Origin of the sequence: Anaerococcus senegalensis JC48 (assembly GCF_000321005.1) — a bacterium.
GTDB classification, from domain to species: Bacteria; Bacillota; Clostridia; order Tissierellales; family Peptoniphilaceae; genus Anaerococcus; species Anaerococcus senegalensis.
The window spans coordinates 918,728-976,398 of sequence record NZ_HE578907.1; the positions used below are offsets into that span (position 1 = coordinate 918,728).

The 57,671-nt window shown below is 28.6% G+C and carries 45 protein-coding genes and 2 pseudogenes (1 of these 47 cut by a window edge); 15 read left to right on the forward strand and 32 right to left on the reverse strand.

The features are described from left to right. Positions 1-25: 25 nt before the first annotated feature. From rlmH to ASHG_RS04665, 3 genes are all read right to left on the reverse strand, one after another. A complete protein-coding gene (gene rlmH / locus ASHG_RS04655) occupies positions 26-508 on the reverse strand; it encodes a 23S rRNA (pseudouridine(1915)-N(3))-methyltransferase RlmH (protein ID WP_040397837.1) in 483 nt (160 codons plus the stop codon). After that, entirely contained in the window at positions 505-1,137 is a 633-nt protein-coding gene (gene trmB / locus ASHG_RS04660; protein ID WP_040397839.1) for a tRNA (guanosine(46)-N7)-methyltransferase TrmB, read from the reverse strand. The genes rlmH and trmB overlap by 4 nt, the downstream gene beginning before the upstream one ends. A gap of 102 nt (positions 1,138-1,239) precedes the next feature. After that, positions 1,240-3,522 (reverse strand): metallophosphoesterase family protein, encoded by a 2,283-nt coding sequence (locus ASHG_RS04665; RefSeq protein WP_040397841.1) that lies wholly within the window; start codon positions 3,520-3,522, stop codon positions 1,240-1,242. 186 nt (positions 3,523-3,708) lie between these two features. Here ASHG_RS04665 and ASHG_RS04670 point away from each other — a divergent pair, with 186 nt between their 5' ends. Next, complete coding sequence (locus tag ASHG_RS04670; protein WP_040397843.1) at positions 3,709-5,604, forward strand: acyltransferase family protein; 1,896 nt, start codon at positions 3,709-3,711, stop codon at positions 5,602-5,604. Between the two features lie 34 nt (positions 5,605-5,638). Here ASHG_RS04670 and ASHG_RS04675 read toward each other — a convergent pair whose 3' ends face one another. Genes ASHG_RS04675 through ASHG_RS04685 form a run of 3 tightly spaced genes read right to left on the reverse strand, consistent with a single transcriptional unit; the run spans position 5,639 to position 9,691 of the window. Further along, positions 5,639-7,495, reverse strand: coding sequence for an ABC transporter ATP-binding protein (locus tag ASHG_RS04675; RefSeq protein WP_040397845.1), 1,857 nt, complete (start codon positions 7,493-7,495; stop codon positions 5,639-5,641). Beyond that, a complete protein-coding gene (locus ASHG_RS04680; protein ID WP_040397847.1) occupies positions 7,485-9,251 on the reverse strand; it encodes an ABC transporter ATP-binding protein in 1,767 nt (588 codons plus the stop codon). Before ASHG_RS04680 ends, ASHG_RS04675 begins: the two co-directional genes overlap by 11 nt. Next, positions 9,248-9,691: a MarR family winged helix-turn-helix transcriptional regulator gene (locus ASHG_RS04685; protein ID WP_040397849.1), complete on the reverse strand. Its 444-nt coding sequence runs from the start codon at positions 9,689-9,691 to the stop codon at positions 9,248-9,250. Before ASHG_RS04685 ends, ASHG_RS04680 begins: the two co-directional genes overlap by 4 nt. 96 nt (positions 9,692-9,787) lie before the next feature. Here ASHG_RS04685 and ASHG_RS04690 point away from each other — a divergent pair, with 96 nt between their 5' ends. Both ASHG_RS04690 and ASHG_RS04695 read left to right on the forward strand, forming a co-directional pair. Continuing rightward, positions 9,788-10,696 (forward strand): AAA family ATPase, encoded by a 909-nt coding sequence (locus tag ASHG_RS04690; protein ID WP_040397850.1) that lies wholly within the window; start codon positions 9,788-9,790, stop codon positions 10,694-10,696. Next, the gene (locus tag ASHG_RS04695; RefSeq protein WP_040397851.1) at positions 10,689-12,416 is read left to right on the forward strand and encodes a vWA domain-containing protein; all 1,728 of its coding nucleotides are present in this window, start codon (positions 10,689-10,691) and stop codon (positions 12,414-12,416) included. Before ASHG_RS04690 ends, ASHG_RS04695 begins: the two co-directional genes overlap by 8 nt. Positions 12,417-12,452: 36 nt before the next feature. Here ASHG_RS04695 and murJ read toward each other — a convergent pair whose 3' ends face one another. The 11 genes from murJ to ASHG_RS04750 all read right to left on the reverse strand — a co-directional run bounded on the left by murJ (position 12,453) and on the right by ASHG_RS04750 (position 25,582). Further along, positions 12,453-13,979, reverse strand: coding sequence for a murein biosynthesis integral membrane protein MurJ (gene murJ / locus ASHG_RS04700; RefSeq protein ID WP_040397853.1), 1,527 nt, complete (start codon positions 13,977-13,979; stop codon positions 12,453-12,455). 135 nt (positions 13,980-14,114) lie between these two features. After that, positions 14,115-15,110 (reverse strand): M15 family metallopeptidase, encoded by a 996-nt coding sequence (locus tag ASHG_RS04705; protein WP_040397854.1) that lies wholly within the window; start codon positions 15,108-15,110, stop codon positions 14,115-14,117. A 221-nt stretch (positions 15,111-15,331) separates the two neighbouring features. Further along, positions 15,332-17,497 (reverse strand): RNA degradosome polyphosphate kinase, encoded by a 2,166-nt coding sequence (locus ASHG_RS04710; protein ID WP_040397856.1) that lies wholly within the window; start codon positions 17,495-17,497, stop codon positions 15,332-15,334. 2 nt (positions 17,498-17,499) lie between these two features. Beyond that, entirely contained in the window at positions 17,500-18,405 is a 906-nt protein-coding gene (locus tag ASHG_RS04715) for a Ppx/GppA phosphatase family protein (RefSeq protein WP_040397857.1), read from the reverse strand. 51 nt (positions 18,406-18,456) lie between these two features. Continuing rightward, on the reverse strand, positions 18,457-19,206 hold the full coding sequence (murI, locus tag ASHG_RS04720; RefSeq protein ID WP_040397858.1) for a glutamate racemase: 750 nt from the start codon (positions 19,204-19,206) through the stop codon (positions 18,457-18,459). Beyond that, positions 19,199-20,041, reverse strand: coding sequence for a 4-(cytidine 5'-diphospho)-2-C-methyl-D-erythritol kinase (gene ispE, locus ASHG_RS04725; protein ID WP_040397859.1), 843 nt, complete (start codon positions 20,039-20,041; stop codon positions 19,199-19,201). The genes murI and ispE overlap by 8 nt, the downstream gene beginning before the upstream one ends. Positions 20,042-20,145: 104 nt before the next feature. Continuing rightward, positions 20,146-20,988, reverse strand: coding sequence for a 3-hydroxybutyryl-CoA dehydrogenase (locus ASHG_RS04730; RefSeq protein ID WP_040397860.1), 843 nt, complete (start codon positions 20,986-20,988; stop codon positions 20,146-20,148). A gap of 112 nt (positions 20,989-21,100) precedes the next feature. Beyond that, a complete protein-coding gene (locus ASHG_RS04735; RefSeq protein WP_040397861.1) occupies positions 21,101-22,438 on the reverse strand; it encodes an acetyl-CoA hydrolase/transferase C-terminal domain-containing protein in 1,338 nt (445 codons plus the stop codon). A 148-nt stretch (positions 22,439-22,586) separates the two neighbouring features. Beyond that, complete coding sequence (locus ASHG_RS04740; RefSeq protein ID WP_040397862.1) at positions 22,587-23,591, reverse strand: electron transfer flavoprotein subunit alpha/FixB family protein; 1,005 nt, start codon at positions 23,589-23,591, stop codon at positions 22,587-22,589. Positions 23,592-23,601: 10 nt separating this feature from the next. Then, positions 23,602-24,414, reverse strand: coding sequence for an electron transfer flavoprotein subunit beta/FixA family protein (locus tag ASHG_RS04745; protein WP_040397863.1), 813 nt, complete (start codon positions 24,412-24,414; stop codon positions 23,602-23,604). A 31-nt stretch (positions 24,415-24,445) separates the two neighbouring features. Further along, positions 24,446-25,582, reverse strand: coding sequence for an acyl-CoA dehydrogenase (locus ASHG_RS04750; RefSeq protein ID WP_040397864.1), 1,137 nt, complete (start codon positions 25,580-25,582; stop codon positions 24,446-24,448). Positions 25,583-26,114: 532 nt separating this feature from the next. Here ASHG_RS04750 and ASHG_RS04755 point away from each other — a divergent pair. Genes ASHG_RS04755 through ASHG_RS04765 form a run of 3 tightly spaced genes read left to right on the forward strand, consistent with a single transcriptional unit; the run spans position 26,115 to position 28,579 of the window. Then, on the forward strand, positions 26,115-27,542 hold the full coding sequence (locus tag ASHG_RS04755) for an FAD-binding oxidoreductase (RefSeq protein WP_040397865.1): 1,428 nt from the start codon (positions 26,115-26,117) through the stop codon (positions 27,540-27,542). Between the two features lies 1 nt (position 27,543). Further along, on the forward strand, positions 27,544-27,897 hold the full coding sequence (locus ASHG_RS04760) for a CidA/LrgA family protein (RefSeq protein WP_040397867.1): 354 nt from the start codon (positions 27,544-27,546) through the stop codon (positions 27,895-27,897). Next, entirely contained in the window at positions 27,887-28,579 is a 693-nt protein-coding gene (locus tag ASHG_RS04765) for an LrgB family protein (RefSeq protein ID WP_040397868.1), read from the forward strand. The genes ASHG_RS04760 and ASHG_RS04765 overlap by 11 nt, the downstream gene beginning before the upstream one ends. A 139-nt stretch (positions 28,580-28,718) precedes the next feature. Here the strand turns inward: ASHG_RS04765 and tnpA are convergent. Then, positions 28,719-29,181, reverse strand: a pseudogene (tnpA, locus tag ASHG_RS04770) (IS200/IS605 family transposase). A gap of 1,165 nt (positions 29,182-30,346) precedes the next feature. Between tnpA and ASHG_RS04780 the strand changes: the two are divergent. The 4 genes from ASHG_RS04780 (at position 30,347) to ASHG_RS04795 (ending at position 34,775) form a co-directional block, all read left to right on the forward strand. Further along, entirely contained in the window at positions 30,347-31,048 is a 702-nt protein-coding gene (locus tag ASHG_RS04780; protein ID WP_040397870.1) for a response regulator transcription factor, read from the forward strand. 224 nt (positions 31,049-31,272) lie between these two features. After that, on the forward strand, positions 31,273-32,028 hold the full coding sequence (locus ASHG_RS04785; protein WP_167320522.1) for a sensor histidine kinase: 756 nt from the start codon (positions 31,273-31,275) through the stop codon (positions 32,026-32,028). Positions 32,029-32,122: 94 nt separating this feature from the next. Continuing rightward, on the forward strand, positions 32,123-32,866 hold the full coding sequence (locus tag ASHG_RS04790) for an ABC transporter ATP-binding protein (protein WP_040397874.1): 744 nt from the start codon (positions 32,123-32,125) through the stop codon (positions 32,864-32,866). Position 32,867: 1 nt separating this feature from the next. Beyond that, positions 32,868-34,775: an ABC transporter permease gene (locus ASHG_RS04795; RefSeq protein ID WP_040397875.1), complete on the forward strand. Its 1,908-nt coding sequence runs from the start codon at positions 32,868-32,870 to the stop codon at positions 34,773-34,775. A gap of 438 nt (positions 34,776-35,213) precedes the next feature. Here ASHG_RS04795 and ASHG_RS04800 read toward each other — a convergent pair whose 3' ends face one another. From ASHG_RS04800 to dinB, 5 genes are all read right to left on the reverse strand, one after another. Next, a complete protein-coding gene (locus ASHG_RS04800) occupies positions 35,214-35,606 on the reverse strand; it encodes an ATP cone domain-containing protein (protein WP_040397876.1) in 393 nt (130 codons plus the stop codon). 86 nt (positions 35,607-35,692) lie between these two features. Beyond that, complete coding sequence (gene guaB, locus ASHG_RS04805) at positions 35,693-37,144, reverse strand: IMP dehydrogenase (protein ID WP_040397877.1); 1,452 nt, start codon at positions 37,142-37,144, stop codon at positions 35,693-35,695. An 8-nt stretch (positions 37,145-37,152) separates the two neighbouring features. After that, complete coding sequence (locus tag ASHG_RS04810; RefSeq protein WP_040397878.1) at positions 37,153-40,821, reverse strand: phosphoribosylformylglycinamidine synthase; 3,669 nt, start codon at positions 40,819-40,821, stop codon at positions 37,153-37,155. A gap of 10 nt (positions 40,822-40,831) precedes the next feature. Then, positions 40,832-42,337, reverse strand: coding sequence for a bifunctional phosphoribosylaminoimidazolecarboxamide formyltransferase/IMP cyclohydrolase (gene purH, locus ASHG_RS04815; RefSeq protein ID WP_040397879.1), 1,506 nt, complete (start codon positions 42,335-42,337; stop codon positions 40,832-40,834). Positions 42,338-42,658: 321 nt separating this feature from the next. Next, positions 42,659-43,897: a DNA polymerase IV gene (gene dinB, locus ASHG_RS04820; protein ID WP_040397880.1), complete on the reverse strand. Its 1,239-nt coding sequence runs from the start codon at positions 43,895-43,897 to the stop codon at positions 42,659-42,661. 141 nt (positions 43,898-44,038) lie between these two features. On the opposite strand from dinB, the gene ASHG_RS04825 reads away from it, so the two are divergent. The 5 genes and pseudogenes from ASHG_RS04825 (at position 44,039) to ASHG_RS04845 (ending at position 47,539) form a co-directional block, all read left to right on the forward strand. Continuing rightward, positions 44,039-44,437: a helix-turn-helix domain-containing protein gene (locus ASHG_RS04825; RefSeq protein WP_040397881.1), complete on the forward strand. Its 399-nt coding sequence runs from the start codon at positions 44,039-44,041 to the stop codon at positions 44,435-44,437. 7 nt (positions 44,438-44,444) lie between these two features. Next, positions 44,445-44,996, forward strand: coding sequence for an ImmA/IrrE family metallo-endopeptidase (locus ASHG_RS04830; RefSeq protein WP_040397882.1), 552 nt, complete (start codon positions 44,445-44,447; stop codon positions 44,994-44,996). Beyond that, the gene (gene mnmM, locus ASHG_RS04835) at positions 44,983-45,546 is read left to right on the forward strand and encodes a tRNA 5-(aminomethyl)-2-thiouridylate-methyltransferase MnmM (RefSeq protein WP_040397884.1); all 564 of its coding nucleotides are present in this window, start codon (positions 44,983-44,985) and stop codon (positions 45,544-45,546) included. Before ASHG_RS04830 ends, mnmM begins: the two co-directional genes overlap by 14 nt. A 45-nt stretch (positions 45,547-45,591) precedes the next feature. After that, entirely contained in the window at positions 45,592-46,926 is a 1,335-nt protein-coding gene (locus tag ASHG_RS04840; RefSeq protein ID WP_040397885.1) for a S41 family peptidase, read from the forward strand. Between the two features lie 75 nt (positions 46,927-47,001). Then, positions 47,002-47,539, forward strand: a pseudogene (locus tag ASHG_RS04845) (manganese efflux pump MntP). Positions 47,540-47,591: 52 nt separating this feature from the next. Here ASHG_RS04845 and ASHG_RS04850 read toward each other — a convergent pair. From ASHG_RS04850 to ASHG_RS04890, 9 genes are all read right to left on the reverse strand, one after another. Then, positions 47,592-48,128: a phosphoribosyltransferase family protein gene (locus ASHG_RS04850; protein ID WP_040397886.1), complete on the reverse strand. Its 537-nt coding sequence runs from the start codon at positions 48,126-48,128 to the stop codon at positions 47,592-47,594. An 8-nt stretch (positions 48,129-48,136) separates the two neighbouring features. Beyond that, positions 48,137-49,198: a guanine permease gene (locus ASHG_RS04855; RefSeq protein ID WP_040397887.1), complete on the reverse strand. Its 1,062-nt coding sequence runs from the start codon at positions 49,196-49,198 to the stop codon at positions 48,137-48,139. A 92-nt stretch (positions 49,199-49,290) separates the two neighbouring features. Continuing rightward, on the reverse strand, positions 49,291-49,809 hold the full coding sequence (locus ASHG_RS04860) for a peptidylprolyl isomerase (RefSeq protein WP_040397888.1): 519 nt from the start codon (positions 49,807-49,809) through the stop codon (positions 49,291-49,293). Positions 49,810-49,890: 81 nt separating this feature from the next. Then, entirely contained in the window at positions 49,891-52,395 is a 2,505-nt protein-coding gene (gene mprF / locus ASHG_RS04865) for a bifunctional lysylphosphatidylglycerol flippase/synthetase MprF (RefSeq protein WP_040397889.1), read from the reverse strand. 103 nt (positions 52,396-52,498) lie between these two features. Next, positions 52,499-53,695, reverse strand: coding sequence for an elongation factor Tu (gene tuf, locus ASHG_RS04870; protein ID WP_040397890.1), 1,197 nt, complete (start codon positions 53,693-53,695; stop codon positions 52,499-52,501). Between the two features lie 13 nt (positions 53,696-53,708). Further along, a complete protein-coding gene (fusA, locus tag ASHG_RS04875; RefSeq protein WP_040397892.1) occupies positions 53,709-55,781 on the reverse strand; it encodes an elongation factor G in 2,073 nt (690 codons plus the stop codon). A gap of 8 nt (positions 55,782-55,789) precedes the next feature. Continuing rightward, the gene (rpsG, locus tag ASHG_RS04880) at positions 55,790-56,260 is read right to left on the reverse strand and encodes a 30S ribosomal protein S7 (protein WP_004818603.1); all 471 of its coding nucleotides are present in this window, start codon (positions 56,258-56,260) and stop codon (positions 55,790-55,792) included. A 132-nt stretch (positions 56,261-56,392) separates the two neighbouring features. After that, positions 56,393-56,803, reverse strand: coding sequence for a 30S ribosomal protein S12 (gene rpsL, locus ASHG_RS04885; RefSeq protein ID WP_040397893.1), 411 nt, complete (start codon positions 56,801-56,803; stop codon positions 56,393-56,395). Between the two features lie 558 nt (positions 56,804-57,361). Then, positions 57,362-57,671, reverse strand: partial view of a MurR/RpiR family transcriptional regulator gene (locus ASHG_RS04890; RefSeq protein WP_040397894.1) — the final stretch only. The gene runs 455 nt beyond the window's last position; only the last 310 of its 765 coding nucleotides appear in the window; its start codon lies beyond the right edge, outside the window; the stop codon is at positions 57,362-57,364.

Sequence of the window (57,671 nt, forward strand, 5' to 3'; positions counted from 1 at the left end):
AAAATGGACCTTTTTTAGGTCCATTTTATTTATGATAAGGTTCATTATTTATAATTTTATATGCCCTATATATTTGTTCTATTAAAATTAATCTCATTAATTTATGAGGAAAGGTCATTTTTGAAAATGATAATTTATAATCCGCCTTGTCACTTATTTTTTTGGATAAACCATTTGATCCTCCAATTACAAAAACCAAATCCTTTCCCATTCCATAAGTCATTTGATCTTTTATTAATTTTGAAAATTTTTCTGAAGATAGACTTTTTCCTTCAATTTCAAGGCTAATTATGTATGAATTTTCTTTTATTTTTTTTAAAATCCTATCAGCTTCCCTATCTTTTACTATTTCTAATTCTTTTTTTGATAAATTTTCCGGCGCTTTTTCATCATTTACTTCGAATATTTTTAATTTTACATATGGTTTTAATCTTTTTTCATATTCTGCTATTGCATCTTTGAAGTATTTTTCTTTTATTTTTCCAACGCTTACAATTGATATATTCATTTATTAAATCTCGCTTTTATATAGTAAATTGGCATATTTTTATTTCTAAATTTTCTTTCGTATTCACTTATGTATTTGCTTTTTTCTTCTGATATATTAATTTCTTTTTCGATTATATCCATAGAAAAATCTTCAAAATAAGATAATGATGCCTCGTATAATTCTTTATTATCAGTTTTTAGCTCAAGAATTGCCCTATCTTTAATAATATTTTTATATCTATTTAAAAATCTTTCGTGACTTAATCTTCTTTTGTGGTGGCGTCTTTTTGGCCATGGAGTTGAAAAATTTAAATAAATTCTTGAAATTTCTTTATTTTCAAAAATTTCTTCCAAATTTTCTGCATCAGCAATAAGTCCCCTTACATTATTTAGTTCATTTTCTTTTATTTTTCTACTAGCAACTACAAAGGCGTTTGTATTTACTTCAAGGCCTATAAAATTTATATTAGGATTATCTTTTGCAATTTCTATTAAAAAATCTCCCCTACCTGATCCTATTTCTAAATATATATCATTATCATTTCCAAAAATTTCTTTCCATTTTCCTTTATTTTCTTTTCCTTCAAAAAATATTAGTGGATTTTCTTTCATTTCTGGAATTGCATTTTCTTTAAATCTTAATCTCATTTTTCATCCTTTCTATTAAGTAATAGTTTACAAAATATTTTGGATAAAAACAAGAAAAACCCAAAATCCTATTTTAGACTTTGGGTTTTAGGCTTTAAAAAATTATTTTCTTTTAATTTTAAATAATCCAACAAGAGCAAGGGATAAGCTTATAAATATTGTGCTTAAAGATTTTACTCCTGTTTTTACATTTGTAGATTTTGTGTAAATTTTATTTAGGCTTTTATTTTCAAAGTCAGAATCTTTTATAAAGTTTTCTGCTTTTACTTTTTTGCCCTTCAATTTACTTTTATTTGATGATCCATTTTCAGTTTTTGATTTTTGGTCATCGTTTTTATTTTTATTTTCTTTTTCATTATCATTATTTTCATTTTGATTTGTTTTTGGTGTTTCTTTTGCAAATGACACTTCACTTAGTCTTGTCTTTAAAACTTCAACTGCACTATCAACTTCTTCTTGACTTGCATTTTTATCGTTTAAAATTCTAACTGCATTTTCTAGGGCAATGTTGTAAGTTTCAATATTTTTATCTTCTAATACTACTTTTTTGCCCATAATATTTTCTATATATTTTTCCAATTTTGAGTAATCTGTAGTATTTTTTTCAAAATCTGGATTTGAAATTTTCTCATCAGTCTTATTAATTGTGTAAGTATCTACAACTTTTCCATCTTGATTCATTGTTACAATTTTAAATTTATTTTTTGAAAATGTTAATTGAGAAAATAATTGACTTCTATCATCAAGTGACCTATTTACAAACCATTGGTCTTCTCCGATAGGGTTATAGAATTTTGCACCTGCTGATGCTGACATGGTTAAAAATAAAGTTCCTTTTGGATTTGTAACTTGGCTTTTACCATAATCAATTCCGATTCCATCAACTATAACTTTTCCATTTGGATAAATTTTATTGTTAAAAGTTTCTGAAAAACTATCTTTGATTTCTGCATTTGGATCGTTCACATCTGTTCCATAGGCATCTTTGAAATCTAAAGTTTTTTCACCAGCAACCATATGTTTTGTTCTTGTATAAATATGATCATGTCCATTTAATACTAGATCTATATTATTTTTATTAAATATTCTTACAAGCTCATTTCTTCTTTGTAAAATATCATCATCAGTTGTGTGAGTTGCTGTAGAATATGGTGCGTGATGGAAAGATACAACTTTCCATGAAAATTTAGATCCTCTTTTTTCTTCAGCTTGTTTTATAGCTTCTTTTATAAATTTTTCATGTTCTTTTGAATCATTTACATTTGAATTTAAGTTTAAGAAAAGTGTATCTCCATATGAATACCAAAAATCTCCAGGTATATAGGTTCTTGTTCCATCTTCATTTTCTTTTGAAATTGATCCTAATTTTGATTCATTTGCTAGATAAAAATGATCAGAAAAAACTGTATTTTCTAAACTTGAATCTTTTCCATCAATATAGGTTTCGTGATTTCCTGTTATTGATGAAAATATTCTTTCTTTAAATAAATCATTATCAAAGAAATAATCATATTCGCCTTCATATCCAGCAATCTCTACATTATCTCCCATTGAAAAATAAAAATTAGGATCAAGCTCTTGAGCTTTTTTTAAAGTTTTTGCAAAATCAGCCTTATCTTGGTCAACTTTTGCTTGGGTGTTTTTATTTAAACCATGTTTATCCCAAACACTATCTCCTGATCCCATTTGAGGATCGCCCAAATAAACTAAAGAAAATTCATTATTTTTTCCAAGAGACTTAGTTCTTAAAGTAAAAATATCACTTTTATAACCATCATTTGTAATATAATAATCATAATTTTCACCAGGCTTTATTTGAACAATTGAAGTATAAGTTGAATAACCATTAGAATCGCCAGTTTTTCTTGCCCTAATTGCTTTATATTCCTTGTTATTGAAAATTAATTTGCTATTTTCATTTACTTCACCCTTTCCAAACCAAGTTACAGCTACTTCGTTTTCATCTTGACCAGGGTTTATTGTAATATCTTTTATTGGAGTATCAATGGCTTTTAAATTATTATTTGCATACGATCCATTTTTCTTACCATATTCTCCATTCGTTTGATCTAATTTTTCTTTTACTTTTGAATCAATATTTCCTACGTTCTTATCTTCACCAAAACTTTCTCTTTCAGTTTCAGTTGCCCTGTTAAATTTATTTGTTCCATCAGATTCTCTAGTATTTTTTTCATTTTTTGGGAAAGTTACTTCATCATCTTTTGGAATATCAGCTATATTAGCTTTTCCATCTTGATTTTGTTTTTCAGTAATTTCTACATTTGTACTGGCATCATCGCTTGCAAAAGATACATTTTCTGGAAAAATTGTAGTAGTCGCACTTGCAATTATTAAAGCCAAAACTAATTTATTTTTATTTTTCATTACATCCTCCTGATTTTTTCTATTAATAGATTAGCTAATTTTTATTAAAAATTTTACAAGATTTTGTAATAATTATGTATGATTTTATTAAAAAAAATTTACAAAACTTATTACAAAGGTTACAATTTCTCCAATCTATTGCTATTTCTTTAATGATAATTTATAATAAAATTCATTGGGGGATTCATGAAAAAATATAAACAAATAGATTCATTTACATTTTTAAGAGCAATTTTCATACTTGCAATTTGTATTTTTCATTCATCGGTACAAATTTTACCTGGTGGATTTATGGCAGTAATAGGCTTTTTTGTGATGAGTGGATTTTTAATGATGAAAAAATTAAATAGTATAGACGACTTTAATTTGGAAGAATTTAAAATAAATATTCAAAGAAGATTTTTAAAGCTCATGCCTAGCTTAATTTTTGTAATAAGCTTATCTTTAATAATAGCTTTGATTTTTTCTAAAATTATTTTTCACGATTCAATCAAAGCTTCAATTCCTTCTGCCCTATTTTTTCAAAATTTATACCAAATTTTTAAGGGCGGTTCTTACTTTACTAAAAATGGATATTTTTCTATCTTTACTCATTTTTGGTATATATCCATGCAAATTCAATTTATTTTGATTTTTTATCTGATAAACTATTTATTGGATAAATTTAAGGATAAATATAAGGATAAGTTTACAAATAAAGAAATAAGAATTTATCTTTTTGGATTACTTTCAGTAATTTCAATCTTATTAATGATTATTTTTTCTTTTGATAAAAATAATATTTCAAGAATTTACTATGGTCCAGATACCAGAATTAATGCAATTTTTATTGGAGCTATCACCTACCTTTTGGTTGATAATTTTACTAAAATTATTGATTTTTCAAAAGAAAAAGAATTTTCGGAAAAATACATTTTGTATGGTATTTTGTTATTAAGCTTTATCATTTACTTTTTAGTAAACGGGGAAAATTTATATACTTATAGGATAATTATTCCTATTTATACCTTAATTCAAGCTTTGTTAATTGGAATTTTATATACTTATGAAAAAGAAAATATAATTTCTATCAACAAAAAAGAAATGGGCTTTTTTAAAACCATTCTTTATTATATAGGCTTAAGATCTTATTACATTTATATGTGGCAATATATAATAAATACTTTTATATCCTATGCCTTTGCCCATACTACAAAAAGTAGGATTTTGGCTTACATTTTGGAAATATTTTTGGTTTTGATTTTATCTGAAATAACTTATATAATTTTTCAAAAGAAATTTGGCTTAAAAAAATATTTTATTATATCTGCTATCCTAATTTTAAGCCTTAATGTTTTGGCAAACTTTATTCCAAATCCTAAGGCTAAAGATATGAAAAATCTTGAAAAAAGAATTAATGATAACAAGGAAAACATAAAGAAAAACAACGAAAAATTTTTACAAGATCAAAAGAAAAAAGAGAACAAGAATAAACTTTCAAATTCAAATGAAAAAGACAAAGACAAAAAAGAAAATGATAATAAAAAGTCTGAAAAAAAAGAAATTACTTTTGAAAAAAAAGCTTATGATGATTTTAATTTTACAGAAAAAGAAAGAGAATTTTTAAAAAATACTTCAATTACTGCAATTGGGGATTCAGTTTTAATAAATATAGATCCTTTTATTAGGGAATTTAATCCTAATCTTTATCTTGATGCTGAAGTTGGAAGGCAAATGACTGATGGTCCTAATGTTTTGCAAGATATAAAAAATAAAAATGGACTTGGAAATATAATCCTTGTTAGTCTTGGATCTAATGGAACTTTAAGTGAGCAAAATATGCTTGATATTTTAAATATTTCTGAAGGCAGAAAAGTATTTTTTGTAAATACTGTTAATAGCCAATCTTGGGAAGGTCCAATTAATGCAAAAATCAAAAAATTCTGTGATGAAAATCAAAATGCCTACATGGTTGATTGGTACAAATTTGCCAAGGAAAAAGCAAATTTATTCGCCAAAGATATGGTTCATCCAGAAGTTGAAGGATCAAAAGCTTATAGAAATCTTATTGAAAGAGAAGTCATAAATTCTTTTGCAAAATAATAAGCGTAGTGTCAAACGACCACTACGCTTTTTTTTAATCTAATTCTAATTTTCCAGTATATAATTGATAGTAAGTTCCTCTTTTTTCCATCAAAGATTCGTGATTTCCTCTTTCAATTATTCTTCCATCATCCATTACCATTATTACATCAGAATTTTTGATGGTTGATAATCTGTGGGCGATTACAATTGATGTTGATCCAGTCATTAGATTATCCAAGGCTTCTGTAACTGTAAGCTCTGTTGCAGAATCTATTGAACTTGTTGCCTCATCCAAAATTAACATTGAAGGCTCATCAACAGCAGCTCTTGAAATAGATACTAATTGATTTTGTCCATCTGATAAACTTGATCCATTTCCATAAATTTTTGTATCATAACCTTGAGGAAGTCTTCTTATAAAAGAATCCGCCTTGCTCATTCTAGCTGCAGCTTTTATTTCATCGTCATTTGCATCAAGTCTTCCGTATCTAATATTTTCATATATAGAATCTGTAAATAAATTTACATCTTGTAAAACCATACCAAAGGCTCTTCTTAAAGCTTGTTTTTGAATTTTTTTAATATCAATATCATCAACTTTGATTGATCCTGAATCAATATCATAAAATCTTGTAATTACATTTGTTATGGTTGTTTTACCAGCTCCTGTTGATCCTACAAATGCTATTTTTTCTCCTGGTCTTGCATAAAAACTTACATCTTTTAAAATTTGATTTTTCCCATCATATGAAAAATTAACATGTTCAAAATCAATTTTTCCCTCAAGCTTTTTATATATTGCTTTACCATTTACAATTTTTTTCCAAGCATAAATTCCTGTTAAAGTATCTGATTCATGAAATTTTCCGTTTTTATCAATTGTTGCGTGGACTAGGTCAATATAGCCCTTATCTTTTTCGCCTTCCATATCCAAAATTTCAAAAATTCTATTTGCCCCAGCCATAGCTTGGGCCAAGACATTTGCTTGTTGGGAAACTATTGCTATTGGATTTTGTAATTGTCTTACATAGGTTAAATATGTTACCAAGGTTCCTACAGTCATTTGACCAATTATTGTAAGAAAAGCACCAGCTATACAAATTATTGCGTAGGAAATATTAATTCCATTTTTTAGAAATGGCATGATTTTTCCCATAACTGTATTTGCCTTCCAAATTAATTCTCTAACCCTATCAGCAGTTTTATTGAATTCTTCTATCAAATTATTTTCAAAATTAAAAACTTTTACAACCTTTTGTCCTGATAAAGTTTCTTCTATAAACCCATTCATCTTTCCAATTTCAATTTGGTTTTTTGAAAATAATTTTGTAGATTTTTTTATTATTCTTTTTAATACTGCAAGCATTAAAAATATTGTCAAAATTGTTAGGACTGTTAGTTTGAAATTAATTACAAACATCATTATAAAAGTTCCAGTAAATAAAAGTAATGATTGTAAAAGATTTGGTATTGATGATGATAGGGATTGGCTTAGCATATCCGTATCATTTGTAAATCTTGACATTATTTCTCCGTGGGTATTTTGGTCAAAAAATCCAACTTCCAAACTTTGAACTTTTTCAAATAATTCATTTCTAATATCTTTTACACTTCTTTCACTAACTCTTACCATAAGTCTTGAAAAAATTAGGGAAGTTATAACGCTTGTTCCAAATAAAATTATCATTTTTATTATATTTGTCCTAAGACCAGATATATCTGCCTTTAATATAGTATTATCAATTGTCGGTCTTAAAAGTGCCATTCCAAAAATTTGGCTTGCTGTAGAAATAATTACAGAAATTATTACAAGGCACATTTGCCACTTATATTTAAATAAATATTTTAAAAGCCTTTTTATTGCACCCTTGGAAGTTTTATTCTTGGATGAATTTAATTTATTTTTCATCTATATCACTTCCTTTCTCTTGCATATCGTAGGTTTTTTTATAAAATTCGTTTTTATTGTAAAGTTCGTCGTGACTTCCAATATCTTCTATATATCCATCTTTCATAACCATAATCCTATCACAACCTTTAAAAGATGAAACTCTTTGAGATATTATTATTTTTGTAAGTTTATCAGAATATTCATTTATTCCATCAACAATTTTTCTTTCTGTTTTTGTATCAACTGCTGAAGTCGAATTATCTAAAATTAAAACTTTTGGTTTTTTTAACAAAGATCTTGCTATACAAATTCTTTGTTTTTGTCCACCAGAAACTCCACTTCCTCCTTGGCCCAAAACAGATTTATATCCTTCTTTTCTTTCTTTAATAAATTCATCTGCACAGGCAATTTTCGAAACTTTTTCTACTTCTTCAAAGGATGCGTTCACATCACCCCACCTTATATTTTCTTCAATTGTTCCAGAAAATAAGGTATTTTTTTGTAAAACAATATTTACGGCATCTCTTAATTTTTTAAGATCATATTTTTTAATATTTTCTCCACCAACTTCAATTTCCCCTTCACAAATATCATAAAGTCTTGGAATTAATTGAACTAAACTCGACTTACTTGAACCGGTTGAGCCCAAAATCCCAATTGACTCTCCCTCATCTATGTGAAGATTAATATTTTTTAAGGCGAAATTATCAGAATCTTTTCCGTATTTAAATGAAACATTTAAAAAATCTATTGATCCATCTTTAACTTCAAGATTATTTATTTTTTCATCATTAGTCATGTAAGGCTCATGTTCTATAACTTCAGCAAGTCTAACAACTCCAGGACTAGATGACATCATTTGAACTAAAACCATAGAAATTCCAATAAATGCTCCCAAAAGCATCATTGAATACATGATAAAACTCATTAGCTCTCCAACTTGGATTTTTCCACTAATAATTTCATTTCCACCAAACCAAACAATTGAAATCATAGATCCAAACATAATCACATTTGCAATTGGAAAAATATATGAAATTGCCCCACCAGCCTTATCAATTAATTTGAACATGGTGAAATTTTGCTCTCTTAGTTTTTTGATTTCATAATCATCTCTTACAAAAGATTTTACAACCCTAATATTTGCCAAAGATTCTTGGATAATTTGATTCAATTTATCAAATTCTTTCCTATATTGTTTAAATCCAGGAATTGCCTTTGACATAGTAAAAAATATAGCTACAAGCAAAAGTGGCAAGGTCACCAAAAATAAAAGTGAAAGTCTTGGTGAAACTTTTACTGATAAAATTACTGCAACAATTGCCATAACCAAAGTTTTTATAATAAATCTTACTCCCAAAAATACAGAAAATATTATTTGTTGGATATCACTTGTAAGTCTGGTTATTAAAGATGAAGTTCTAAATTCTTCCAAATCTTCAAAACCAAATTCTTGAATTTTTCCAAATGAAATTTTTCTTAAATTTGCCCCAAAACCTGAGGATGTTGCAGATGCGTGTTTGGTTGCAAGCATTCCTGTATACATACACAAAAGTGAAACTAAAATCATTAGCCCACCCAAAATTAGAGTCATTTTTATATCTTTCCTGCTTACTGCCCTATCGATTATAAGCGCCATTATAGTTGGAACAATTAGCTCCAAAATAGTTTCTATAGTCGTTGCAAACATAGAAATTTTTGCATTTTTCTTATAATCACCAAAGGCTGGCATAAGATATTTAAAATTTTCAAAAAATTCTTTTAAACTATTCAAATCTCCTCCTTGTTAAATTCGCACAAAATTTCAGCTAAATCCGAAAAGTCTTTTGTCATTTGATCAATTTTTTCTTCCCCCAACTTGTCATATAATTTTTCATTAAATTCAATCAGGGGTTTTAAAAATTCATCAGCATAAATTTTTCCTTTTTCAGTTAATACTAAAATTTTTACTCTCTTATCATCTTGGTCTGAAATTTTTTTTATATATTCTTTTTCACAAAGCTCAATTATTACATTATTGATTGTTTGTTTGGCAACAGCCATTCTTTCCACAATCATAGCTTGAGTGATTTTATCCTCATAAATTAGAAATAAAAAAATTGCAGTCTTAATCCCATTTGCTTTTCTATCTTTAAAGCTCTGGTTTTTTAGGCCCTTCACTTTTCTAATCAAGGAAAATAAATTAAAAATTTCAAGTGATTTATCTTTTTTCATCTTCTTCCTTCCTATTTTTAATTATTATAGTCCTAAAATGGACTTTGTCAATAGCCTCTAAAAATTTTTGTTGTATAATATCAGTTGAGGTGAATTATGATAGATTATTTAAAAGAAATAAATTTAGATCAAAATTTAATTGATAAAATAATAGAATTTAGAAAAGCAAATATAGATAGTGAAGACAAGGATAGGATTGTTAAACCAGAATTTAAATATTATGGAGAAGATGTTTTGAAAAAAGCAATCACTGCTATTCTTTCTGGTAAAAATATTTTACTTTCTGGTCCAAAAGCTACAGGAAAAAATGTTTTGGCTCAAAATCTTTCTTATATTTTTAATCGTCCATCATGGGATATTTCTTTTCACGTAAATACTGATTACAATTCCTTGGTTGGAGCTGACACTTTCAAAGATGGAAAAGTAGTTTTTAGAAAGGGTCCTGTTTATGAATGTGCAAAAAAAGGTGGCTTTGGAGTTTTGGATGAAATAAATATGGCAAAAAATGAAGCCATCTCTGTTCTTCACGCAACTTTAGATCACAGACGCGTAATTGATATTCCAGGTTATGACAAAATTAAACTTGACGATAAGACAAGATTTATTGCAACAATGAATTATGGATATGTTGGAACAAGAGAAGTAAATGAGGCTCTTGCGTCAAGATTTATGGTTATAAATATGCCAAATATTACAAGAGAAAATTTAAAACATTTATTAAAGGATAAATTTCCAAAATTAAAAGATAAATATATGGAAACTTTTATAGATATTTTTGAATCTCTCCAAGAAAAAAGTGAAAATTCAGAAATTTCTACAAAATCAGTTGACCTTAGGGGACTAATTTCTGCAATAGAAACAATGGAGATTGGACTTAATCCATATGACGCAATTGAGATGGGACTTATTAATAAATCTTTTGATGAATTTGAAAGAGAGCTTGTAAGAGACAGCGTTGATTCAAAGCTTCCAAAAGAAATCAAAGAGAGTGTATTTGATGACTGATACTTTTGAAAAGTTAAGGGCTATGAATGTAATTTGGGATTTTGCTGATAATTATAAAATTTTTCCAAAATCCTACTATTCCATGGATAAAAATTACAAAAATATAATTGAAGGATACAAGTTTAAAAATTTTAGACTTGATTTATTTTCTTCATTTTTTTCTTATTTAAAAAAAGACAATCCATTTTTTGAAGAATTTAAAGCAATCACCCTTCTTTTGTTGGAAGACTTATCATACAGAAAATTAGAAAAAACTAATCTTGTAATAAAAGATTTAAGAAAATCCTATGCAAAAAAAATTCTCGACAAATACCAATACAAAAAAGAAACAGATAATGTCTATGAACAAATAGAAAAAGCCTATTATGGAAAAATTTTTAATAAGCCAATTACAGAAGCAAAACTTGTAAGAGATTTTTATTATGAGCTTTTTTCAATTGATACTTATAAATCAAGTGAGATTATAGATAAATTAAATGAACTTTTCAAAAAATATTTTCTTTTTGAAAGATTTGACCAATACAATGAACTTTTTGATCAAATGATTAAAGATGAAAAACCTAAAAATTTTGACCACGATGATTTAGATGAATCAGATATTGAAAAAAATATAGAAGACCAATTTCAAATCCAATCTGCGGAATTTAATGGTTATATTTATTTTGAAGAAAAAAAAGAAGATATGAATAAGGATATTTTTATCTTTGAAAAAAATGATGATGAGACAGATAAAAGAGAAGATTCATTTATAGAGGATTTTTATGGAAAACTTTCTATAAGCAAAAAAAGACAAGAATTATTAGAAAAAGAACTTGCCAAGGGAATTCACAAGTCAAAAAAATTGTATTTCACAAAAGGAGAATATACCGATTCTCCAAATGCAAAATTTAATCAAAAAGTTAGAAAAAAACAAAGAACAAAAACAAAAGAATATATTGAAAATAATCTCTCAATAAACAACAGAGCTGTAAATGAACTTACAAGAACTATAGAAAACTCTTTGGCAAATCACGAAGAAGATGAACTTTTTAGAAAAAATTATGGACTTCTTGATTCTGTAAATGTGTGGAGAGCTCCTGTATTAAATGAATCCAAGGTATTTTTTTCAAATAACAAAGATCCTAAACCAAAATTTCAATTGGATTTATTGATTGATGGGTCTGCAAGTCAAATTAAAAGGCAAAATCTTGTGGCAAATCAAGCTTTTATAATTGTAAATGCCATGGATAAGGTTAATATTCCAATAAGAGTTTCTTCCTTTTCTACTTTAAGAGATTATACAGTTTTTAATATGTACAGGGATTTTAAAGATAAGGGAAAAAATGAAAATATTTATGATTTTTTTGCATCAGGTGCAAACAGAGATGGTCTTGCCTTTAAAACAATCCATAAATTAATCAATGAAGATAAAAATGAAGAAGTAAGAAAAATTTTAATAATTTTATCAGACGGACGCCCAAATGATGAAAAACACAATATTAATACAGTAAATGCAAAAATAAAAGACCAATATATAGACAAAAAAGCAGTTGATGATACTGCAAAAGAAATTAGATCTTTAAAAAATGATGGAATTCAAGTTTTGGGCGTATTTACTGGAGAAGATGAAGATATAGAAAATGCAAAATTAATTTATGGTTCTGATTTTTGTAGAATAAAAAATCTAGAAAATTTCTCAAAAATCGTTTCAATTTATATGAAAAATTTAATAGCAAACTAAAATGACCTAGTAGTTGAACTAGGTCATTTTTTCTTATTATTTTTTCTTTTTTATCTTATGATACAAATGATTTACCATTTGCATAACTTCTGGAATTCTTGCAAGTATTATTGCTACTAAATAGAAAATTCCTGCAACTATTATTGAAATAAATAAGGCTGGTAGGTAGGAGATTCTAACACTTAAATTTGAATATATGCTCCAAGCTATTAGCCCCATTATTATTGATAATATTGTTATTTTTATTAATGATTTTAATGAAGATTTGAAATTTATTCTTCCAAAGTTTTTTCTAAATTTTACTAACATCATCAAAGCACCTGCCGCTGCAGATATTGTTGTTGATAAAGCTAAACCTTCAATACCAAAGAAGTTTATAAAAATAAAATTAAATATAATATTAATTATTTGTTGAATTACAACTATTATTACGGGAGTTTTTGAATCTCCTACTGCATAAAATCCTTTGTCAATTACATCTGAAAATGATTGAAAAATTACAAAAGGCGCATAAGCTATCAACATTGATGCAGTAATTATAACTGATTTATTATCAAAAGCTCCTCTTTGATAAACAAGTTTTATTATGGGAACTGCAAGCGACATCATTCCTATTGTAGCTGGAATTACCAAAAGCATTGTTGAAACTATTGCAGAATTTAAATGACTCTTCATATTTTCAAAATCTCCACTTTGTCCTAAATGAGAAATTGTTGGAAAAATTGAAGTTGTAACTGAAACTGTAATTACTCCTGTTATTAGTGACAAAAGTGTTTTTGAATATCTCAAAAATGAAATTGATGCATTTCCAAAAAAGTATGATGCCATAGAATTATCAACAGTAAGAGAAATTTCTCCAGCAGCTGATGATACAATAACAGGAATTGCAATCATAACAAGGGCTTTTATATATTTATTATGAATATCTATTTTATTTGAATGCTTATAACCATGATCTCTATTTGCTTTTGGAAACATTATATATTGTAAAACATTTCCTAGTAAACAACCTATTGCAAGTAAATATGGATTTTTTGCCATACCACTTAACACAGTAAAAGTAATTATAATAACATTCATTATTAAACCTGTAACTGCTGGTATAAAAAAATTTCCTTTTAAATTTAAATATCCCCTAAATACTGCTGAATATAGGTATGCAAATATTGCAAACATAATTATTCTAGTAAATATAATAGCTGTTTGTAAAAGCTCTCCTTCTAGATCTGGAGAAAATAATTTACAAAATGCACCTGCAAATATAAAACCAAAAATTACTGCACCTAGTGAAAACACCATTAAAATATTAAAAATATTTGATGTAAATTCTTCGGCTGCCTTTTCACCTTCTTCATTTTTTGCTTTGGTGTAAATTGGAATAAATCCATAAATAATACCCGATGCAACAAAATTTGCTATTACTACGGGAAGGGTATTCGCAACTGCATAAATTGCTACAATATCTCCTGCCCCATAATAATACGCCATAACAGATTCTCTCAAAAATCCAAAAACTTTAGAAAGAATAGTTACAAGCATTAACATAAATGCTGTTTGTCCCATAATTACCTCTCTTTATAAATTATAAATCTTATTATATCTTTAATAAGTTAGCTTTCAATTTTGAAATCAATAAAAATTTTCTTATTAAATAAAAATAAGCACAAGAAATAAAGCTATCACTTGTGCTACAATTTATTATTTTATTTTCAAATATTCTTCTAACGAAAGATCATTTTCATACATTTGCTTTGCACTTTCTACTCCAACATATCTAAAATGCCATGGTCTATGTTTTATTCCAGTTATATTTTCTTTTTCTTTTTTATATCTTTCAATAAAACCATATTTATAGGCATTTTCTTTTAACCACTTATATTCATCTGTGTTCTCAAATTTATTTGAGTATTTATCATCATTTGTAAAAAAGTCAAAACTTGTACCTGTTTGATGCTCACTAAAAAAAGCTCCATCAGCATCTGGATTATTTTGATCTTGTAAATTAGTTTCACTTTGGCCTTTTCTAAAATCTGATGCAATTTTTACATTAAGTCCTTCTCTATTCATATCAATTAACATAGTATCAAAGGCTTTTTTGCTTGTTGAGTCCAGTCCTGGATTAAAATCTTTTGGTAATGGATTTTCTTTATTTACAAAGATTATTCCTTTTACTACATTTACATTTTCTTCGTCACTAGCTTTTCTAAGTCCAAACTTATTAACATAATAAAAATCGTCATTTATTTTTATTTTTGAAAAAGAATTTTCTGTACCATAATATTCTATGTATTGATTACTTCCTATACTTAAAGAAGTTTTAGAATAATCTGATGGTTCTTGATAACAATATTGACTTTTTAATGATTTTACATATGATTTCATAATATCGCTGTATCCATCATCATTAAGTTTTTGATCATCTTTTATTACAAGTTCTTCAAATCCAATAGCTGTTGCCACTTGTGTTGCCCCAGGTGTTTCTTCTTCTATTTCTTCTTTTTTGCTTGCTTGAGCGTACCTATTTTCTATTGTTTTTTTTATTTTAACTTCTTCGTCTTTCTTACTAAAATCTATCTTAAATGCACCTATAATTAATAGAGCACAAAATCCTACTTTAATTAAATTTTTTCTTCTTTTTCTTTTTTTCTCTCTTAATTTTTTACGTCTTAAATCTCTTATACTTTTGTTTGCCATTTTTTTAGTTTTCTTCCTTACATATATTTCAATATAAATAAATTTACGTCTGTGGGATAGTTTTCAAAAATATAAATATATTTCAATTTATAGTATTTTAAAAACGTCTTAATAATTTCTTTACTCCATTATAACACAAGACACAGAAAATATGTATAGTATATATGATTTTTTTCAAATAAAAAATAAAAAAATCGCTAAGATATTTTAGCGATTTAAAATTATTTGAAAAATTCTTTTATCTTTTCTAATAAAGTTCTATTTTCTTCATTTTTATTTTCTTTATTTTCGATATGATTTGGTATAACTTGACTATTATTTTTCATATTTTTTTGGTAAGCCTTATCCATTGCCATTTGAATAAATTTTTCTTGGGCAATTAGATTTTTTTTATTTTTTACCTTTTCATATTCACCTTTTGGATTCATAACTCTAGTTTTAACATCATCGGCAAACATTATATCCAAAAATTCTAATATTTGTTTTTTAATAGAGTCTTGATAAATCGGACAAGCAACTTCCATCCTATTTCTAATATTTCTTGTCATAAAATCTGCTGATGATATATATATTTTACAGTCATCTTCTTTTCCAAATTGATAAACTCTATGGTGTTCTAAAAATCTACCTACTATTTGATGAATTCTTATATTTTCTGTCCTGTTTTTTATTCCTGGCAAAATACAAGTTATTCCTCTTACCAATAAATCAATTTTTACTCCTTGATTTGATGCAAGTGATAATTTATCGATAAGCTCTCTATCAGAAATTGAATTCATCTTTAGTCTAATGTAACCATTTTTAGATTCTTTTTGCCTTTTAATTTGTTCATCAATTAATTCATCTAATTTTTCTTGCATTGGTTTTGGCGATACTAGAATATGTTTATAAGATCCATCAAGATTCCCTATCATTATATTATCAAAAACTTCTTTTACATCTGTTCCAATTTCTACATTACTTGTCATAAATGAGAAATCTGTATAAAGTTTTGCAGTTTTTTCATTATAATTACCTGTTGCAATTTGACTTGTGTATGCAATTTTGTCATCTTTTATTCTTGTTATTAAGCAAACTTTTGAATGACACTTATAATTATCAAAACCATATACAATTTTACATCCCGCATTTTCTAATCTTGATGACCAAATAATATTATTATTTTCATCAAATCTTGCTCTTAATTCCATCAAGACAAAAACTTCTTTACCATTTTCTGCAGCTTTTATAAGAGCTTTTGCAATTTCAGAATCTTTTGCTATTCTATATAGAGTAATTTTAATGCTAATTACTGATTCATCTTTACTTGCTTCATTTAATAATCTAATTACAGGATCCATGCTTTCATATGGATATGACAATAACAAATCTTTTTTTTCTATTTGATCAAACATAGAAATATCATCATCAATTAGAGGTGATTTTTGAGGAGAGAATTTTTTATAAGAATATTTTTCTATCAATGCTTCTGGCATATCTTCCAACATATCAAAAACAAATTTAGCTCTCATTGGTGATTTTGTTACAAATACATTTTCTCTTTTAAGTTGTAATTTTTCTAATAATAATTCAAATACTTCATCTTCAACTTCTTCATCAAGTTCGAGTCTTACAGGTTGGAGTCTTTTTCTTCTTTTTAATACATCTTTCATATAAGACCTATAATCAAGGTCTACATCATAATCATCGTCATCATAAGAAATATCTGCATTTCTAGTTACTGACATTATGTGTTTTGAAACGCATTTGTAATTTTCAAATACATTTTCTCCAAATTCTTTTATAATATCTTCTAGTAAAACTATTGTAGTTTGTGAAATCTTTAAGTACCTATCTATCTTATCTGGAACATATATAATTCCAAAATAATTCTTATTTTTTTTATTTTCTCTTTGTCTTACAAGATTAAAAATTACATTTATAGAAAGATTGGATAGTCTAGGAAATGGCCTAACCCTATCCACAACTTGAAAATTTAAAATTGGTTCTATCTTATTATCAAAGAAAAATCTTACTGTTTCATAATCTTTATTATTTAGGTTAGAAACTTTTTCTATACTTATTCCTTCACTTTTAAAATCATTTATAATTCTAGTATAAACAGAATCTTTTTTTTGATATAATCTTTTACATTCTTTCATTATAGCTAAAAGTTGATCTTCTGGAGTCATATTAGACTTATTATCTACAGCTTTTTTCTTTAATCTAGATAAATCTTCTAAAGATCCAACTCTAACCATAAAAAATTCTTCTAAATTTGTATCAAATATTGAAAGAAATTTTAATCTTTCAAATAATTCTACATCTTTTTCATCAGCCTCATCTAAAACTCTCTCATTAAATTTCAACCAAGATAATTCTCTATTTTGCGTAAAAGATATATCCATTTTTATTCCTTTCCTAATACTTTTTTGTAAACATACCCTTCCCTAACTCCAGTTTGACTAATATTAATTTTATCTACCTTAAAATATTTGGAGATTTTATTTAAAATAATCATTCCAGGAATGAGAGTATGAACCCTATCAGCTTTTACAGAAAGAATCAAATCTAAAAGTTTTTTATTTTCATAATCCATTAAATCTTTGAGCATATCCTTAAGTTTTTTTCTATCCATAGTAAAATTATCTTTTCCTAAATTATAATATTCATTGTAGAGTTTTAAGCTAGCTCTTGCTGAACCTCCAACACCACAAAGAGTATCATGATCTTCTTGGTAAAAATTTCTTTCAATAAGTTCATCTTCTATGGATTTTTCTATATTTTTTTTGTCATCTTTATTTGGAAATAAAAATTCTACATTATCATTAAAAGCAGAAAGTGATCCAATATCAAGAGATGTTGATTTTATAACCTTTCCTTGCTCAATTATTACAATTTCGCTAGAACCACCACCAACATCTGTCAAAACTCCCTTTGTAACATCCAAGGATGAATTTGCCCCTAAAAAAGAAAGTTTTGATTCTTCTTCACCTGATAAAATTTCAATATCAAATCCAATTTCATCTTTTACTTTCTGTAGAATTTCACTTCTATTAGAAGAATCTCTTATAGTTGCAGTAGCAAAAGGATAAACAAAATCAATATCATCAAAATTATTAATTAAAAGTTTAAAATTTTTCAATGTATCTAATAATCTTTCAATTCCTTTTTCATTAAGTTTTCCATTTTTGATGTAAGATCTTAAACTTGCACCTTCCTTCTCATTAAAAAGATTATAAATCTTTCCTTCCTTTTCTTTATAAACTGAAAGTCTAATAGTATTTGATCCAATATCTATAACTGCATATATCATATAATTTCCTCCTTCTGTTTTTATAAAATTTTTGTTAAATCTATGTAAAATCTATTTATAAAGCTCTTTAATTTCTATATTTTCTCCCATTATTTTATTAGTCATCTTTTGTGAAATCTCATTTACATCAGTCATATATATTTCAATATTTAAATTTTCATCTTCTTCAAATACAATATCTCTTGCCAAAATCTTTGCTGGATCAATTATATTTGCATTATAAGTCAAATTTTTCTCAATTGTTTCTTTTATAATAGGATAGTGGGTACAGCCCAAAATTATATTTTCTATTTTTTTATCATTGGCAAATTTCAGATAATCTTTCAATTCTCTTTCAATTTCTTCCCCACTTACAATTCCTTCTTCAATAAAGTCTACAAGTTTTGAACAGGATTTTTCATATACTTTCTTAGAAGACTTTTTTTCAATTATATTTTTATAAGCATGATTTTTGCAAGTAGCCTTTGTAGCCATGACAAAAACATCACCTTTATTATTTAAAGCTTCTTTTATTGCCTCATCTGTTATGGAAATAAATTTTTTATCAAATTCTTTTCTAAGATTTTCAATAGCTACAACAGAAATTGTATTACAAGCTACAATAAAGAAATCTATATCTTTTTTTAGTAAAAATTCTACTATTTTTTTAGAAAGCTCAATAATCTCTTCATTTGATCTGTTTCCATATGGTACATTTTTATTATCACCTAGATAAAAATAATTAGCCTTATGTTTATTTGCTATCTCTTTTAAAACAGTAAGACCGCCTAATCCAGAATCAAAAACTCCAATATTAGTCATCTATCAAACCCACCTTCTCAACAAATTTATAATCATTTTTAATTGAGTCATATACCTTATTTAATTTTTTTTCGTCAAAAAATACAGCAAAAATACTTGCTCCACTTCCGCTTAATAATACCTTCTTTGCTCCTAAATTTTCAATTCTTTTTTTAATATCGAGTAAATGAGGGAAATTTTCATAAACAACATCTTCCATAACATTTGAAAAATCATCTACTATATTCTTATCAGCAGATTCTAATCCTTTAATAATTTTTTCTGTGTCAATTGTTCCATAATCTTTAAGTCTTTTATAAACAAAATTTGAAGAAATTGCAGTTCCATCATTTACAAGAAGAATTTTCATATCCAAATTTATATTGAATTCACTTAATATTTCGCCAATACCTTGGGCTCTAGCAGATTTTTTCAAAAAGAAAAATGGAATATCAGCTCCTAAACTTTTTCCAATTTCAAAAATTTCTTTATCTTCCATTTTTAAATTCCAAAGATCATTTAAAGCTAAAATCATTTCTGCACAATTAGTAGAACCTCCAGCAAGACCTGCTGCTATAGGTATATTTTTTTCCAAATAAACATCAACTCCTGGAGATTTAACCTTATCTTTTAAAATATTCCAAGCTTTATAAATTAAATTATCTTTAATATTTTCTTTAGATAGAAGCTTACTATTAGTTCTTATTCTAATTTCATTAATATTATTTTTTTCAATTTTCAATTTATCAAATAAAGAAATCCTAGTCATAATAGTATCAATTTCATGATAACCATCCTCTCTTTTAAAAAGAGAATCCAAACTAAGATTTATTTTTGCATAACATTTTCTTTCCATAATTACCTCATTATAATTATAACACAAGGATTTTAAAAAAATAAAAAAACTAGCTATATACCAAGATAATAGCTAGTTATTATTTAAAAATATCTTTTTAGATTTTATTTAGAATAATCGTAGAATCCTTTACCAGTTTTTCTTCCTAAATCTCCTGCTCTTACCATTTGTTTTAATAATGGGTTTGGACGATATTTGCTATCTCCAAATTCGTTAAATAATACTTCCATAATAGCAAGACATGTATCAAGTCCAATTAAATCTGCTAAAGCAAGAGGTCCCATTGGATGGTTTGCTCCAAGTTGCATTCCTTTATCAATATCTTCTACACTTGCAAGTCCATCATAAAGTACGCCAATTCCTTCATTAATCATTGGAATTAGAAGTCTATTTACAACAAATCCTGGTCCTTCTTTTACTTCTATTGGTTGTTTTCCAAATTCTTCTGCAAGTTCGAATATTTTTTTATTTGTTTCATCACTTGTGTGAAGTCCTCTAATAACTTCTACAAGTTTCATTACTGGAACTGGATTAAAGAAGTGCATTCCAATTACATTTTCAGGTCTATTTGTACTTGCTGCAATATCAGTAATTGAAAGTGAAGATGTATTTGAAGCAAAGATTGCTCCTTCTTTAACTACTTCATCTAATTCTTTAAAAATTTCTTTTTTAAGTTTTGGATTTTCTGTTGCTGCTTCTATAACTACATCACAGTCAGCCAAATCTTTAACTTCAGTTGTGTAAGAAATATTTTTTATAGCTTTTTCTTTAGCTTCTTCTTCCATTCTTCCTTTAGATACTTGCTTTGCATAATCTTTTTCAATTCTTGCTTTTGCTTTTTCTAAGAATTCATCTTTAATATCTCTAACTACTACTTCATGGAATTTAGCTGCAACTTCAACAATTCCACCACCCATAATTCCTGAACCAATTACACCAATTTTCATATTTACTCCTTTGTTTTTTTAAAAGTTTCCTTTTGTTTGTTAAATTAATAACTTATATTTATATTATAACATTGTTTTCCTAGCTTTTCAAGAAATATTGACTTTTTTTTAACTATTTATTGGATTTTCTCCAAATTCTCATTTTATCAGCTTCTTTTATTAATTCATCCCTAAATTCTGGATGGGCGATTGAAATTAATTTTTCAGTTCTTTCCCATAAAGATTGACCTTTTAAATTAACCATACCATACTCTGTTGCTATATAATGAGTATTTGCCCTACAGCCCGTTGGTTGTGTTCCTGAAATCAATGTAGGTACGATATTTGAATGTCTAACACCTTTTTTATCTACTCTTGATGAGTGTAAAGTTACAAAAGATTTTCCACCTTTAGAATTATAAGCACCAAGCATAAAATCTAAAGCTCCACCTGATCCTGAAATATGTTTTATTCCTGAACTTTCTGCAGAAACTGTACCATTAAGATCAACTTCAAGAGCTGAATTTATGGACATAAAATTATCTAAAGCTGATATTTGTTCAATACCATTACAATAATCTACTGGTGCTGCACAAAGTTCTTCATTATTATCTATAAAATCATATAATTCTTTGCTTCCCGCTGCAAAGGAATAAACTTGTCTTCCTCTATCAATATTTTTCTTTTTACCAGTAATAATCCCTGCTTTTGATAATTCTACAAATGAATCCACATACATTTCTGTATGAACTCCTAAATCTTTCAAATCAGACTTAGCTATTTCATTTCCAATAGCTGTAGGAAGTCCACCAATTCCAATTTGTAAACAAGCTCCATCGACAAGCTCTTCTACTACAAATTTTGCAACTTCCTTGTCTAAATCACTTGGTTGTGGTTTTCCCAAAGCTATCATTTCAGGATTTGATCCTTCAATAATATAATCAACTTCTTTTATGTGAACACAATTTTCATATCCACCAAGTCCTCTTGGTACATTTTTATTCACTTCAATTATTACTATATCAGAATTTTCTATTGCAGCATAAAGATGTGATGCTGATACACCAAAATTGAAATAACCATGTTCATCCATTGGAGTTGCTTGAGTTACAAAAACATTTGGTTTTCTTATAGATGTTCTGTAGTATTTTGGAAGCTCTGAATATTTTAATGGGGAATAAAATGCCCTTCCCTCACCAGCAAGTTTTCTAATAACACCCAATGAATGCCAAGAATTATATACGAAATGTTCATTTTTAGGGTCAGCATCAAATATTTTATATTTTTCAAGCTCTACTCCACCTCTGACAACGATGTCATTTAAATTAGTAATTTCTTTTGCTAAAGCCTCATCAAAATCATGTGGTGAAACTACCCCCCATGAATAATCTAAATAATCTCCATCTTTTACAAGTTTCGCTGCATCTTCTGCACTTATTAGCTTTTCTTTGTATAGCTTACTATAGTCCATATTATCCTCCGTTTATTATTTAATATTTTGAAATATTAAATTAAATTTGTAATTTTTAATAAAAATTTAAGGATGAGATTTATCTCATCCTTAAATTTAATTTGAGATACTAATAATGATATACCCAAATTTATAAATTTAATTTAATTTATTTTCCTTTTTTGCTGTTGATTACTTCTGTAAGTTTTGGTACTACTTCAAATAAGTCACCAACTATACCATAATCAGCTCTTGCAAATATAGGTGCTTCTGGATCTTTATTTATAGCTATTACTTTGTCTGCAGCATTGATACCTGCTAAGTGTTGGATAGCTCCTGAGATTCCTATTGCTATATATACCTTAGGTCCAACTGTTTTTCCTGATTGTCCTACTTGGTGTGAATGTGAAATCCAACCAGCATCTACAGCAGCACGACTTGATCCAACTGTACCATCAAGAGCATCTGCCAAATCTTTTATAAGTGAGAAGTTTTTAGGATCTCCAAGTCCACGTCCACCAGAAACAATAAATTCAGCTCCAACTAAATCTACATCATCTCCTTCATCTCTAGGGATAAAGTCTAAGATTTTTGTTCTAACTTCTCCTTCAAATTTGATATCTTCATCAATTATTTCAATATCATCTTTTGCGCCTATAGCTTCTTTTGAGAAAACTCCTGGTCTTACAGTTCCCATTTGTGGTCTGTGATCAGGGCAAAGAATCATAGCCATTAAGTTTCCACCAAATGCAGGTCTTGTCCATCTAACTTCTTTTTTCTCAGCATCAATATCAAGTTCTGTACAATCTGCTGTAAGTCCTGTGTGAAGTCTTGCTGAAACTCTTGGTCCTAAATCTCTACCTTGGTTTGTTGCTCCAATTAAGATTATATTTGGATTATGTTTTTTAACTAGTTGATCTATAGCATCTGCATAAACTTCAGTATTATAATCTTTATAAACTTCATTATCTACTGTGATTATTCCATCAACACCATATTCTTTTACTTCATCTTTAGCCTTATCAACATTTGATCCAATGATTACTGCATAAAGTTTTTCATCTATAGCATCAGCCATTTTTCTTCCTGGATTCATAAGTTCAAGTCCAACATTTACAGCTGATCCGTCTTCTTTTGTTTCTACAATTACCCAAAGATTTTTGTTATCAGTCATCTATATCCTCCTAAATAAGTTTTTCATCTGCAAGAGCATTTATTAACTTATCTACAGCAACACTAGAATCTTCATCATTATATATTTCTCCAGATTGCTTTTGTTCAGGTGTATAAGATTTTTTAACTCTTGTTGGTGAACCTTTAAGTCCTATTGCTGTTTCATCAATATTTTCTTTTAGTTCTTCAAAAGTGATTTGCTCTATAGTAGCTTTTTTAGCTTTCATTTTATTTTTAATTTTTGGATATCTTAATTCTTCATCACCGTATTTTGTGAATGTTACAAGAGCTGGAAGTTTAGCTTGGATATTTAAAGCTCCACCTTCAACTTCTTTAAGAACTTTGATTCCTTCATCATTTAATTCTGCAGTATATCCATAAGTTACTTGTGGAAGATCTAAGTGTTCAGCAATTTCTGGTCCTACTTGTGCAGTATCACCATCTATAGCTTGAAGACCACAGAAAATTAAATCATAATCTCCTTCTCTTTTTGCTACTTCTTTTATAGCTTCTGAGATTATATAACTTGTTGCAAGTGTATCAGATCCACCAAATTTTCTATCTGTAACTAAGTAAGCTTTGTCAGCTCCAACTGCAAGTGTATCTCTTAGCATTGATTCAGCTTGAGGTGGTCCCATTGAAATAACAGTAATTTTTACATTTTCTGGATCCTTATCTTTTATTCTTAAAGCTTGTTCAAGGGCAAAAGCATCATAAGTATTTAAAATACTTGGTACTCCTTTTCTGACAAGTGTATTAGTTACAGGATCAATTGTTATTTCATTAGTATCTGGAACTTGTTTTGCACATACAAAAATATTCATTTATTCCTCCTAAATTTATCTATCTAACTTATTATCTTAATAATGCTCCTGATACAACCATTAACATAACTTCTGAAGTTCCTTCATAAATTTCTGTAATTTTTGCATCTCTCATCATTCTTTCTACATCATATTCTTTGATATATCCATAACCACCAAGAATTTGAACTGCTCTATCAGCTACAAATGATGCTGTTCTTGAAGCTTTTAATTTAGCCATAGCTGCTGCAACTGAATAATTTTCACCAGCATCTTTTAAGCTTGCTGCTTTATAAACTAAATGTCTTGCTGCTTCAATTTCTATAGCCATTTCAGCTAATTTAAATTGTGTATTTTGGAATTTAGCTAAAGGACGTCCAAATTGTTCTCTTTCTTTAGAATATTGAACTGCTTTTTCTAAAGCACCTTCTGCAATTCCTAAAGCTTGAGCTGCAATTCCTATTCTTCCTCCATCAAGAGTAGCCATAGCAATTTTAAATCCTTTACCCTCTTCTCCAAGTAAATTTTCTTTTGGTATTCTACAATCTTGGAAAATTAATTCCATTGTTGATGAACCATTGATTCCCATTTTGTTTTCAAGTGTACCAAAATCAAATCCTTTTGTTCCTTTTTCAACTATAAATGCAGAAATTCCATGATTTCCTTTAGACTTATCTGTCATAGCAAATATTACATAAACATCAGCATATCCACCATTTGTTATAAAGATTTTTGTACCATTAAGTACATATTCATCTCCATCAAGTTTTGCTGTTGTTTGTTGTCCTGAGGCATCAGTACCAGCGTTTGGTTCTGTAAGTCCAAAAGCTCCTAATTTTTCTCCACTTGCAAGTGGTGTTAAGTATTTTTTCTTTTGTTCGTCATTACCAAATTTATTAATACAATCAGCTGATAATGATGTGTGAGCTGATAATACAACACCTGTTGAAGCACAATATTTTGAAATTTCTTCTACTGCAAGTACATATGTAAGTGTGTCAGCACCTTGTCCACCAAATTCTTCTCCAAATGGTATGCCAAAGAAACCTAATTCTTGCATTTTAGCAACAGTTTCTTCTGGGAACATGTGTTCTTCGTCAACTTTTTGAGCTAAAGGTTTTACTTCACCTTCTGCAAAATCATGAAACATTTCTTTCATTTCTTCATAATCTTCTGATAATTTATACATATTTTCTCCTAAATAATTTTTCATATTTATTATCTTTAAATTTTTAAAAATAATATTTAGAAACACGTTTAACCGCCTATGTTATTATATTAACAATCGAGACCAGAATTGTCAAGCTTTTTAGCTAATTTTTTATCAAGCCTATAGCTTTAGTCCAATTTTTTTGAAATTATACTCAAATAATCTTAATTTAAAAATTTTTTATAAGATTTTTTAATGAAAATGTTCTCAAAAGAACACTTACTCACATATTAATATATCATATACTTAACAAGTGTCAAATGTTTATCAATAAATTTCTTCTTTATATTACCTAAATATTACCTAATTTATTAGGAAATTTCTAGTATCATTTTTATATTTTATTTAAATTTATATGAATTTTTTATTATTTTTTTTATTATTTATTTATAATATTATTTTTGTTTCTAAGGAAAGCTTTTCCTATGTTTTATTTTATGATATACTTAGATAGAAATTTAACATAGTAACTTAGCTTACTTTGTTAATCTCTATAATTTTAGGAGGAAATATGAATTACAACAAAATTAATGATGAAATTATTGAAAAAATTAAATCATCAGTTAATGGAAAAGTTTATGTAGGTGAAGAAATTAATGAAGATTTCTTTCATGATGAAATGCCTATTTACGGACAAGGAATTCCAGATGTTTTAGTTGATGCGACTTGTAAAGAGGATGTATCAGAAGTTATGAAAATCTGTAATGAGAATAAAATTCCTGTGATTGCAAGAGGTGCTGGTAGTGGTTTAACTGGTGCTGGAGTTGCTATTAAAAATGGTGTGATGATTAATATGCAATCTATGAATAAAATTTTGGAATTTGATGAAGACAACTTGGTTGTAAGAGTTGAACCTGGTGTTTTATTAAGTACTTTAGCTCAAGAATGCCTTGATAAGGGATATTTATATCCACCAGATCCAGGTGAAAAAAATGCTACTCTTGGTGGAAATGTTTCATTAAATGCAGGTGGTATGCGTGCAGTTAAGTATGGTACAACTCGTGATTATGTTAGAAAAATGGAAGTTGTTCTTCCTACTGGCGAGATTACAAATTTTGGTTCTATTGTTTCAAAATCTTCTACTGGTTATTCTTTAAAAGATTTAATGGTTGGAAGTGAAGGAACTCTTGGAATTATCACTGAGCTTACTTTAAAAATTGTTCCAAATCCAAAACATACTGTTTCTTTAATTGTTCCTTTTGAAGACTTGGATGCTTGCATTTCTACAGTTCCTAAATTATTCCAAAATAATTTAAATCCTCAAGCTATTGAATTTATGGAAAGAGATATAGTTATAGCTAGTGAAAAATACATAGGAAAAGAAACTTTCCCTAAACAAATGGAAGGAATTGATGTTGGAGCATATTTGTTAATTACTTTTGATGGAGATGATGAAGATCTAATTGATAATACTCTTGAACAAGCTGCTGAAGTTTTAGTTGATAATGGAGCTATTGATGTTTTGGTAGCTGATACTCCAAATTCAATTAGAGATGCTTGGGCTGCAAGAAGCTCATTCCTTGAAGCAATTGAAACTCAAAATAAACTTTTAGATGAATGTGATGTTGTTGTTCCTGTTACAAAAATTGCTGAATATATTAATTTTGTTAATTCTGAAAGCGAATCTTATATGTTCGATGTTAAATCATTCGGTCATGCTGGAGATGGAAACTTACACATCTACACCCTATCAAATGAAGAAGATAAGATTGATCAATTTAAAGATGAAGTTGATAAGTTTATGGATGTAATCTACAAAAAAGCTTATGATTTAGGTGGAAAAATTTCTGGTGAACATGGAATAGGTCACGGTAAGAAAAAATACCTAAAGAGTTTTGAAGGTAATATAAATATAGAAATAATGAGAGGAATCAAAAAAGCATTTGATTCAAATATGATTTTGAATCCTGACAAAGTAATTGCACTATTAGGTGAATAAAATGAACTATTTAAAGGAATTTGTCGTCCTTTGTATATGCTTATTTTTAGGGGCTATAACAAGAAAGATAATAAATTATCCTATACCAGAACCTGTTTATGGAATGATTTATCTATTTATAGCCCTACATTTTAACATAATAAAAAGTGAGGATATTAAACAAACTTCTGATGGAATACTTAAAAACTTAGCCTTTTTATTCGTACCTGCAGGTGTTGGAGTTCTTGCTCATATTGATTTGATAAAGGGTAATATTTTTCAAATAATAATTATAGTTATTTTGGGAACTATTATTACCATGGCCCTTACTGGCCTTCTTGTACAATTTTTACAAAGGAGGAAAAATGCTAGATAATCAATATTTTGGTATAATCTTATCCTTTGCAGCCTATGAAATTGGTAAATGGATAAGTCAAAAATTAAAAACACCCCTAGCAAATCCTCTTCTTATAGCTATACTTTTAATTATAGGATTTTTATCTATAACAGGTATTGACTACGAGTATTATAAAAAAGGAGGTGACTTCATAGCCTTTTTTATTGCTCCTGCCACAGTTGCTATGGTTTTAGATCTTTATGCTAGTATTGAGACTTTGAAAAAAAATATAATCCCAATTTTTATTGGTGTAGGTTTTGGAACAATATTATCATTTATTATTGCAATGTTTTTATCAAAAATGCTTCAAATAGATAAGAATTTGATTTCATCTTTACTACCTCAATCTGTTACTACAGCAATAGCTATTTCTCTTTCTGATGAATACCAAGGAATTATAGGACTTACTGCAATAGCAGTTGTAATAAGAGGAGTAAGTGGGGCTGTTTTTGCACCACTTGTAATGAAAATATTTAAAATAAAAGATCCAGTTGCCCAAGGAGTTGCAATTGGAACTTCTTCTCATGCAGTTGGCACAAGCCAAGCAAGACTTATGGGAGAAATCCAAGGAGCTATGAGTGGTTTATCAATAGCTGTTGCTGGGATTACAGCAGTAATAATAATGCCTATAGCAATGAAACTTTTTGAATTTATAATTTAATCAAAACTACCAGCTTAGATGGTAGTTTGTACAGCGCCTATAAGGCGCGAATACTGGCACGCCCCTATTGGGGCTGTCGAGTATTCTATTACATGCACCACTTTCACAACTACTGCTTAAGCATTTTTTTTATTTGTTTTTATTTGACTTCCTCTCCCGTAAACGGGTCATAGTATTCCTCTATACTTATTTGGTCAGTGTAATAATCTTCTTTTAATTGATTTTGTATATATTCTTTTATTTTCTTTTCATTTCTTCCCACTGTATCTACATAATATCCTCTACACCAAAAGTGTCTGTTTCCATATTTGTATTTTAAGTTGGCGTGTCTATCGAATATTATCAGCGAACTTTTTCCTTTTAAATATCCCACTATTTGTGATATTGAGTACTTTGGTGGTATTTCTACCAGCATATGGATATGATCCGGACATAACTCTGCTTCTATTATTGTTTATCCCTTTTCTTGAGCATAATTCTCGAAGTATGCTGCCTATGTCTTTTCTTAATTGTATATATATTTCTTGTCTTCTGTATTTTGGTGCAAATACTATATGGTATTTGCATCTCCAACTTGTATGTGATAAAGCATTTTTATCCATGGATACCTTCCTTATTTAATTGTGCATATGACTATCACAATTATACTTTAAGGAGGTTTCTTGGTACTTGAAGTTAAAGCTAAATCTCTCCACCTGCATAGCAGGTGTTTTTTTGTTTCGCTCTCTTTCGTTCGCTCAACTCACTTAAGTGGACAATAAGGCCTATTGATATTTCTTCTTTAAAATATCAATAGGTCTAAATATAATTATTGAATTGATGAGTATTAATATGTTCCTCTATGATGGATCTCAAACTCTTTCTATTTGGATACAATTTAATACGTGAATTTTGTTACCATTATTTTAGAGTTATGCACACCTTCTTGTTATAACCATTAAAAGGTATATAAAAAGATAAAATTGCAATCCCATATCGTCTAGCACCTGTTATTACTACTTCATTTCATTTTCTTCTAAGTCTTTTAAACTTATACCATTTTCAGTTTTCCAATGCGTTTTCCCATTTGCGTTAGTTTCTAAAACAAAGGCAGCTGCATGGATGAACTATTGAATAAACAGTTCTTGCTTATTCTACCATCAATAATCTCATTTTTATTTATGCATTCCTTTCTCAGCTCTTTAATTGATTATGGAATGGCAACAGAATCTATAATTTCTATCATACTATTTTTTAATACTACAAAACCTTCATCTGTTCTTTTGCATTTTGCCTCTATCAATCTATTTGACTTGCCTCTTTTTATAGAAAGATATAGAATAGTTCTTTATCATCATTATTATTTTCACTTGATTCTTTTAGTGTTCTATCAACTATAGAAACAAATAGTTTATACACTAGTATACCAAGGATTATTTTTGAATACTCTATAAAATCTTACAACTCTGATTCTTTTTATTCTGTTACATTTCCATGGTTTGGATCATTGCTATTTTTTACTTTGTATCTATCTATATCTATAGCCATGTTGGTAAATTTATCCTTAAGATATGAGATTTCTATTTGTCCAAATGAGTTATAAATTTAGTTTTTTTTATATTAAATTTAAGAGGTGTTTTGCACAAGTAGAATAATTAATATATATTAAGTAATAGAAACTGTTATAATGGTTAATAAGTAAATTTATTAGTACTTATTAAAAATTCAAAATTTTGAGAAGGCTAAAAGATAACTGTTATAAGAATTTTAAAGTAAGAAGGTGAAAATTTGGTATATAGCATATTGATAATAGAAGATGATTTTGCTTTAGCTAAAAGTATTATGAATGTATTAGAAAAATATAATTTCCGTTCTTCCATTTTAGATGATTTTGAAAATATCGAAGACATTGTAGTGGACACAAAGCCTAGTTTAATAATTTTAGATATTAATTTACCCTACTATAATGGATTTTATTGGTGTCGTAAAATCAGGAAAATAACATCGAATCCTATTATGATAATTTCTTCAAGAGATAGTAATATGGATCAAATTATGGCTCTGGAATATGGAGCAGATGATTACATTACCAAACCTTTTGATAGCGAATTTTTAATCGCAAAAATTAATAGTTTGCTTCGACGTGCATTTGGAGAATTATCGGCAAGTACTATAAATGAACAATTAAAAGTTGGCAATATTATCTTGGATAAGGACAGGCAACAGCTGTTAGCTGGCGATAATCAAATTGATTTATCTATTACAGAACTGAAAATACTCAAAAAATTGATTGAAGAATACCCTAACTCTGTATCAAGAGATGAATTGTTTTTTGAAGTATGGGATGAAAATAATTTCGTAGAGGAAAATACCTTGAATGTAAATATAAGAAGAATCAGAAGAAAAATAGACGATAATCAATTGCCTATTGGCATAAGGACAATTCGAACTTTTGGATATCAATTAGTGTCAGAGGAAGATGGTAGATGAAGTTATTTATAAAAGACCATTTGAGTTTTGTTTTATTATATGTAATTAATTTTATATTTATACTGCTTATAATTTGGTTAGGTGGAGAATCTCTTAGTTCACAACTGATAATTTATATATTGTTGTTATCTTTATTCATTCTCCTTATATTTCTTACCATACGCTATTACAAGAAAGCTACAGTGTATAAAATTTTAAGTATCCCGTCTTCTAATTTAAGGAGTATGAAAAAAAGGCTACAAGGAACTGATTTGTTCACTGATTCTTTTATTAAGCATGAAAATCAAAATTATAATCAATTCTTGAATGAAATTGAAAATTATAAAAATAAAAATAATGAGTGGAGAACTTATATTGTTCAATGGGTACACCAAATGAGATCTCCAATCAGTTCAATACATCTAGCGTTGCAGAACAGAAAGCATAACGAAGAGAACATGCAACTATTAGTTGAGTTGGATCAAATAAATAAGCAACTAAACAACATATTGAACTTAGCAAGGCTAGAGGCAGTAGATAGAGACTTAAAAATTGAGCCCATAAACTTAAGTAAAAGTATTAATAGAATAATCAACCAAAATAAGCGATTATTTATTCAAAACAAAGTATTTCCTAAAGTGCATATAGAAAATACTAGCTCAACTGTGCTAAGCGATAAAAAATGGTTAGATTTTATCATTGATCAATTAGTCCATAACGCTATAAAATTTTCTAATCCAACAGATCAAATCCTTTTTAATATAAAGCAAATAGATAATAAGTGTTGTTTAGAGATTAGTGATACAGGTATAGGAATTATAAAAGAAGATATTCCTCGTATATTTGATTTGTATTTTACTGGAAAAAACGGACGTACTAATAATAACTCCTCGGGTATAGGGCTTTATTTAGTTAAACAAATTTTAGAGCAATTAAGCCATAAGATTAAAGTTGAGTCTGAACAGTCAAAAGGAACGAAATTTACTATATATTTTGATTGAAAGGAAAAGGTGACAAAACTGTCATCTTTTTTTATTTTTCTCGATATTATAATCAAAAATAATCTTTTAATATATGAATAAAGGAGTGATAGAAATGAATTTATTAGAACTAAATAACGTGAGTCATGTGTATGGAGATGTAGTTAAGTCAAAGGGTCTTGATAATATTTCCTTAACTACTCAAAAGGGTGAGTTTGTCGCAATTATGGGACCTTCTGGAAGCGGAAAATCAACTTTATTGAATGTTATTTCTGGTATTTTACCTGCTACCTCTGGAAATGTTTTAGTTGCAGGAAGAAACATAGCTAATCTTAATGATGAAGATGCAGCATTATTTAGACGTAATACATTAGGATTTGTTTTTCAAGACTTTAACCTTGTTGAAACATTAACAGTAAGAGAAAATATTATGCTACCTTTAATGTTTAAGAATGAGGAAGTTAAATCTATGAAGGAAAAATCAGAGAAGGTTGCTGAATCCTTAGGTATTTCTAATATATTAAATAAACGTACGCAAGAAATTTCAGGAGGACAGGCTCAAAGAACAGCAATTGCACGTGCTATTATCCATCAGCCGGAATTATTACTGGCAGACGAGCCGACGGGAAATTTGGATTCTGCTAATTCCGAAGAAGTTATGAGAATTTTTGAAAAACTTAACCGTAACTATGGAATATCTACTTTTTTGGTGACACATGATGTTAAGACAGCAACTTATAGTCAGAGAGTTGTATTTATAAAGGACGGAAAAATTTATAATGAAATCCGTAAAGGGAATGATCTTATAGAATATAGGGAAAATATTCTAAACGTTCTTAATGTAATTGGAGGTGTTTAGAATGAATCTTAGAGATTTTGCTAAAAATAATATAATAAGGGATAAAGAAACCTACATTGGCTATTGGCTAAGTTGCATGTTTACTGTATTTGTCTTTTTTATCTTTTCAGTAAATCAGTTTCACCCTGAACTTAATCAAGGTCCAGGAGCAGTTGCAACTATTATGGGGTCTGCTCAAGTAATAGTTGTGTTGTTTGCGATATTCTTCTTAGGATTATCAATCAATTCATTTTTATCTAGACGTGAAAATATGTTTGGTGTTTTACTTATGATGGGAATGTCGAAAAAACAACTGCGTCGATTAATTATCATAGAAAATATGATAATTGGATTTTCAGCTATAATAGTAGGGATACTTTTCGGATTAGCTTTTGGACATATACTTGTCTTGTTGATGGCAAATATAATTAATCTAAGCTCAATCTCCTTTTATTTCCCTATCGAATCAATCATTGTTACGATTATTTCTTTTAGTATTTTATTCTTTTTGATCGCACTCTTCCGATCACAAGTTATATTAAAAAGACCAATATATAACTTACTAGATGTAAACCAAAGTGAATATGGCAGTATAAGATATTCTCGTTTTTTATCTCTCATGTCTATAATCTTAATTCTCTTGGGATACACCCTAGCTAATATTCATCTAATCAATCAATTAATACCACAGGATTTTGATTTGCTCAATACTCTTCAAAACTCAGATATATTGCATATTTTAATTGGTGGATTGGTAACAATTGGTATGTTCTTATTTTTCACTCAATTTTCTAAGTATTTTACAGACAAAGTAAGAAGAAGCGAAGAATACTATCTGAAAGATACAAGAGCATTATGGGTTTCTGAGTTAATGTATCGATTATCTAGTAATTCAAAAACCATGTTTATTTCAGCATTGCTATTAACTGTAGCTTTTATTACTACTATTGGAACAATTGCCTTAAACTCTACTGCTGCTGATGAAGTTTCCGAAACAACTCCATTTGATATTTCTTATTTTTCCTTTCAGCCTAATGAAAAAGAAGAAGATAACATAGAGTTTATTAATTCAAATCTTAACGAAGCTGGCATATCTTTTCAGTTAAATAGTGTACCTATTTTACAAAAAGGCGATAACGGGAGAGAGATTATCATTTCTCAAGAAGACTACAATAGTGCGTCTAGTGAGAATGAAAAAATAGAACTGACTGGCAATGAAGTGGTATCACTATCAAATGGAGGTTCTCAAGAAGAAATTTCTATAACTGATAATATAACAATTACTATTGTCGATAATCGCCCGAACATTTTTGATTCTTACCGTTACAGAGACATTTATGTAGTGAATCATGAGCTTTTTATCCAATTAGCACAAATATACGAACATAAGCAAACAGCCTTTTTGTATCATTTTTCAGATACTACTACAGATGAACAAGCAAGGAAAGCAGCAACAGTTAATAGAGAAATTTTAGGGTCTGGTCGTTCTGAAGGCAATGATTTCCTCTTGATACAAAAAATTGAAAGAGTTGATTTAGAAAGATATACGTATCAAGTTTTAACGTACATTGGAATTATGCTAAGTGTAATCTTTATTCTTGCAGCGGGAAGCTTAATTTATTTCCGTCTATTAAGTAATATTAGAGGATCTAGTCCCACATATACTAACCTCTATAAAATTGGATTGTCTATTAATAAAATCCAAGAAGTGCAACACAGGCAATTTACGATCTTATTCTTTGCACCCCTTCTATTTGCGATAGTCAATACGATTTTTGCGGTTAACATGTTATCCTATTTACTCGCAGCCCCCATATGGAAGCAAACTATTCTGATTACCTTAGTATTATTGGTTATTCAGATTCTATATTTCTACTTTATGAATAATCGTTTCAAAGCAAAAATCGAATTGATTCTAACTCAAAAATAACTATATAAAATATTTTTAGAGAAATCGATAAGAGCAACCTAGTAATTACTGAAAGGACGGACTATATTAGAACTATTACTGAAGATTATGACTCGAATGAGGATATTGGGAATCAATAAACTTGAAACTATCACGACAGAAGTAGTTAAAGCTGTACGAGATACTCTAGTCATTGGAATAATATAAGTAATAGAAAAATAAAATGAGCCTTTCTAGGCTCATAGACTGTTGATAAAGTACACAAATCCTCATGCTAAGAATATCATACGGAAAAAATTGATTTGATCTCAAATTTAAAAATTCGTTAAAAATCGCACTGTATGAGCGTTAGCGAGTTTGCGATTTTAGAATTTTTAAATTTAGAAATCAACAATTTTTGGAGTCAGATATTCGTGCTTGAGGGTTTGTCTACGTTCTGTGAGCCTTTCTAGGCCCATTTTATTTGCTTTTAATATATGATGTATAGCTTTCTAATACTTTTTTGTAACCATCTTCTTCTAAGATATTTTCTACATATTCTTTTATAGTTGCTGTAGGTAAAATTCTGTGATGATTTTTCTTAATTATTTTTTCTAAATCATTTTTTAATATAGATATATCTGAAGTATTTAGTTCAATATTTCCATTTCTTGCTGCATTTTTTATAGATCTAGATATTTTTTCTACATCAAATAATTCGATTTTTCCGTTTCTTTTTTTAACGTATAATTTATTATCCAAAAAATTTTCAATTACCTCAACCTTGGCCTTATCCATTTGGTCAGCTATTTCTTCTATTGATAAATTTTTACCTTGGTAGTATTCAACAATTAGTTTTGTTAGATCTAACATAATTTCCCCCTAAATTTCTTCTTTATATATTATTACCCTAAAATGAACCAAAATAAAAGATTGGAATAAAATCCAATCTTTTTATTTTATTTTTTTGTATAATTTGGTGATTCTCTGGTTATTTGGATATCGTGTGGGTGATTTTCTACAAGTGTTGCTGGAGAAATTTTTACAAATTTTGATTTTTCTTCTAATTCATTTAAATTTGCTGCTCCAACATATCCCATACCAGAACGAAGACCTCCTAATAATTGATAAATTACATCGCCAACATATCCTTTTAGGGCAACTCTTCCTTCTACTCCTTCTGGAACAAATTTTTTGGTTTCATTTTGGAAATATCTATCGCTTGACCCTGATTTCATTGCTGAAAGTGATCCCATTCCCCTATATTCTTTGTATTGTTTTCCTTCAAATACTATAGTTTCTCCCGGGGATTCTTCTGTTCCTGCAAATAAGGATCCTGCCATTATTACACTTGCTCCACAAGCTAAAGCCTTAGTTATATCTCCAGAATATTTTATACCACCATCAGCTATTATAGGAATTTCATATTCTTTAGCGGCCTTTACACAATCAATTATTGCAGAAATTTGTGGAACACCAACTCCTGTTACAACTCTTGTTGTACAAATAGATCCTGGTCCTATTCCTACTTTTACAGCATCAACCCCTGCTTCAATTAAATCTTTTGTAGCCTCTCCTGTTGCAACATTTCCTGCTATTACTTGAAGGTTAGGATACTTTGCTTTAATTTTTTTAATTGCAGTCATTACTCCTTTTGAATGGCCATGAGCTGTATCTACGGTTACAACATCAACTTTTGCTTTTTCCAAAGCATCAATTCTATCCATCATATCTTGGGTAATTCCTACTGCAGCTCCAACTAATAATCTATCATGTTCATCTCTAGCTGAGTTTGGATATTGTCTTGATTTTTCTATATCTTTAATTGTAATAAGACCCTTTAATTTAAAATCGCCATCAACTATTGGAAGTTTTTCTACTTTTCCTGATTCCATTTTTTTAACGGCATCTTCCATAGTAATTCCAACATGACCAACAATTAGACCATCTTTTGTCATGATATCATCTATTTTTACATTTTCATCATTTTGGAATCTTACATCTCTGTTTGTCAAAATTCCTTTTAAAGTCATTTGATCATCAACTATTGGAACTCCGCTAATTTTATAATTTGCCATAATTTCTAGGGCTTCTTTTAAAATATTATCAGCCTTTAAATAAAATGGATCTGTAATTACTCCATGTTCACTTCTTTTTACCCTGTCAACCTCTTTTGCTTGTTCTTCGATAGACATATTTTTGTGGATTATTCCAATTCCACCTTGTCTTGCCATAGCTATTGCCATTTTTGATTCAGTTACAGTATCCATTGATGCTGACATTAATGGTATATTTAATTTAATTTTTTTTGTTAGTTTTGTTTTTAAAGAAACTTCATTTGGTAGGACTTCAGATGGTCCTGGAACTAATAATAAATCATCAAATGTTAAACCTTCTCCAATTATTTGCATAAATCCTCCTATTTTTTAAAATAATTAATTGCGTTTTCAAATATTTTTTGTTCTTCTATATCGTAAATATTTTTGTATAAATCTGAATCTAATCTTTCAACATGTCCCATTCTTCCTAAAATTTTACCATCTTTTGATAAAATTCCTTCTATATTATAATCAGACCCGTTTGGATTTGTATCATATACAGAAAATATTTGTCCATTTTCTAGTAAGTCCTTGTATTTTTCTTCATTTACAATAAACCTACCCTCTCCATGTGATATTGGTATTTTATATATTTTATCTAAATCTAGTCCTCTTGTCCATGGGCTTTTATTATTTAATATTTTTGTATCGACAAAAGTTGAAATATGCCTATCATTTGTGTTGTAGGTCAATGATGGATCATCTTCTTCGATTTCTTTAATTTTTCCATAAGGAAGTAGGCCTGTTTTTATTAAAGTTTGGAAGCCATTACAAATTCCAATTATTAATCCATCATTTTTATCGAGCATATATTCAATAGCATCTTTTATTTTTTCATTTCTTATAATATTTGCCAAAAACTTACCGGACCCATCTGGCTCATCTGCCATAGAAAATCCTCCAGGTATGGCAAAAATTTGTGAAGATTTAATAGATTTGGCTAAATTTTCTATAGATTCTTCTATGGATTCTTTATCTAAATTTTTAAATAAATTAATCTTAACTTCTGCTCCATATTTTTCAAATACTTTTCTTGTATCCCATTCGCAATTTGTTCCTGTCACAGCAAGAATTGAAACTTTCACCTTCTCTACTGGCTTTTTAGATTTTAAAGAAACTTCCATTTCTTTTTGGTCAATTTTTTCATAAGGAATTTCTTCTTTTGGTGTGAATATTTGATCTAATTCATTTAAATATGATTTTTCTAATTTTTCTGTATCTAATTTTTCTCCATTTACAATTAAATGATCAGAAAATTCTCCAATTTTTTCAACAAAATCTAAATCTTCAACATATTCAACTACAAAAGATCCAAACATTGGATTATATAAATTATCAAAATCTAGAGTGAAGTTAGAATTTCCAAGAGCTTGTTCATAAATATTTGCCAAAATTCCCTTATTATCAAGAGCAATCGTTGAAATTATTTTTCCCTCTCTCATAGCCTTTATTAATTTTTCCAATAAGTTTTTGTAATGATCTAAATCGAGTGTAAAATCATCTTTGCATTTTGCTCTAACAAGTCCGATTTTTCCTTTTCCTTTTAAATCATTAGACTTTATATTTTCAATATCTTCTGTTGTTGTTGCAAATGAAATTAAAGTTGGAGGAACTTTTAAATCTTCAAAATTACCGCTCATTGAATCTTTTCCACCAATTGGAGGCATTTTGAAAAAGTTTGTTACTTCAAAGGCTCCCAAAAGAGATTTTAATGGTTTGGACCAAGCTTTGCTATTGTCCATTTTTTCATAAAATTCTTGGAATGATAATCTTATTTTTTCTAAATCACTACCAACAGAAACAAGTTTGGCAATTGATTCAATAACTGCGTAATATCCACCTAAATATTGACTTTTTTCTGAAATAAATGGATCAAATCCATAACTCATAATAGAAGCTGTTTTTGAAACTCCATCAAGTACAGGAATTCTTGCAACCATAGCTTGAGATGGATTTACTTGTTTTTTACCTCCAAGTGGTTGTAAAACTGTATTTTGTCCTATTGTAGAATCAAATATTTCTATTAGATTTCTTTGACTTATAACATTTAAATCTTTTATTTTCTCATAAAAATATTTTGGATCAGATGATTTTTCTGTTAAATATTTTGGAACATCTTCACTTACAAATTCGACTTTTGCCTTTCTGTCTGCTCCATTTGTATTTATGAAATCATAGGAAATATCTGCAATTTTTTTGTCATCATAGAACATTCTCATCCTATTTGTGTCAGTTACTTTTCCAACTAAGGATGCCTCTACATTTTCTTCTCTACAATATTTTTCAAATTCTTCTCTATCATCTTTGTCAATTAAAACTGCCATTCTTTCTTGAGATTCTGAGATTGCAATTTCTGATGGTTTTAGTCCTGCATATTTTAACTTAACTTTTAAAAGATCTATATCAATCCCATCATATAATTCTCCAATGGCAACTGAAACTCCACCTGCTCCAAAATCATTACATTTTTTTATTAATTTTGAAACTTCGCTTCTTCTAAATAATCTTTGAAGTTTTCTTTCTTCTGGAGCATTTCCTTTTTGAACTTGGGCTGATTCAGTTTTTATTGAAGTAATTTTATGAGATTTTGATGAGCCTGTTGCTCCACCAATTCCATCTCTTCCTGTTCTTCCACCAATTAATAAAACTATATCACCAGCTTTTGGGCTAAGCCTTTTTACATTTTCTTTTGGAGCTGCAGCTATAACTGCCCCACATTCCATTCTTTTTGCCTTGTAGCCTTCGTGGAAAATTTCTTTTACAAATCCTGTAGAAAGACCAATTTGGTTTCCATAAGAAGAATATCCTTTTGCAGCAAGCTTTGAAATTTTTCTTTGGGCAAGTTTTCCTTCCATTGTCTTATCTACATCTTCTAAAATATTTCCAGCACCTGTTATTCTCATAGCTTGGTAGACATAACTTCTTCCAGAAAGTGGATCTCTAATTGCCCCGCCAAGACAGGTTGATGCTCCACCAAAAGGCTCTATTTCTGTTGGGTGGTTGTGGGTTTCATTTTTAAACATCAAAAGATAATCTTCAAGACTTTCTTTTCCATCCTTTTCTACCCTAACTTTTACATAAACTGAGCAGGCATTTATTTCACTTGATACTTCCAAATCATCAAATTCATTTCTGCTTCTCATATATTTTGAAAGAATTGTACCAAAACTCATAAGATTTATAGGCTTTTTAATATTAAGTTCATCTCTCATTTTTAAATACTTATCAAAAGAATTTTTTATAGCCTCATCAAGAGATGTTTTTACCTTTATATCTATATCAAGATTTGTATTAAAGGTTGTATGCCTACAATGGTCTGACCAGTAAGTATCTAAAATTTTTATTTCTGTTTCGTTTGGATCTCTATTTTCTTTTTTAAAATAATCTCTAACCATTTTTAAATCATTATTATCCATGGCAAGATCATGATCTTTTACAAAATCAGAAATTTCCCCATCAGAATAATCTATAAATCCATCATAAACTTCATTTTCAAGATTTTTTTCTCTTTTTATATCCAAGCTTTCTGGCATTTCTTTTAAGTTTATTTTGTGACTATCTACTGGATTTATCAAATAATTTTCAATTTTTTTAAGATCATTTTCATTTAACTTTGAAAATTCATAAACTGTTGCAGTTTTACAGTCTGTTTTTTCATCTAAAATTAAATTTAAGGTATCAATAACCCCTTGTCTTCTTTGGTCAAATTGGCCTGGAAGATATTCTACTGCAAGGGCAGATTCAAAAGAATCTTCAAGATTTTTTGCCTCATTATTTGCATAAACATAGTCAAGATTTCTTTCGGATAAGACATTGTTAATTGCCTTATCCAAATTTTTATCGCTTATTTCAAGGTCGTATCTGTTGTAAATATTTAATTTTTCTAATTTTACTTTTAAAAGATTTTCTATTTCTTTTTTAACTTCTTTGGACTTGTAATCGAACCTGTCTTTTTTTCTCACATAAACTCTTTTAACTGAATTTGTCATTTACTTATCCTTAATGTCTGAAATGTCTGTTGTTGGTAAATACCATGGACATTTTGTACTCATTACATTTGTCAATTGAATCTTTATCTCTAATTGATCCGCCTGGTTGAATAATTGATTTTACTCCAATTTTGTGCGCAAATTCTACACAATCATCGAATGGGAAAAAGGCATCTGATGACATAATTGAATCAGTAAAGTCTACATCTGGGTGGTTATTTTTGATTGATTCTAGGGCCCAAATTCTTGAAGTTTGTCCACAGCCAACTCCCAAAGTTTTTCCATCTTTTACAATTACAATTGCATTTGATTTGGTATATTTTACAACTGACATTGCAAATTTTAAATCGTCAATATCTTTTTTTTCTGGTTTAACCTCAGTTACTACTTCAAAATCATCTTCTTTTGTATCCCTATCTTGGACTAAAACTTTTCCTTCCAAATATTTTACATCCTCTTTTACAAAATCTTTTGAAAGGTCGACTTTTATTAGACGAATATTTTTCTTTTTAGATAAAATTTCCAAAGCTTCTTTTGTAAAGTCATTTGCTGCAACAATTTCAAGGAAAATTTCACTCATCATACCTGCAGTTTTTTCATCAACAACTCCATTTAAGGCAACAATTCCACCAAAAATTGATAAAGAATCAGCTTCGTAAGCTTTTTTGTAAGCATCAAAAGCATTTTCTCCAATAGCAGCCCCACAAGGTGATTGGTGTTTTAAAGCAACACAAGAATTTTCACCAAGTTCTTTGGCTAGTTCCAAGGCAACATTTAAGTCATTGTAATTATTAAAACTCATTGCCTTTCCGTGAAGAATTTCTATATCTTTTAAAAGTCCTTTTGCATAAGTATCCTCATATAAACTTGCACTTTGACTTGGATTTTCTCCATATCTTAATTCTTCAATTTTTCTTAGACCATAAGTTTTATATTCGCTATCTTTTTGAGTTAAATCTTTGAAAAATCTTGATATAACACTATCATAATAAGCTGTAAGAGAATAAGCCTTCATTGCTAAATATCTTCTATATTCTAAATCAAGATCATTTTTTTCTAATTTATCTAAAAATTCTTCATAATCACTTGGATCAGTCAAAACTATGCAATCTTTATGATTTTTTGCAGCAGATCTAATCAAAGTTGGTCCACCAATATCAATATTTTCGATAATATTGTCAATATCATTACTCTTTAAGGACTCTTCAAACTTATATAAGTTTACAACAACTATATCAATATCTTTGATATTATTTTCTTCCACAGTCTTTTTGTGATTTTCGTCATCTCTTTTATAAAGAATTCCACCGTGAACATATGGTGATAAAGTTTTTACCCTACCATCCAAAATTTCTGGAAAATTTGTTATTTCCTCAATTTCTTTTACATCCACTCCACTTTCTTTAATTTTTTTGTATGTACCACCAGTAGATACAATTTCAACACCTAATTCACTCAATCTTTTAGCAAGTTTTTCTACATCCTTTTTTTCAGTAACAGATATTAAAGCTCTCATTAATCCCTCCTATAAGCTTTTAGTCTAAATTTAAAGACAAGAAAAGGGAAGCTAATAAAATTAGCTTCCCTGACAAAACATTACTACATTAATAGACAAATTTGGGCATAAAAATCTAGAGAAAGATCTTAGTCTTTCAATTTTTTTCATAGATAAAATTGTATTTGAAAATTTTCTTATTTTAAAAATAAATCTCATCATTAATTCCCCCAACTTGAATGTAAAATAATCATACCATAGTTTTTTTGAAAATTAAAGATATATCTTATATTTTTAAAAAATTTAGTAAATTTTTGCAAAAAATAGGACTTAAATCCTATTTTATCTAATCATTCCATTAGGAAGAGTAACTATTTCTGTCCTATCTTTTGGAAATTTTTTATTATTTTTTAAAGAGGCAAAAGTTAAAATATCCTTATTGTATTTTTTTCTTATGTTATAAATTGCCTTATCCAAATTTTCTTTTTTCACAATTTCTTTATAATCTGAAAAAATATCTGTCTGAGTAGGAATTTTATCATCTACAAGATTTATCGCCCTAAGCCCCAAGGCTCTTATTGGAAAATTCCACTTATATTTTTTCTTAAAAAGATCTATGGCTTTTTCTGCAAGAATTATCGAAGATTGAGTTGGATTACTTATTGGTGATTGAAATTCATATGAAAGTAAATTATTATCCCTAATAAAAATTTTTATTCCCATGGAAGAAAGATTTGCTTCTCTCAATCTTTTAGAAACATTTAAAGATAAAATTTGAAAAATATTATACACTTCTTCATTTGTGTATAAATCTTCAACAAGAGTTGATGAATTTCCTATAGTTTTTATCACTTCCCTATAAGAATAATCTTTAACTGGTCTATCATCAAAACCATTTGCATATTGCCACAAATAAAGTCCATTAATTCCCAAAATTCCCTTGACTGTTTTAACATCACTTTTTGCAAGCTCTCTCAAAGTATAAATTCCTATTCCATTTAATTTTTTCTTTGTAGCATTTCCAATTCCAATTATTGAAGAAATATCTAAAGGCCAAATTATTTTTTTAAAATTTTCTCTTTTTATTACACTTGTTGCATCTGGCTTTTTTAAATCTGATCCAAGTTTTGCAAAAACTTTGTTAAAAGAAACTCCAACACTTACAGTAATTCCCAATTCATTTTTCATTCTTTTTCTAATTTCATTTGCAATTTCTTCTCCACTTCCAAAAAGTTTTAAACTTTCACTCACATCAAGCCAACATTCATCAAGACCAAAAGGCTCGACCCTATTTGTATAAGAATAATAAATTTTTCTGGCCTTTCTTGAAAATTCTAAATATTTTTCATAATGAGGAGGGACTAAGATTAAATTTGGACATTTTATTTTTGCCTGCCAAATTGCCTCTCCTGTTTTTACTCCCATAATTTTTGCCTCTTGACTTTTTGCAAGAATTATCCCGTGCCTATTTTTTGGATCTCCACAGACTGCCATTGCCTTATTTTTTAATTTTGGATTTAATTTTGCCTCGATTGATGCATAACAAGAATTCATGTCTGAATGTAGAATTGTCCTTAACATTTTTCCTCCTTGAACTTAAATGACTAATAATGTATAATTATGACATTAAATGACTTAATTAAATTTTAAGACGCTTAATGTCTTTTGTCAAGACTTTAAACGACTATAAGTCTCTAAGTGTCTTTTTACAAAGGAGAGAATATGAGTTTTGGAACTAAGTTAAGACAACTTCGTGAAGATAAAAATTTAACTCAAGAAGAATTAGCAAAACTTGTTGGAGTTTCTTTAAAAACAATTTCTAGATATGAAATGGGTGAATCTAAACCAAGATATAGAAAAGTTTATGATAAACTTGCAGAAATTTTAGATACTAGCCATGATTACCTTGTAACTGATGAGGATAATTTTATTCTTGATGCTAGAGAAAAATATGGTTATAAGGGAGCAAGAGATGCTAAAGAAATGGTTGATGGTGTAATTGGCCTTATGGCTGGTGGAGAAATAGATGAAAAAGATAAAAAAGCAATCCTAGATTCTATCCAAGAGGCCTATTATATAGCAAAAAGTAAAAATAAGAAATATAATCCCAACAAAGATTAGGTGAATTATGTCTTTTTTGTACGATCAAATTTATGAAGATGTAAAAAAATTAATTAAAAAATATGACAGCAGAGATCCTAAGGAAATTTTAATTCAAAGAGGGGTAAATATAATTGCCTTTAAGGAGAATACAAGACTTTTGGGAATGTATAAAATTATTAAAAGGAATTCTTTTGTTTTTTATAATCCCTTTGTAGATAAAAGAATTCAAAATATGGTTTTTGCCCACGAATTAGGCCATGATATTTATCATAGAGAGATGGCAAAAAATGAAAATCTAATTGAATATGAACTCTTTGATATAAACAGTGAAATGGAATTGTGCGCAAATATTTTTGCAGCCCACCTTCTTTTAGATGAAAAACAATTACTAATGGACATAAAAGAAGGCTATACTTACAACCAACTTGCATCAATTTATAATGTAAATGTAAATCTTATGATTTTTAAATTAAATGAGATGCATAGGATGGGAATAAATATTAGAAAAGAAGAGGCTGATTCAAGATTTTTTAGAGATATTAACGGTAAGGATATGAGAAACCATGACATATATTGATGAAATTATAAATAATCCAGTAAAACTTTCCCATTATATTATAGAAAATAGGACAAAAAATAATATAAAAGCCTGTGATATGACAGCAGGAAATGGCTATGATTCAAAATTTATATTGGATAAAAAAAATCCAGAAATTTTGTATGCCTTTGATATCCAAGTTTTGGCAAAAAATAATACCATAAAACTTATTGGAAGTCGAAGCAATTTAAAATTTATTCTCGATAATCATAAGAACATAGATAAATATATAAATGAAAAAATAGACCTTTTTGTTTATAATCTTGGTTTTCTACCAAAAGGCGATAAATCCATAACTACAGATTATAAATCAGTCATAGAATCTTTAAAATCTTCTTTAAAACTTTTAAACAAAAACGGTCTTATTTTAATAACTTTTTATCCTGGTCATGATAAAGGAAAAGAAGAGTCCAAATATATTGGTGAATTTTTAAAAAGTTTAAATCAAAAATTATTTCAAGTTATTAAATATGATTTTTTCAATCAAATAAACAATCCTCCCTACCTAGTTTCTATAAGAAAGCTATAAAAGATTTTTTTTATTTGTTATAATTAGAAAAGGAAAGGATATTAAATGAAAAAACGAAGATTTTTTACTTTTGCTATAATTTCAATTTTACTTATTCTTGCTTTTTTAAATTTTACAAGCCCAAAAAATGCAAATAAAATTGATCTACCTAGTCTTGAAGATAAAAAAATAGAAAATTTATCCAAAGACCAGTATGTAGAAGATTTTGAGTTTGCATATAATACTTTGGAAACTTATTATCCATATTTTGATATAAACAAGAAAGTTAATAACGTTGATTGGCTAGCAAAAAAAGATTATTACAAAAAATACATTGAAGATTCAAAAAATGATGTAGATTTTGGATTGAGGATGAATAAAATTTTATATGAACTTAATAACGACCACACTCATTTAATTGATCAAAATCAATCTGTATATATGTATATAAATTATTACAAACTCCCAGAAAATGATTGGCGTCATGATATTAGTAAAATTTATGAAAAAGAAAATGTAAGAAGAAGATATAAATTAGATAACAAAAAAATTGATAATTATCTGGAATACAACCAATATGAAATCATGTCAAAAATAAATCCCAAAAATGTCTTGGTTGGAAATGCTAAAGATGGATTTTCGAATGAAAATAATTTAAATGGTGAAAATATTAGCACTCAAAAAATCAACAAGGATATTGCTTATTTAAAAATAAATTCAATGCTTAATTATGATTATTCATCAAAAGACCATAAAAAAATCAAGTCTTACCTTAAAAAAATCAAAAATAAAAAAGCTTTAATAATTGATATTAGAGGTAATACTGGTGGCGACTCTAGATATTGGCAAGATTTTCTATTACCAAGCATTATTGATAAGCCATATTCAACTAAATATTATTCCTTTATTAAAAAAGGAGATTTAAATAAAAAAGTTATCAGTCAAGAAAAATACAATGAAGGAGTCAGTGGATTTTTAAATGAAAGCAATTTTTCAAATGAAACTAAGGAAATTCTTTCAAAATTTGATTATTATACAAACTATCCTATTTTAGTAAATCCTAGTGAAGATTCTATAAAATTTAAGGGAAATATTTATCTACTAATAGACTCAACTGTATATTCTTCTGCTGAAATGCTTGCATCTTTTTGTAAAGAAACAAAACTTGCAACTTTAGTTGGAAGTCAAAGTAAGGGAGATGGAATAGGGACAGATCCTTTACAAATTGATCTTCCAAATTCAGGATATGTATTAAGATTTCCAAAAGAAATTGGACTTACAGAGTCAGGTTATATAAATGAAATTGAAAAAACAAATCCTGATATAAGTATTGACTCAAATAGATATGATGAAATAAAAGAACAACCAATAATACAAAAAATAATTGAAATGGAAGGCTAAGGCCTTCTATTTGCTTATATAAAAATAACAAGTATAATTTTTTGGTTGAAAGTTATTTAAAATTAAGGAGTAGTTATGAGTCTTTTTTCAATTTTGATACTAGCAATAGGACTTAGCATGGATGCTTTTGCCGCTAGCATTTGCCAAGGTCTTCAAATAAAAGAAACCTCAATCAAAGATACCCTTAGTATTGGTCTTTGTTTTGGAATTTTTCAAGGAATAATGCCAATAATCGGATATTTTCTTGCTTCAAGTTTTGCAAATTCAATAAAAGCAATTGATCATTGGGTTGCTTTTATTTTATTATTTATAATTGGTTTCCAAATGATAAGAGAAAATTAGTCATGGTCTAAGTTTTAAATCTTTACTTTCTCTTGGAATTGCAACAAGTATTGATGCAATGGCAGTTGGAGTATCATTCGCATTTTTAAATGTAAATATTTTTTCATCAAGTTTAATAATAGGATTTGCAACCTTTCTTCTTTCATCAATAGCCTTTAAAATCGGAAACAAATTAGGAATGAGAAGTAAACAAATTTCCGAGCTTATTGGAGGAATAATTTTAATTTTACTAGGAACTAAAATATTAATTGAACACTTATTTTTACAATAATTTTTTTAAAAATAAAGAACTTCCTTTTTATGGAAGTTCTTTTTATTTATATTTAAATTTCAAAAACAGGAAGTTTTTCTAGATATATTATATCATCTCTATTTGCTGCATCCCCTTCAGCAAGAATTGCAAGTTTTTGTACAACTTCTCCTCCTGCTTTTTCTACTAAACTTTCTAGAGCATTCATAGATTCTCCAGTTGATATTACATCATCAACTAAAGCTATTTTCTTATCCTTTATTTTTTCTACATCTATTGAGTCCAAAAATAATTTTTGAGTATTTTTTGTTGTTATAGAATTTACTTCTACATTTATTGGATCATTCATATATGCTTTTTCAGATTTTCTAGCTACTACAAATGATTTTTCTCCTATATTTTTTGCAATTTCATGAGCAAGGGAAATTCCCTTTGCTTCTGCTGTTAGAATTATATCAGCATCTACTTTTTTGCTAAGCTCTTTTCCTGCTTTTTCTGCAAGTTCTGCATCTCCTAACAATACAAAAGATGCAATTTTTAAATTATCCGAAATTTGTATTATTGGTAAATCTCTTTCAAGTCCACATACTTTTAATTTGTAATAATTCATCAAAACTCCTATAATATTATAAATTTAAGTATTACTCCCGCTACAAGTCCCATAAATGGATCGCTTGCTGCTGTTGTTGCCATAGCTATCCCTGCAACTAATATTGTATCACCACCAGCTGCAAAAGCAAGATTAGCATTTGTTGGAACAGTTACAAGAGCTCCAAGTACAAATAAAAATCCATGGATTGATTCACCTGGTACAAATTTTCCAAGTTTTGGTAATAGTCCCATAAACATAATTACACCCAAAATAACCATCATTAATATTCCAGAATTTACAGGATTATCACTAGCTCCTGTTGCAGATATTATAGCCTCAACTGGTGCCCCACCAAAAAGAGAAGAAACCGAATCAGCAAGACCAGAATAAATTGTTAGATGGTCAATATTTGCTGTTAAATTTCCATCTCCAAGAGATGCTGTAATATTTCCAAAAGCAATATTTGCACCAATTGTAAGACAAGCTAAAGATAGAGCTCCTCTTATTACTTTTTTATTTAAGATAGGTTTTTTTATAGATAGTTTTCTTTCTTCTTTTTTTATATCTTTTCCTATTTCCATTTTCATAATATTTGCATAAATAGAAGAAATCACTACAGAAATTATAATTGTATAAACAAGATTTCTACCAGAAACAAAATAAGTTATCAAAGCACTTATAATTGAAATTAAACTTACCATTCTTGTTTCAAGTTTTAAGCCATCAACAGCAATTTTTGCAAGAATTAGGCCAACTCCTGCCATCATTCCATTTAATACATAAACTCCTGCCAAATCAACAATAAAATTAAGACTTCCAGTAATACCAAGAATTGACATAATAATTCCTGCCCAAAATACTACTGATAGCCTTTCAGAAATATTTTCTCCATAAGATCCTGCAAGTGCTATAGTTTCTGCTTGCATAGAAATTGGAATTGGTGAATGTAAAAGCGTACAAGCGATTACTCCTACTGCAAATCCTAAAGCAGTAGGAAAAGCAGAAAAACCAACAGAAAGCGCCAACAAAGCTTGAGGAATTCCATTAATTACTACCCCCAAAGCTGCCATAACGTCATTAAAAGTCATAAGACCTCCTATAATAATTATTTTCAAAAATACGAATTTAATTATACCATATTTTATAAATAAAAAAAGGCAGATAAAGATCTGCCTTAAACTTACATTTTTTCAACTTCAGGATAATCTACACCCTTTGTATCAACAGTAACTTTTTTTATTTTAATTTCTTCTAATGGTTTATCATTAAAATCTGTTTTTACATTTGCAATTTTATCAATTTCTTCAATTCCTTCAATTATTTTTCCAAAACCTGCATATTCCCCATCAAGATGTGGACTTTTTTTATGCATAATGAAAAATTGACTTCCTGCAGAATCTGGCATAAATGATCTCGCCATTGATAATACACCCTTGTCATGAGCTAAATTATTTTCAAAACCATTTGATGAAAATTCTCCCTTTATAGAATATCCAGGGCCGCCCATTCCACTTCCTTCTGGATCTCCTCCTTGAATCATAAAATCTTTTATAACTCTGTGGAAAATAATTCCATCATAAAAATTATTTTTTATCAATGAAATAAAATTATTTACTGTATTTGGTGCAATTTCTGGATATAATTCAGCCTTAAATATTGCCCCATTTTCCATTTCAAATGTAACAATTGGATTTTCCATTTATATCTCCTTTTTAATAATTTATTTTTAGAATTTTAAACTCATATTTTATTATACTATTATACTTAATTTTACATATAATTATTTAACTTTTTTATTTATTGTATAAAATAAAGTTAAAGCAGAAAAAATTAATGATGACCCTCTGGAGTAAGATAAATATTTTTCTTCCCAAAAACTAGCATACTTATCTTTATAAGTTTTTAATCCCTCAAACGAATAAAAATGATCGCCTAATTTAAATATCATGTACACTATTTTTTCTTGCAAAAATGAATGTCTCATAACTCCAACATTATAAAGTGGAGCCATACCTAGATCAAAATACTTCACTCCATTTTCTTTTAAATAAGAAAAAATATTAATAAATAAATAATCCATAAGACCATCAATATTATCATCATAACGCATCAAATCAACTGTTGCCCAATTTTTATAATATATTGGACAAAGATTTGCAAATGCTATAATTTTACCATCGGGATTTTTTACAAGACCTATATCGCCAGTATTTAGATAATCTCTATCAAAAAATCCTAGTGAAAATCCCTTTTCTTTTCCTTCGTCTAACCATGAATTTGAAACTTCCTGCAATCTTTTAATAGTTTTTCCATCAAAAGGCTTCTTTATAACTTCAAACTTATAACCTTCTCTGTCAATTTTGTTAATAGTTTTTCTGAGATTTTTCTTTTTCTTTCCATCTAAATTAAATTCTTCCAAATTAACATTGGCACTTTCTCCAAATTTCATAAAATTAAAACCATACTCATGAACTTTCATAGTTATCTCTTTATTAATTTCATAAAATACAATATTATAGCCTAAATTGTCTGCATTATTAATAAACTCATCTAAAAGCTCATCAAAATAATTTTCATTTCCAATAGGATCACCCATAACTATTACCTTATCAGAAACTGTTCTAATTTGAAGACATGCCAAATCTTTATTATCTTTTCTTAGCCAAAATAGATTCTTATCATCCAAAAATGCCAAAAATGCTTCCTTAGAACCACCTTGACTTTTAAGTAAGCTCATATATCTATCATAGTCAAATTTTTCTCCTACTTTTACTTTTGATCCTTGTAAAAATCTTACCAAAAGATAGGATAATAAATAAATAATAGAAATAGTAACAATTATAGATATAAAATTATATTCGAAAGGAATTATAATAAAGTCATTAGCCTCATCAATATTTACATCAATAATTGATCCGAATTTTAAAATCTTACCTACATAAACAATAAGCATAAAATTCGCCAAAATTAAATCTATAAACTTATCTTCACTTGCATAAATAAATTGTTTTGTATAAAGTTCATCTCTTGTAATGAGATTTATCACAAACATAATTACAATATATATAAGAGTAGATAAACTATATCCTGTTGTATAAGTATATAAAAATACAAGTGTTAAAATAATAAAATTTAAAATAAAAGACTTCTTTTGTCTTGATATATAAGCTCTTGCCATAATTATAAAAATAAAACCAAACAAAAGAGATGGAAATTGATAAATTGCAGATGCTCTTACAGGGTTTAACTTTGTAAGAATACCTCCTCCATAAGCCTTATCTGGTAAAGTAGCTGCTAAAATCATAAAAAGACCAAAAATATACATCAAAAAAGTATTTATTACAAGGATAATATTTTTAAATACTTTTTTAATAAAATCTGCATCTTTAAATTGAAAAGCTTTAGAAAAGTTTTTACTAAAAAATACAAAAGCCAAGAAAAATGGAACTATATAATACGAAAGTCTATAAAGTAGAATCCAAGCAAGGGCTAATTCCTGATTAATACCTTGACTTTTTAGTGCAAATAAAATTATCAAATCAAATGAACCAATAGCACCTGGAATCATAGAAATATATCCAACAATATTTGCAGCAACAACCAAAGTTGAAAGGCTAATCAAATCAAATTTTATTCCCATCAAGTAGCCTATAACTACAAAAGCACTCATTACTCCAAACCATTCAGCAATTGAAATAAATAGTAGTTTAAGTTGATTTTTCTTCTCAAATTTTATTTTTCCAATAAAAGATAGTATTAGAACAATAGGGAGATACAAACTTGCTCCTACAAGTAAAAATTTATAATTTTCTAATATAGGATTTTCATGAAAGCTAAAAGATAAAAGCGATAAAATAGAAAAAAATGACAAACCACAAGGTAAAAATACCAACAGTTCTATAATTTTTTTCACAAGTTTACTAGCTTCATGACCCCTACCATAAAAAGTTGTCCTAAGACCAATAGAAATAAATCCACCAAGTCCCAATAAGTCATTAAAATTATTTATACAAAATCCTGTTTCTGCTATGTATTTTTTATCATAATCATTACCAAGTTCTTTATTTAATACAAAATCATATAAACTAGCAGGAATATTTGCAAAAATACCATAAATCACCATGAGAATTATTGTAAACAAAGATAAGTTTTTAAAAATAAATTTTATATCTTCAACTTTAATATCTTTTGATATTTTTTTAAATTGGATAATTACCAGTATTAAAACAGATACCAGAAAAATTTTCTTAAATATTTCTTTAAAATTATATAATTTTTCTTTCATCTCACTTCCTTATAATAATCAAATTAAAAATTTAAAATATATTTTAAAAAAAGACGGGTTAAACCCGCCTTTTAAATTTTATTTTATTTCAAATTTAAGCTAATTAAGCTATTACTTTAGAAACAACTCCTGAAGCAACTGTTCTTCCACCTTCTCTTACTGCGAATCTTAATCCTTCTTCAAGAGCGATTGGTTTTTGTAATTTGATTTTGAATGTTGCGTTGTCTCCTGGCATTACCATTTCTGTTCCTTCTTCTAGTTGGATATCTCCTGTTACGTCTGTTGTTCTGAAGAAGAATTGTGGTCTATAGCCTGAGAAGAATGGTGTATGACGTCCACCTTCTTCTTTTGTTAGTACGTATACTTGTCCTTCAAATTCTGTGTGTGGGTGTACTGAACCTGGTTCTGCTATTACTTGTCCTCTTTGGATTTCGTTTCTTTGTACTCCTCTTAGTAGTAATGCACAGTTGTCTCCTGATTCTGTTACTTCTAGTGATTTGTGGAACATTTCGATTCCTGTTACTACTACTTCTCTTGTTTTTTCTGTTAGTCCTACTATTTCTACTGTAGATCCAAGTTTTAGTGTTCCTCTTTCTACTCTTCCTGTTGCTACTGTTCCTCTTCCTGAGATTGTCATTACGTCTTCTACTGGCATTAGGAATGGTTGGTCGTTATCTCTTTCTGGAATATCGAAGTATTCGTCTACTTGTTCCATTAAGTCTAAGATTTTGTCTGACCATTCGCCTTCTCCACCTTCTTGTAGTGATTTTAATGCTGATCCTACTACTACTGGTGCTTCATCTCCATCGAATTCGTATTCTGATAGTAAGTCTCTTACTTCCATTTCTACTAATTCGATTAGTTCTGGATCATCTACTTGGTCTTCTTTGTTTAGGAATACTGCGATTTTTGGTACTCCTACTTGTCTAGCTAAAAGAATGTGTTCTCTTGTTTGTGGCATTGGACCATCAGCTGCACTTACTACTAGGATTGCTCCATCCATTTGTGCTGCTCCTGTGATCATGTTTTTAACGTAGTCAGCGTGGCCTGGGGCATCGATGTGTGCGTAGTGTCTTTTTTCTGTTTCATATTCTACTACTGATGTATTGATTGTGATTCCTCTTTCTCTTTCTTCTGGAGCTTTATCAATTTTATCGTAGTCTATGAATTCACCTGTTCCATATTTTTTGTTTAATGCTTGGGTGATTGCTGCTGTTGTTGTTGTTTTACCGTGGTCAACGTGTCCGATTGTACCAATATTAATATGTGGTTTACTTCTTTCAAATGTTTCTTTACTCATGTCATCCTCCTAATTATTTATTTAAAACTTCTTCTTTTACACTTTCAGGTACTTGAGCGTAATGATCAAATTGCATTGAATATGTTGCTCTACCTTGAGTTTTACTTCTTAGATCTGTTGCATATCCAAACATTTCTGAAAGTGGAATGAATGCATCTAATATATGAATTCCATCTTTTGGGTTCATTCCATCAATTTTTCCTCTTCTTGATGAAACATCTCCCATTACATCTCCTAGATATTCATCTGGTGTTGTAATTTCTACTTTTTCCATTGGCTCAAGTAATACTGGTTTTGCTTTTGCTACAGCATTTTTAAGAGCCATAGATCCTGCTACGTGGAAGGCAACTTCTGATGAGTCAACTTCGTGGTATGAACCATCGAATACTTCTACGTGCAAGTCAACCATTGGATATCCACCAAGTATACCTTGAGTAGCTGCTTCTCTAACACCTTCTTCAACTGGTTTAATGTATTCTTTTGGAATTGCTCCACCAACGATTTTGGATTCGAATGTAATTCCTGCTCCTTCTTCGCCAGGCATAATTCTAAGAACAACATCACCGTATTGACCAGAACCACCAGATTGTCTTACAAACTTACCTTGTGCTTCTGCAGGTTGTGTTATAGATTCTCTATAAGCTACTTGTGGGTTACCAATGTTAGCTTCTACTTTGAATTCACGGAGTAATCTATCAACGATAATTTCAAGGTGTAGTTCTCCCATTCCTGAAATTATTGTTTGTCCTGTTTCTTCATCTGTTTTTGTAACAAATGTTGGATCTTCTTCTGCAAGTTTTTGAAGACCTAGAGCCATTTTATCTTGACTTGCTCTTGTTTTTGGTTCAATAGCAACAGATATAACTGGATCTGGGAATTCCATGTTTTCAAGAATGATTGGATCATCTTGAACGCAGAGTGAGTCTCCTGTAGTTGTATTTTTTAGTCCAAGAAGAGCTACTATATCGCCACAATAACCTGTTTCGATTTCTTCTTGTTTGTTTGAGTGCATTTGTAGGATTCTTCCTACTCTTTCTCTTTTACCCTTTGTAGCATTGTAAATGTATGAACCTGATTCGATTGTTCCTGAATAGATTCTTGCATAAATTAACTTACCTACATATGGGTCTGTTACTACTTTAAATGCTAGGGCAGAAAGTGGCTCTTTATCTCCAGCTTTTCTTTCAAGTACTTTTTCTTCATCTTTAGGATCTGTTCCTTGAACTGCTGGTATATCAAGTGGACTTGGCATGTAATCAACTATTGCATCAAGTAACGCTTGAACACCTTTGTTTTTATAAGCTGATCCACAAAGACATGGGAATATTTTCTTTTCAATAGTTCCCTTTCTTATAGCAGTTTTTATTTCATCTACGGAAACTTCTTCACCTTCAAGATATTTCATCATGATTGTGTCATCAATTTCTGATAGTTCTTCTAAAAGATTTGTTCTAAATTCTTCTGCTTTTTCTTTTAAGTTTTCTGGAATTTCGCCTTTAATTGGGTGAGCGCCTAAGTCTTCTGTTTTGTATGTTACAGATTCCATTGTTACTAGGTCAACTACACCTTCAAATTCAGATTCAGCTCCTATAGGAATTTCTATAGGTACTGCATTAGCTTTTAATTTTTCTTTTATTGTATCTACAGACATATAGAAATCAGCGCCTGTAGCATCCATTTTATTTATGAAACAAAATCTTGGAATGTCATATTTATCAGCTTGTCTCCAAACTGTTTCAGATTGTGGTTCTACACCACTTTTAGCATCAAATAGTGCAACAGCTCCATCAAGAACTCTTAGAGATCTTTCAACTTCTACTGTAAAGTCAACGTGGCCTGGTGTATCTATGATGTTTATTCTATGACCATCCCAGTAACATGTTGTTGCAGCAGATCCGATTGTAATTCCACGTTCCTTTTCTTGGTCCATAGAATCCATTACTGCTGTACCATCATGAGTATCACCTATTTTGTAAATCTTACCGGTATAATATAACATTCTTTCTGTTACTGTTGTTTTACCTGCATCGATATGTGCCATGATACCTATATTTCTGGTTTCTTTTAATGAGACATCTCTTGACATTGATCCCCCTAATATCTATAGTGTGCGAAAGCTTTGTTTGCTTCAGCAGCTCTGTGCATTTCTTCTTTACGTTTAACGCTGGCACCAGCATTGTTTGATGCATCTAAAATTTCTTTAGATAATCTTTCTACCATAGTTTTTTCTCCACGTGCTCTTGAGAAATTTACTAACCATCTTAAACCTAAAGTTTGTCTTCTTTCTGGTCTAACTTCCATAGGTACTTGGTAGTTAGCTCCACCGATTCTTCTTGCTTTAACTTCAAGTGTTGGCATAATATTTTCTAAAGCTTGGTAGAATACTTCTAATGGATCGTTACCTGAAGTTTCTCCAACTATTTCGAAAGCATCATAAACTATTTTTGTAGCAACACCTTTTTTACCGTCTAGCATAACATTGTTGATAAGCTTTGTTACAACTCTATCGTTATACTTAGCATCAGGCATTACCTCTCTTTTTGGTATATGTCCTTTTCTTGACACTTTGCTTCCCTCCTTTACCAATTTAGTAATATCTTTAGTACTCGACCATAAGGCCTTAAACGACCTTAAAGCCGTTCGTGTGCACATATACTTTATATTAATTAGTACATTATGCACTACATCTAAATACTACTAATTTTCTTTTTTAGCTCCGTATTTAGATCTACCTTGTTTTCTTCCTTCTACTCCTGCTGTATCAAGAGTACCTCTTATAATATGGTATCTAACACCTGGAAGGTCTTTTACTCTTCCTCCTCTTATAAGTACAACAGAGTGTTCTTGAAGATTGTGTCCGATTCCTGGTATATAAGAAAGAACTTCTGCACCATTTGTTAGTCTAACTCTGGCAACTTTTCTCAAAGCTGAGTTAGGTTTTTTAGGTGTTACTGTTCTTACTGAAGTACAAACTCCACGTTTTTGTGGTGATTGTGATTTAGTTTGTCTTCTTTTAAGTGTATTGAAGTTGTAACCTAAAGCTGGTGTAGCTGACTTTTCGTTTATTGTCTTTCTACCTTTTCTAACAAGTTGATTAATTGTAGGCATAATGCACCTCCTTTTTTTCTAAATTTTAATCATCTTAAAAATTGGCATTACGCCAATCCTTATTTATTCTACTATTGATTAAATGTCTTGTCAACTTATCTTATCTTATTTTCAATAATTAATAGATTTTTTTAATTTTTGGTTTTCATTTATTTTTTTCTTTTGTTAGAGATTAAGATTATTTAAAATATAGATATATATGACAATAAATTATTTAATGTTTTAAAAAACGAATGTATTATGAGAATTGTTACTTAGTCTGACTATAAAGCTCATTTAACTAATACTTGGAATTTTTTTAAAGTTAAAGATTATAAAATTTAATACTTAAATCAGATATGAAAAAGGCTGAAGAAAATATTAAAGTAAATGCATTATTCTTATTACATTAGCTAGTAAAAAAATAGAAGTTTTTATATATTATTAAGGAACCTGTTCTAATATTTTCGGCCAAGCTAAGTTTATAACTGAAGTAAATGAATTAATAATGTTCATTTTTCGATAAGCTTTTAATAAAAATTATATATATCAAACAAAAAATATAATTTTAGGCAAGGTTTAGACCTTGCCTTTATTTTTACTTTTATAATTTAAATATTTTAATACCAAAAAATCTATTATTACATAGTATTGACTAACTGGTCTTATGGATGTGCTTTCTTTATATCTATATACTTCATGAGATACAAAGGATAGATTGTAGTCTGATATTTGAGATAATTTGTTGTTTGAAAGTTTTGTTATCGATACTAAATTTATTCTCTTTCTTATTTTTTTTATAAATTCTAGTAATATTGTATTTTCACCTGAAAATGATATAGCTATCACTATATCATCTCTTTTGATATTTTTATTTAATAATTCTAAA

What these genes read in the sequence shown, in the direction of transcription:
- ASHG_RS04715 (WP_040397857.1), bottom strand. Translation starts at nt 18,405, where the DNA reads ATGATATATGCAGTTATAGATATTGGATCAAATACTATTAGACTTTCA.
- ASHG_RS04705 (WP_040397854.1), bottom strand. Translation starts at nt 15,110, where the DNA reads ATGGCAAACAAAAGTATAAGAGATTTAAGACGTAAAAAATTAAGAGAG.
- ASHG_RS04675 (WP_040397845.1), bottom strand. Translation starts at nt 7,495, where the DNA reads ATGAAAAATAAATTAAATTCATCCAAGAATAAAACTTCCAAGGGTGCA.
- ASHG_RS04860 (WP_040397888.1), bottom strand. Translation starts at nt 49,809, where the DNA reads ATGGAAAATCCAATTGTTACATTTGAAATGGAAAATGGGGCAATATTT.
- mnmM (WP_040397884.1), top strand. Translation starts at nt 44,983, where the DNA reads ATGACATATATTGATGAAATTATAAATAATCCAGTAAAACTTTCCCAT.
- ASHG_RS04710 (WP_040397856.1), bottom strand. Translation starts at nt 17,497, where the DNA reads ATGGATATATCTTTTACGCAAAATAGAGAATTATCTTGGTTGAAATTT.
- ASHG_RS04830 (WP_040397882.1), top strand. Translation starts at nt 44,445, where the DNA reads ATGTCTTTTTTGTACGATCAAATTTATGAAGATGTAAAAAAATTAATT.
- ASHG_RS04750 (WP_040397864.1), bottom strand. Translation starts at nt 25,582, where the DNA reads ATGTATAAATTATCAGAAGATTATGAAGAAATGAAAGAAATGTTTCAT.
- ASHG_RS04740 (WP_040397862.1), bottom strand. Translation starts at nt 23,591, where the DNA reads ATGACTGATAACAAAAATCTTTGGGTAATTGTAGAAACAAAAGAAGAC.
- ASHG_RS04665 (WP_040397841.1), bottom strand. Translation starts at nt 3,522, where the DNA reads ATGAAAAATAAAAATAAATTAGTTTTGGCTTTAATAATTGCAAGTGCG.
- ASHG_RS04825 (WP_040397881.1), top strand. Translation starts at nt 44,039, where the DNA reads ATGAGTTTTGGAACTAAGTTAAGACAACTTCGTGAAGATAAAAATTTA.
- murI (WP_040397858.1), bottom strand. Translation starts at nt 19,206, where the DNA reads ATGACTAATATTGGAGTTTTTGATTCTGGATTAGGCGGTCTTACTGTT.
- ASHG_RS04800 (WP_040397876.1), bottom strand. Translation starts at nt 35,606, where the DNA reads ATGTTAGATCTAACAAAACTAATTGTTGAATACTACCAAGGTAAAAAT.
- mprF (WP_040397889.1), bottom strand. Translation starts at nt 52,395, where the DNA reads ATGAAAGAAAAATTATATAATTTTAAAGAAATATTTAAGAAAATTTTT.
- murJ (WP_040397853.1), bottom strand. Translation starts at nt 13,979, where the DNA reads ATGGGACAAACAGCATTTATGTTAATGCTTGTAACTATTCTTTCTAAA.
- ASHG_RS04765 (WP_040397868.1), top strand. Translation starts at nt 27,887, where the DNA reads ATGCTAGATAATCAATATTTTGGTATAATCTTATCCTTTGCAGCCTAT.
- fusA (WP_040397892.1), bottom strand. Translation starts at nt 55,781, where the DNA reads ATGTCAAGAGATGTCTCATTAAAAGAAACCAGAAATATAGGTATCATG.
- ASHG_RS04785 (WP_167320522.1), top strand. Translation starts at nt 31,273, where the DNA reads ATGAAAAAAAGGCTACAAGGAACTGATTTGTTCACTGATTCTTTTATT.
- ASHG_RS04755 (WP_040397865.1), top strand. Translation starts at nt 26,115, where the DNA reads ATGAATTACAACAAAATTAATGATGAAATTATTGAAAAAATTAAATCA.
- ASHG_RS04850 (WP_040397886.1), bottom strand. Translation starts at nt 48,128, where the DNA reads ATGAATTATTACAAATTAAAAGTATGTGGACTTGAAAGAGATTTACCA.
- ASHG_RS04670 (WP_040397843.1), top strand. Translation starts at nt 3,709, where the DNA reads ATGAAAAAATATAAACAAATAGATTCATTTACATTTTTAAGAGCAATT.
- ASHG_RS04690 (WP_040397850.1), top strand. Translation starts at nt 9,788, where the DNA reads ATGATAGATTATTTAAAAGAAATAAATTTAGATCAAAATTTAATTGAT.
- ispE (WP_040397859.1), bottom strand. Translation starts at nt 20,041, where the DNA reads ATGGAAAGAAAATGTTATGCAAAAATAAATCTTAGTTTGGATTCTCTT.
- ASHG_RS04795 (WP_040397875.1), top strand. Translation starts at nt 32,868, where the DNA reads ATGAATCTTAGAGATTTTGCTAAAAATAATATAATAAGGGATAAAGAA.
- trmB (WP_040397839.1), bottom strand. Translation starts at nt 1,137, where the DNA reads ATGAGATTAAGATTTAAAGAAAATGCAATTCCAGAAATGAAAGAAAAT.
- ASHG_RS04855 (WP_040397887.1), bottom strand. Translation starts at nt 49,198, where the DNA reads ATGACTTTTAATGACGTTATGGCAGCTTTGGGGGTAGTAATTAATGGA.
- ASHG_RS04695 (WP_040397851.1), top strand. Translation starts at nt 10,689, where the DNA reads ATGACTGATACTTTTGAAAAGTTAAGGGCTATGAATGTAATTTGGGAT.
- guaB (WP_040397877.1), bottom strand. Translation starts at nt 37,144, where the DNA reads ATGCAAATAATTGGAGAAGGTTTAACATTTGATGATTTATTATTAGTT.
- ASHG_RS04685 (WP_040397849.1), bottom strand. Translation starts at nt 9,691, where the DNA reads ATGAAAAAAGATAAATCACTTGAAATTTTTAATTTATTTTCCTTGATT.
- purH (WP_040397879.1), bottom strand. Translation starts at nt 42,337, where the DNA reads ATGAGAGCTTTAATATCTGTTACTGAAAAAAAGGATGTAGAAAAACTT.
- dinB (WP_040397880.1), bottom strand. Translation starts at nt 43,897, where the DNA reads ATGTTAAGGACAATTCTACATTCAGACATGAATTCTTGTTATGCATCA.
- ASHG_RS04730 (WP_040397860.1), bottom strand. Translation starts at nt 20,988, where the DNA reads ATGAAAATTGGTGTAATTGGTTCAGGAATTATGGGTGGTGGAATTGTT.
- ASHG_RS04790 (WP_040397874.1), top strand. Translation starts at nt 32,123, where the DNA reads ATGAATTTATTAGAACTAAATAACGTGAGTCATGTGTATGGAGATGTA.
- ASHG_RS04760 (WP_040397867.1), top strand. Translation starts at nt 27,544, where the DNA reads ATGAACTATTTAAAGGAATTTGTCGTCCTTTGTATATGCTTATTTTTA.
- rlmH (WP_040397837.1), bottom strand. Translation starts at nt 508, where the DNA reads ATGAATATATCAATTGTAAGCGTTGGAAAAATAAAAGAAAAATACTTC.
- rpsL (WP_040397893.1), bottom strand. Translation starts at nt 56,803, where the DNA reads ATGCCTACAATTAATCAACTTGTTAGAAAAGGTAGAAAGACAATAAAC.
- tuf (WP_040397890.1), bottom strand. Translation starts at nt 53,695, where the DNA reads ATGAGTAAAGAAACATTTGAAAGAAGTAAACCACATATTAATATTGGT.
- ASHG_RS04735 (WP_040397861.1), bottom strand. Translation starts at nt 22,438, where the DNA reads ATGGACTATAGTAAGCTATACAAAGAAAAGCTAATAAGTGCAGAAGAT.
- ASHG_RS04810 (WP_040397878.1), bottom strand. Translation starts at nt 40,821, where the DNA reads ATGACAAATTCAGTTAAAAGAGTTTATGTGAGAAAAAAAGACAGGTTC.
- ASHG_RS04840 (WP_040397885.1), top strand. Translation starts at nt 45,592, where the DNA reads ATGAAAAAACGAAGATTTTTTACTTTTGCTATAATTTCAATTTTACTT.
- ASHG_RS04745 (WP_040397863.1), bottom strand. Translation starts at nt 24,414, where the DNA reads ATGAATATTTTTGTATGTGCAAAACAAGTTCCAGATACTAATGAAATA.